Raw genomic sequence first — 56041 nt, forward strand, 5'->3', positions numbered from 1 at the left:
TTCCAAGGGAAAGGTCCGCGCCACCACCGGCCGGATCTCGCCGCGTTCGATCAGCGGCCAGATCCGTTCGCGCAGCGCCGCCATGACGACCCCCTTCTCTTCGATGCTGCGGTGGCGCAGCGTGGCGCCGGTGATGGTCAGGCGGCGCATCATGATTTCGCGGATGTTGAAGGTGGCCTCGCCGCCGCCGTCGCCGGCCACGTAGGCCAGCCGGCCGCCGGGCGCCAGCGTGGCCAGGTTGCGCGCCGCGTAGGGGCCGCCGACCATGTCGAGCACCACGTCCACGCCGCGGCCGCCGGTATGGGCCTGGACCGCCGCGACGAAGTCCTCCTGCCGGTAATCGATGGCCCGTTCGGCGCCGAGCGCGCGGCAGGCCTCGCATTTCTCCGCGCTGCCCGCGGTGGCCAGCACGCGGGCGCCGGTTGCCCGCGCGAGCTGGATCGCCGCCACGCCGATGCCGCTCGAACCGCCGTGCACCAGCACCGTTTCGCCGGGCTGCAGGCGGGCCTGCCCGAACAGCGTGAGCCAGACGATGGCGAAGGTCTCGGGCAGCGCCGCGGCCGCGGCGAAGTCCAGCCCTTGCGGCATGGGCAGGCACTGCACCGCCGGCGCCACGCAATGGTCGGCATAGCCGCCGCCCACCAGCAGCGCGCACACGCGGTCGCCGGGCCGCCAGCCCTGCACGCCGTCGCCGCAGGCCTGCACCTGGCCGGCCACTTCCAGGCCCAGCACGTTGCCGGCGGCCGAGGGCAGGCGCGGGAAATCGCCCTCGCGCTGCTTGAGGTCGCCGCGATTGACGCCGGCGGCGTGCACGCGGATCAGCAGTTCGCCGGCGCCGGGCCGCGGGACCGGGCGCCACGCCAGCGTCAGCGCTTCCGGTCCGCCCGGGGCGGGTACCTCGATCACACGGCCGGTGGCCGATGCCTGCGGCGCGCCTGCCGCCCCGGCCGTCTTTGCGCTCGCCCCGTTCATTGCCGGAACCCGTATTCCTTGACGGCCTTGGTGTACTCGACCACGCGCTTGTGCATGTCGCGCGTCATTTCGTCGGCCGTCATCACATAGGCCGGCACGTCGCGCTGGGCCATGAACTGCGCGAACTCGGGGCTGCGCGCGGCCTTGACGAAGGCGGCTTCGAGCTTCCTGCGGATGTCGGCCGGCACGCCGGCCGGCGCCACCAGCCCCATGATCCACGGGAAGTCGAAGTCCACGCCGGATTCCTTGAAGGTGGGCGTATCGGGCAGCCCGGCGTAGCGCTGGCCGTCGAGCACCGCCAGCGCGCGCAGGCGCTTGTTGTTGATGTCGGACATGTAGTTCGACGTGACCGTGAACTGCACCTCGCCCGACAGCAGCGCCATCAGCTGCTGCGCCGAGCCCTGGTACGGGATCTGGTTGAAGGTCACGCCCTTGGCCTTGCTGAGCGCCTTGATGCCGAAGCCGCCGGCGTCGGCCACGCCGAAGGTGGCGTAGGCGATCGCGCCGGGATGGGCGCGGGCGTCGGCCACCAGCTGCTCCAGCGTGCGGTACTTCGAATCGGCGCGCACCAGCAGGGCCTGCGACGGGCCGGCGTAGTTCATGATGTAGGCCACGTCCTTGAGCGGGTCGAAGGGCACGTCGGTGGTCAGCGGCGCGATCAGCACGGAACTGGTCGACACGGTGGCCAGCGTGTAGCCGTCGGCCGGACTCTTGATCATCTGGCTGATGGCGATGGTGCCCTGCGCGCCCGGCTTGTTCTCGACCACGACGGGCTGGCCCAGGTCCTGCCTGACCATCTCGGCCAGCTTGCGGATGCCCAGGTCGGTGATGCCGCCCGGCACCGTGCCCACGATCACGCGCAGCGCATGGGCGGGGAAATCGGCGGCGCCGGCCGGCGGGCCGGCCAGGGCGACGAATGCCGCCAGCGCGGCGGCGATGAAGGAACGGCGAACGGCATGCATGGCGGGTCTCCTGTGTGGCTCTGTGGTGTCTTGCCTGGCGGCCGGCGCTACGACGCGGTCAGCACCTTGCCGCCGCATACGGAAATGACCTGCCCGGTTACGTACGACGACAGGTCGCTGGCCAGGAATTCGAGCGGGCCGGCCATGTCTTCGACGGTGCCCAGGCGGCGCAGCGGGATCTTCGGCAGGTCGCCGTCGTTGACGATGTTGCGTTCCTTGGCCTGGCTGACCACGCGCGCGGTAGCGGTCGATCCCGGCGCGATGCAGTTGACGCGGATGCCGTCCGGGCCGACTTCGGCCGCCAGGAAGCGCGTGAACTGGATCACGCCCGTCTTGGCCATGCCGTAGTGGGCCAGCAGGCCGCCGCGGTGCGCCGCGTCGATGCCCAGGGTCGAGGCCACGTTGACGATGCTGCCGCCGCCGCCCGCGCGCATGGCCGGCACCGCCGCCTGGCTGCAGTGGATGGTGGTCATCAGGTTGACGTCGAACATGCGGCGGAAGTCTTCCTCGTTCATTTCGGAAGCGCGGCTGGTGGCGATCGGCGCCACCGCGCCGCCGGCGTTGTTGACCAGGATGTCGACGCGGCCGAAGGCCTCGAGCGCGCGGTCGATCAGCGCCTGCGCGTCGGCTCGCCGGCTGAGGTCGCCCTCGACGCCGATGCTGCGGCGGCCGAGCGCGATGATCTCGTCGGGCACCGAGGCCGCGGTCAGGGCCTCGCCGAATTTCGCGGCGCCGTCCAGGTCCACGTCGGCCACCACCACGTCGCAGCCCAGCCGCGCCAGCCGCAGCGCGAACCCGCGGCCGATGCCGCGCCCGGCGCCGGTCACCACCGCGACCTTGCCCTGTAGTCTCATTTCGGTCTCCATGTCGTCTTGGGGGATGGGCTGCCCGGTCAGGCGCGCCCGGTGTCGATTGCCGCCGGCTGTCCGGGCGGCTTCGCGGCCGGCGCGACCCGGGCATGCCGCGCCGGCGCGGCGCTGGTCTTCAGGCCGAAGTCCTGCGCGATCTTGCGGTACTGGGGAATCTTGGCGGCAAGGTCGGCCCGCATCTGCGCGCCGTCCAGCACGTAGCGCGGCACGACCAGGCCGTCCAGGTAGGCGCCGAAGGCGGGACTGCGCGCAGCCTGCAGGAAGGTCGATTCCAGCGTGCGGCGGATCGGCTCCGGCGTGCCGGCCGCCATCGCGAAACCGGTGATCCACGGAAATTCCCAGCCCACGCCCAGTTCGGAAAAGGTCGGCACGTCGGGCATCGCCGGCAGCCGGTCCTTGTCGAGCAGGGCCAGCACGCGCAGCTTGCCGGCCTTGACCATCTCCGCGTAGTTGGAGGTGGGCGTGAACGCCACTTCGCCGGAAACGGCGGCCATCATGCTCTGGCTCGCGCCCTGGTAGGGAATGTGGTTGAACTTCACGTTCTTGGCCTGGCTCAGCGCCATCACCCCGAAGTGCGCGGCGTCGGCCACGCCCACCGTGCCGTAGGTGACTTCGCCCGGCCGGCGGCGGGCGTCGGCGATCAGGTCGTCGAAGGTCCGGTACGGCGAATCGGCCATCACCACCAGCGCGTGCGAGGGGCCGGCGTAGTTCAGCAGATAGGCCAGGTCGCGCAGCGGATCGAACGGCGCGTCGTTCAACAGCGGACCGATCAGCACGACGCTGGTGGTCACCGCCACGACCGTGTAGCCGTCGGCCGGCGGGCGGATCGCCTGGGCGGTGCCGACCAGTCCGTTGGCACCGGGCCGGTTCTCCACGACGAAGGGCTGGCCCAGCGTTTCGCTGGCCATCTGCGCCAGCCGGCGGGCGCTGACGTCGGTCAGGCCGCCGGGCGGGAACGGCACCACGATCCGCACCGGGCGGGACGGGAAGCGGTCCGCGGCGCGCACGGCGGCGGGCAGCGCGGCGGCGGCCAATGGCAGGCCGAGAAAGCGGCGGCGATCGATCACGGGTGTCTCCTTTATTTTGCTCGTGGCTCGGTGGGGCGGCGCGAAGGCGCTGTGCGGGCCGGGCCCGCGCCTCACCCCTCCAGGCTCAGCGCGGCCGTCAATTCGCGCACGTCGTCCAGTTCGTCCACCGCCAGCACCGTTTCCACCATGCGGTCGATGCGCTGCTCCCAGCGGTCGGACAGCGGCGCCAGCGTCTTGGCCAGGCGGCGGAACTTGGCGATCACGTCGGCCTGGCCGTAGCGCGGCGCGCCTTCCCACGAATCGCCCAGCGCGTAGTCGCCGGTGGCCTCGAACACCTTGCCGCGGGCGTGCACGATGGCGTGCGACGGCACTTTCAGCTCGCCCTGTTCCAGGCCCCAGGCGCGCGGGTCGTAGCCGCGCTCGTCGTCGCCCAGGCCGACCTTGGCGCGCATCGCGCGCGCCGCCTCGCCATGCAGGCTGTCGTCGGCGAACCACTGCGGGCCGGCCGGCACGCCCAGCGCCACCATCGCCGCCGCATGCGCGAAGCTGAACGAGGCCGCCACCAGATTGGGCGGATCGTCGCTGGCGCCGAAGCGGGGATAGGGAATCATCGGGAAGGAACGCAGTTCGACCTTCCCGATCTCGTCGGCGGCCAGGCCGTGTTCGCGCACGATGTGGTCGAACGCGGTCAGCGCGTAGTGGATCCAGCGGCAGCAGGGCCAGAACTTGATGGAGGTTTCGGGCAGGTACCAGCGGCTGCCGGCGTCGCGCAGCAAGGCGGCCGGATCGAGCAGCACGCCCTGGAACACCTGCGCATAGCTGTCGGTATCGAAAATGTCGCGGATGCCGCGCAGGCCCTCGCGCGCATGCCACGCGGCCATCAGGCCGCCCTGCGCGTTCCAGCCGGTGTCGGCGTACTTCAGCGTGCCCAGGTCGGGATCGCGGCCCCATTGCCGCGACCAGTCGCGCCCCACCATGTACTGGGCGCACATGCCGAAGGCGTCGGCCAGTTCGCCGGCGCTGGCGCCGAGCAGGCGCGAGGCGGCGGCGCAGGCCGCGTGCACGCCCTGGCCGGGCCCTACCAGCCCGGTCCAGCCGCGCGTGCGGCCGCGGTCGTCGACGGTCACGCGCGGGCTCAGGAAATTGCCCAGCCGCACGCCCGCCTCGAAGCCCATCGTGAAGGCCATCAGCACGTCGCAGCCGCTGCGGCGTCCTTCCTCGCCCAGCGCCAGCGCGGCGCCCAGCGCGGCCTGCGCGTGGTGGCCCTGCACCTTGTAGCACTCGTCCATGTCGAGCACGTTGCCCAGCCGGCCGTTGGCCCAGGCTGCGGTCGCCACCGGCGCCTTGTGGCCGGTGCCCAGCACCGTGGCCGGGCCGCTGCCCGACTGGTGCGCGATGCGGCGCACCGCCAGCCCCGGCGTGGTGCCGAGCGCGCCCAGCGCGCAGCCCAGCGTGTCCAGCATCAGCAGCTTGGCCGAATGCCGCACGGCGGCGGGCAGGTCGGCGTAAGAAGCCGACAGCGCGAAGTCGGCGAATTGCCTGGTGACGCTCATGAGTCCTCCTTCGATGGTGGAACGGCGTGGTGCCGGGGCCGTGCGAACGACGGCGAGGCGGCCGACATGGAACGCCGCATCGCCGTCAGGCCGCCGCCACGCCGGCGCGCCGCAGCGCATGGCGGGCCGCCAGGCGGCCGAAGATGCAGCCCTTGGCCAGCGACGATCCGCTCATATAGGTTTCGCCGTGGAAGCCGCCCATCACCTCGCCGGTGGCGTACAGCCCCTCGATCGGCCTGTCGAACACGTCGAGCACGCGGGCGTCGGTATCGGTGTGCAGCCCGCAATAGGTGGAGGTCAGCCCGGTGGTGCAGGCCAGCCCGTAGAACGGCCCGCGCTCGATCCGGGTCGGCTTGCCGTAGCCGGTGCTGAGCGAAGTGCGCCCCATCTCGTCGGGCTCGCGGCCGTCGCAGGCGGCGTTGTAGCGTTCGACGGTGGCCAGCAGCCCGTCGGGATCGATGCCGAGCGCGGCGGCCAGGTCGCGCAGCGAACCGGCCTGCCGCAGCAGGCCGGTGTCCAGCGCGGCGCGGTAATCGGCCACGGTCGGCAGCGGCGAGGACTGGTCCATCACCTGCTGATCGAAAATCTGGAAGGCCAGCGCGTCAGGCTGCTGCAGGCAGCGGTCGCCGATGGCCTTGTACGAAACCGATTCGTCGATGAAGCGCCGCCCGGCCGCGTTGACCACGATGGCGCCGCGGTACATGGCCGAGATCAGGCGCGGCGCCTGCTCTTCCATGCCGGGCGTGGGCGCGGCCACGGGCGCGCCGAACGAACCCTTCACATAGCCCAGGTCGATCAGGTCGGCGCCCAGCGCCCAGGCCATGCGCAGCCCGTCGCCGGTATTGCCGTAGCCGCCCATCGGGCGCGCGGCGCGCAGATGCGGCACGAAGCGCTCGACCAGGTCGGCCGCGCGCGAGAAGCCGCCGGTGGCGATCGCCACGCCGCCGGCGGCGCGGACCGTTTCGCCGGAAGCCAGCGCCACGCCCACCACGCGGCGCTCCTCGCCCTCGCCTTCGGTCAGCAGCCGTTGCACCGCGGCGCCGCTGCGGTAGGCCACGCCGGCGCGCAGCACGTTGTCGTGCAGCGTTTCCAGCACCAGCACGGGGTCGATGCTGTGGTTGCGAGGCACCGACTGGCTGCCGCTCAGCGAGACCTTCTCGAAGCGCAGGCCCAGCGCCTCCAGCCATTTGTACGCCTCGTACTGGTGCTGCGCGTAGGCATGGACCAGCGCGGCGTCGTTGCGGTGCTTGCCGGCCGCCATCAGGTCTTGCTCCAGCAGTTCGGCCGAGTCCTCGATGCCGAGCTTCTTCTGGATGTCGGTGCCGGCGAAGGCGAAGGCGCCGCCGCACATGCGGGTGCTGCCGCCGTAGCGCTCGGTCTTCTCCAGCAGCAGCACGCGGCCTCCCTGGCGCGCGCCTTCCAGCGCCGTGCAATGGCCGGCCATGCCGGCGCCCACCACGATGAGGTCGAAATCCGTCGATCGATCTTGCATGTCATGCTCCATGAGTCATCGGCCGCAGATGGTGTTCAGCAGCCATTGCGCGTCACCCGGCAGCGCATCGCCGCGCCACGCGACGTGGCCGTCGGGGCGCACCAGCACATAGGGCTTCTCGTAGGCGGCCAGCACTTCGGGTTGGCCGATGGGCGCCACGCGCAGCGGCACCCCCAGCCGCTCGGCCGCCTGCGCCAGCGGCCCGGCGGCGGCCGCGCGGTCGGCCCGCGCCACCAGCACGAAGCCGCGCCCGAACAGGTCCAGCGTCGAGCGGCCGTCGGCCAGCCATGCGTGCGGCGCGCGCGCGCCGGGGCGGGTGCTCGGCACGTAGCGCACGGCTTCTTCGTATTCGGCCCGGACCTGCGCCTCGTCTTCCGGTTCGGCATAGACGCATACCGGGGACTCCACGTAGCGGTTGCCCAGGTGCATGTTCTTGGAGAACCACTCGCGCCGCAGGCCGGCCTTCAACGCCTGCCCGACGCGCTCGCGCGCCTGGCGGCCGGCTTCGCTGTCCTCGAAGATCTGGGCGGTGTGCGGCACGCGCTGCATGATGCGCAGGTTGCCGGTGGAAAAGCGCGTGATGCGCAGCGCGACCGGCCGCCGCTCCAGTTCGTACGATTCGAGCAGCCGCGGGCCGCCCCAGCCCTCCAGGCAGGCCGCCAGCTTCCACGACAGGTCGACCGCGTCGCCGATGCCGGTGTTCATCCCCAGCCCGCCGGTGGGCGAGGTCAGGTGGCAGGCGTCGCCCGCGATGAATACCCGGCCTTCGCCGTAGCGTTCTGCCACCTGCTCGACCCGGGTCCAGCGCAGGATGCTGAGGATCTCCAGGCCGAACGGCCGGCCCATCGCGCGGTAGGCGAAGGCCTTCAGCTCGTCTTCGCTATAGACGGGGTTGTCCTGGTCGTTGCCGATGATCGACATGCGCCACTGGTCGTTGCCGTTGATGGCGACGATGGTGGCCCACACGCCGTGCGCGCCGACGAACATGTAGCGGTAGCCGGGCTTCTTGTCGTGCAGGCTGTTGAAATTCGGGCAGCGGAAGATCACGTTGGTGGTGTGGGTCAGCAGCCCCTCGCCGTGCATCGCGATGCCGAGCTGCTGGCGCACCGCGCTGCGGCCGCCGTCGCAGCCCACCAGGAAACGCGAACGCACCTCGAACTCGCGGCCCGATTCCAGATCGGCGAGCGTGGAAGCGACGCCGTCGGCGTCCTGCCGGAACGACAGCAGCCGGTGGCGGTAGCGCAGTTCCACGCCCGGCTGCGAACGGGCGAATTTCTGCAGCACCGGGTCGAACATGTTCTGCGGGCAGCGCTCGCGCTTCTGCGGGCTGTCGGGCGGCGGCACGTCGTCGCGCATCGACGGCAGCGGCTCGCGCTCCAGCTCGTAGCCGTCGAGCGCGGTCAGGTAGACGTTGTCCTGCGGGTAGTCGCGCTTGTAGGCGCTCGATTCCACGTCGCCCACGATGCCCCAGCGGCGGCAGAACTCCATCGTGCGGATGCCGACCCCGTCCATCTTGGCCTGCAGGATCGAGCCGTCGCCCTGCTCGGCCAGCACGCAGCGCCGCCCCCGCCAGCCCAGGTCGCCGGCCAGCGCCAGCCCCACCGGGCCGCCGCCGACCACCAGTACATCGGTATCCAGTTCTGCCATTTGCCGCCTTTTCCTCGCGTGTTCGCGCCCTTCGGTTCGCGCGCCATTCATTGGGTGTTCGTATCGCGCCCGGTCATGCCGGCGCGCGCTGGGCGGCCTGCGCGATGTGTTCGCCGGCGCGCAGGCCGGTGGTCGCCGCCTTGGCCAGCCCGCCCACGTAGCCGATGCTGTCGCCGCCCTCCAGCCCGCCGCTGGCGCCGCCCGCCGCGTACAGGCCGGGAAAGGGCCGGCCGTCGGCCGTCATCGCGCGCGACCATTCGTCGATCGCGATGCCGCCCATCGTGTAGGTGATGCCGGCGCACACCGGCACGCCGTAGAACGGCGCGGTGCGGATCGGCAGCGGCTTGTAGGCGTGCGTGCTGCGCGGCGGCACCAGCGCGTCGAAGGCGCCCTGTTCGACCGCGCGGTTGTAGGCGTCGACCGTGGCGGCCAGCGCCGGCGCCGGCAGGCCCAGGCGCCCGGCCAGCTGCTCCACGCTGTCGGCCCGCACGATCAGGCCGCCGCACTGCTCCATGTTCGGATTGGGCGGCAGGAAGCGCGACTTGCCGGGGCCGTCCCACAAAGGCTGGTCGAAGATCACGGCGGCCGTCAGCGGATCGGCCAGCGCGGCCACCCGGTTGGCCAGGTAGACGCCGCCGCGGCCTTCGTCGGCAAAGCGGCGCGCCTGCGCGTCGACCACGATGGCCGAGGTGGCCACGTTGTCCATCCACGGCAGCGGCCACAGGCGGGAATCCGTCAACGCATTGCGGTTCTGCAGGTGGCCGTAGAAGCCGATCAAATTCGACAGCCGCGCGCCGGCCGCCCGCGCCATCCGCAGGCCATCGCCCAGGCCCGAGCCGGCGTTGCGCTGGAGCACTTTTTCCGGCGCCGGCGAGATATTGGCCCGCACCAGCTCGGCATCGCACTGGAAGCCGCCATCGGCGATCACCACCGCCGCCGCGCGCACCCCGAAGGCGCCGCCCTCGGCCCGTTGCCCGGCCAGCCCCACGCAGCGGCCAGCCTCCATCTTCAGTTCGAGCGCGCGATGCCCGCGCAGCAGCCTGCCGCCCTGCCGCGCCAGCGCATCGCCCAGCGTGCGCAGTAGCACGTCGCCGCCGCGGCCGCGCCAGTCCGAGCCCACGCGCTGCAGCGACGGCGGCGACAGCACGAAGTTGTGGTGCGGCTCGGCGCCGCCCTTGATGAAGCGGATGCCCTGGCCTTGCAGCCACTTGACCGCGCGCCGCGCGTCGGTGGCCACCGCCCGCGCCAAACCCGGATGGGCGGCGCCGTCGGTCACGCGCAGGATGGCCTGCTCCAGCTCGGCGGCGTCGGACTGGATGTCGCGCAGGCATACGTGGAAGGCGCCGCCGGTCAGCCGCGAATTGCACAGGTAGTCAGGCTCGGGCGCGCGCTCCAGCACCGTCACGCGCAGTCCGGACTGGGCGGCGCGCAGCGCGGCGGTCAGGCCGGCCAGCCCGCCGCCGACCACGCACACATCGGTCTCGATCATTCGTATTACCTCGGCATCAGGGTGTCTGCCACCAGCTCGACCACTTCGACCGCCACCTTCAACGCGAAGTACGCGGCGGCGCCCAGCAGGACGGCGATGGGATAGAGTTCGGCGAAGCCCGTGCGCCAGCCCAGCCAGCAGCCGAGCAGCACGGCGGCAATGCCGCCGGCGGGCGGTATCCGCCGCTTGCGCGCGAGCAGGGCGCGGATCACCGGATAAGGAGCTGGGCCGTCGCCCGGCTGCGAAGCGTCTTCGTACATGGAGGCGTCCGTCCGTGGTCAGTCCATCGTGATGTGGGCTTCGGCCACGAACTTCTTCCATGACGCCAGGTCGGCGCGCATGGTCCTGGCCAGATAGTCCACCGACGTATCTTCGGCCGGGTCCATGCCCACCGTCTTCATCTTCTCGCGCATCTCGGGCGAGTGGACGACGGCGGCGATTTCCTTGTTGAGGCGGTCGACGATCGGCTTGGGCGTGCCGGCCGGCGCGGCGATGCTGTACCAGGAGCGGATCACGAAATTCGGCACGCCGGCCTCGGCCATGGTCGGAATGTCCGGCGCCGCGCCCAGCCGCGTGGGGCCGGTCACCGCCAGCGGGCGCAGCTTGCCGGCCTGGATGAAGGGCAGCGCCGAGGTGTCGCTGAACACGAAATCCACCTGGCCGCCCATCAGGTCCGTCAATGCCGGCCCGATGCCCTTGTACGGCACGTGGACCACCGGCGCGCCGGTCTCCAGCCGCAGCATCTCGCCCGACAGGTGCGGCGTGGCGCCGTTGCCTGACGAACCGTAGTTGACCTTGCCCGGGTTCGCCTTGGCGGCGGCGATAAGGTCCTTCACCGATTTCACCGGGCTCGACGCGTTGACCACCAGGATGTTCGACGAGGTGCACACCATCGCCACCGGGGCGAAGTCCTTCAGCGGGTCGTACTGCAGCTTGGGGTACAGGTTGGGATTGATCGCCATCGTGCTGTTGACCGCCATGAACAGCGTGTAGCCGTCGGGCGGCGCCTTGGCCACCAGGCCGGCGCCGATGCCGCCGTTGGCGCCGGGGCGGTAGTCCACCACCACGCGCTGGCCCAGGCGCGCCGTCAGGCTTTCGCTCATCAGATTGCCGAAGGTGGTGCCCAGGCCGCCTGGCGCGTACGGCACGATCAGGACGATGGGCTTGTCGGGATAGGCGCTTCGTGATGTGCCCTCCTGTCGCTGGGCGACATCCTCCCCGGGGGAGGACGCGCGCCCTTCGGGCGGCCGTGCGGGCGCGCTCGTCGCAGGCGCCGAAACCAGCAGCGCCAGGGTGGCCAGCGCGGCGATCGATTTGTTCATGCTGTCTCCTCGAACTTGGCGTCGTTCGTGGATCGGTATGATGATAAAAAGGTCAGACCAATACTACTAGGGTTAACCCATGATCGTCGGGTCGCTGCCGGCGGTGGCTTTCCGCCCCAGCAAAAATGCGTGATTTCGCCGACAAGGCCATCTGCCCGTAATATTGCGCAAAGGTCAGGCCATGAAGCTCCGGAGCATGGCCGGCCGTTCATCGCCTACGACGCAGAGGATCCACCAATGCCCCAACCCGCACCCGCGGCCCCTCGCAAACGCCGCACCCGCCGCGCCGCCGCGCCCGCCCAGGCGCCGGTGCCCGCCGATGCGGCCGCCGCCGCGGCCCCGGCCCCGGCCCGCACGCCCAACTTCGGCCCCATCCAGCAGAAGCGGATGTTCGAACAGGTATGCGACCAGATCCGCCGCGAAGTCGCCGCCGGCACCCTGCAGCCAGGCGACCGCCTGCCGGCCGAACGCGACCTGGCCGAACAGTTCGGCGTGAGCCGTGCCGCGGTGCGCGAGGCCTTGCGCAGCCTGGAGATGGCCGGCTTCGTGCATTGCCAGCAGGGCGTGTCCGGCGGCTCCTTCATCCGGCAAAGCGATTCGGGTGTGGTGACCCAGGCCGTGCGCGACATGGTGCTGCTGGGACAGATCCCCACGCGCAGCATCACCGAAGCGCGGATCCTGGTAACGGAGGTGGCCATCCGCGTGGCTTGCGAACGGGCCACCGAGGCCGACTTCGAGGCCATCGAACGCGACATCGACCGTTCCGAGCAATTGACGCGCGAGGGCAACTTCTCGCGGCGCACCACCTACATCACCGAGTTCTACCGCGTGCTGGCGCGCGCCACGCACAACGAGATCATCGTGATGCTGGTGGAATCATTGTCTGAGATCGTGCGCAGCTACCTGGCCCAGGTGGACCCGGTGCCGCGCGTCAACGTGGTGGACGTGCGGCGGCGCATCCTGAAGCATATGCGGGCGCGCGACGCCGCGCAGGCGGTGGCCGAGATGACGCGGCACCTGCGCAGCCTGAGCGAGTACATCGAAGACCAGCAGCAGCACCGCGCGCCGGCGGGCCAGGCCTAATCCGCGCGCCGCGCGGCGGGCAGCGCGGCCAGCCAGTCGTGCGCCAGGTCCGCGATTTCCAGGCTGTTGCGGTCCATCATCAGCATGTGGGAGTTGCCCTTCATGCCGCGCGCGGGCAGCGGCACCACCTCCACCTGCGGCCACTGCGCGGCGAAGGCCTGGATCCGGTCGCGCATGCGCGGCCAGCGCGGATCCTCGTCGATATGGTCGCCCATCAGCACCAGCGTCGGCGCGCGGTACGGCACCGCCGGATCGAACGCCGGCACGCTGGCCGGCTCCAGCGCCACCACCGCGCGTACCAGGTCCGGCCGCGCATGCGCCGCGCGCAGCGCGAACACGCCCGACTGCGAATGGCACACCACGATGGCCGGCCCGGTGCGCTCCAACAGCTCGAGATAGGCGGCCATGATCGCGCCGTCGGTATGCGTCCAGCGCGGCACCATCTGCCGCGCCAGCCTGTCGAAATGCTCGCGCGGGAACTGCGTGTCGGGATAATCGATGCGGAACCGGCCGTGGATCGACTCGGCCGGCTGGATCACCGGCCCCTGCGGCCACACCTGCGGCACCGGCGCGAAACCCGAACGGCCGCGCTCCACCGCGTCGCACAGATAGGCGTCCCAGCCGCGCCGCAGGAAATAATGCAGCCAGCCGCTGCGGCCGTCCGGCGTGGTCTCCCACGTGGCGCCGCTCATGCCGCCGCCGTGCCAGAACAGCAGCGGCCAGTGTCCGCCCTCGTCCTGCACGAAGAAGTACTGCGCGTACATCTGCTCGACGAAATAGCTGCCGTTCGGATCGATGCGCACCGGCTGGCCGCCCTCGGCCATCAGGTACTCCGCCGCCGGTTGTCCTTCCAGCCGCACGACGCGCCCGCCCACGTGGAAGGAGCCCATTTCGCGCAAGGCGATGGGGCCGGCGCGGCCCGGGCCGGCCTCTCCTACGCTGGGCGTTTCTGCGTCGGCCGTCATTGCGCCTGGATGTGGTTGGTATCGATCACGGTCTTCCACTTCCGGCTTTCGCCGGCGATGAATCCGGCCAGGTCTTCCCGCGAACCGGCGGCGGTTTCCACGCCGAGCTGCTTCATCTTGTCGGCCACCGCCGGATCGGCCAGCGCCTTGACGAACTCGCGGTTGAGCCGGTCCAGCACCGGCTGCGGCGTGCGGGCCGGGGCCATGATGCCGAACCACGGCGTGATCAGGAAGCCCGGCACGCCGGCCTCGGTAAAGGTCGGCACGTCGGGAATCGACGGCGACCGCCTGGCGCTGGCCACCGCCAGCGCGCGCAGCTTGCCGGCGCGGATGCTGGCCAGCGACGCCGGCAGGTTGTCGAAATACATGTCCACCTGGCCGCCCAGCAGGTCCGCGGCCACCTGGCCCGCGCCCTTGTAGGGGATGTGGGTCAGCTTGATGCCGGCCTGGTTGTTGAGCAGCTCGGTCGCCATGTGGGCCGAGGTGCCGATGCCGGACGACGCGGAATTCAGCTTGCCGGGATTCGCCTTGGCATAGGCGATCAGCTCGGCCACGTTCTTGGCCGGCACCTTCGGATTGACCACCAGCACGCTGGGCACCGTGCCGATCATCGCCACCGGTTCGAAATCGCGCACGATGTCGTAGGGCGCGGGCTTGTACAGCGCGGGCGCCACCGCGCAGTGGAAGGCGCACACCAGCAGCGTATAGCCGTCGGGCTCGGCGCGCGCCACCGCCTGCGTGCCGATATTGCCGCCGGCGCCGCCGCGGTTCTCCACCACCACGGTCTGGCCCACGCTGCGGCCGATCGACTCGCCCAGCACGCGCGCCAGGATGTCCGGCGTGCCGCCGGTGGGGAACGGCACCACCACGGTGATCGGACGCGACGGGAAATCGGCGGCGGCCGACGCCGCGCAAGGCAGCGCCGCCGCCAGCGCCAACAGCGCGCGGCCGGCTGCCGCGCTCGGAAGATTCAGCATCTGCTTGTCTCCAGTTATGGGCCGCGCAGGACTGCGCGTGGCGGGCACTATTCCATGGCATGCCATGCATTGCCCAATGCCGGGTCCGCAAGAGGCGTATACCGAATTTGGTATATATTCCGTAGATCATGCCTCTACCGCATACCCCTTCCCAGGCCGACCGCCATGCGATGCCGTACCTGCGGCGGCTCGACATGAACGCGCTGCTGACCTTCGACGCCTTGATGCGCACACGCAGCGCCACCGCCGCGGCCGCCCTGCTGCACAAGACCCAGCCGGCGATCAGCCGCGAACTGGCGCGGCTGCGGCGCACCTTGGGCGATCCCTTGCTGGTGGTGACGCGCGGGCGCTTCGTGCCGACCGAGCGCGCGCTCGAACTGCATGCGGTCGTGCACGACGCGCTGGCGCGGGTGGAAGAGGCGCTGCAGTCGCATGACGACTTCGACCCGGCTACCGCGCAGGCCGTGGTCAACATCGGCACGGGGGCGCACCTGGAAGTGGTGATCGGCGCCAGATTGCTCGAACGCCTGCGGGTACAGGCGCCCGGCGTGACCGTGCGGTTCCAGTCTGTGCACGGCGACTTCGAGCCGGAAGACCTCGACACCGAACGGATCGACATCGCGCTCGGCCTGTTCGGCAAGGTTCCGCCGCGCTTCCACAGCGCCAGCCTGTTCCGCGACCGGCGCGTATGCGTGATCGCGGCGACGCATCCGATGGCGGGGCATGGGCCGCTTACGCTGGACGACCTGGCCGGCTTCCGGTGGTTTGCGTTTGCGCAGATGTACGATCGGGAAACCAACTTCGACCGGGTGCTCAAGCCGCATCATCGGGCGATAGTTTTTTCGGCCTACCTGTCCGGGTTCGGGATCACGCCTTACGTGCTGCTGGACACCGATTACGCGACCACGATGCCGGCGTGCGTGGCGCAGGCGCACAAGCGGCACTTTCCGCTCGCGACGCTGGAGCTGCCGCCGCCGTTGCGGGATATCGAATACTTCATGGTGTGGTCGAAGCGCCAGCATACGTCGCCGCTGCATCGGTGGGTAAGGGCGGAGATCGTGGACGCGGTGCGGCATGCGCGCGAGGCGTCCGCGCCGACGGTTACGCCTGGACGGCGCCGGCGCGTGGATAATTGAACCGGCAGGCGCCGCGCTCGCCGGTGCCTGGGTTTCGCTTCGAGGAGAGCTGCCGTGTCCGCCTTCAAGATCGCCACGTTCAACATCAATGGCATTCGCTCGCGGCTTCCCGCGCTGCTGGCATGGCTCGAGCGCGAGGCGCCGGACGTGGCCTGCCTGCAGGAATTGAAGGCCGCCGATGCGGCGTTTCCGATCGATGCCATCCGGCAGGCGGGATATGGCGCGGTCTGGCATGGACAGACGTCGTGGAACGGCGTGGCGGTATTGGCCAAAGGAGCCGATCCGGTAGAAGTACGGCGCGGATTGCCTGGCGATCCGGATGACAAGCACAGCCGGTACCTCGAGGCGGAAGTGAACGGGATCCTGGTGGCCTCGCTATATCTGCCCAACGGCAACCCGCAGCCCGGGCCGAAGTTCGACTACAAGCTGGCCTGGTTCGAAAGATTGATCGAACATGCGGCGACGCTGGTGCGCAAACGGCAGCCGGTAGTGCTGGCGGGCGACTACAACGTCGTGCCGACGGACGAGGACATCTACAACCCGCGCTCCTGGCTCAAGGATGCGCTGCTGCAGCCGGAAAGCCGGGAATGTTACCGGCGCCTGCTGGCGCAGGGGTGGACGGATGCGCTGCGGGCGCGGTATCCGGACGAGCGGATCTATACGTTCTGGGATTACTTCCGGCAGCATTGGCAGAAGAACTCCGGGCTGCGGATCGATCATCTGCTGTTGAATGCCGGGGCCGCATCGCAGTTGCGCGATGCCGGGGTGGACCGCTGGGTGCGGGGCGAGGCGCATGCCAGCGACCATGCCCCGACCTGGATCGTATTGGGGTAGCGGCCCGCGCATCGCATGGCACTCAGGCGTGCGCAAGGATGTTGACCAGCCTCCCGAACGGATCGCGAACGTAGAATCGACGGACGCCCCAAGGCTCGTCGACGGGCCCGTACTCGGCGGAAAAGCCCGCATCCCTCATACGTTGAAGCGCCTCGTCTACATCGTCCACTTCGATCGACAGGTCCGGCACGGGCGTCCCGGATCCGCCTTCCGCCGCGAAGCTCACTTGAACGGTCATTTGGGTCCGGGAGCCATAGGTCTGGATCCAGCCATGGTCCATCAAGAGTTCGAGGCCGAGAACGTCTTGATAAAAGACGCGAGCTCGACCGGGGTCTGGCGTTTCGAGATTGGCCACCACACGTTTGACTTGCAATTTTGCCTCCTTCATCGGCCGTCGAAGTGAAGCCGTCCAAGCTACAGCCTTTGCATGCACCACGGCAAGTCGTCTCGACCGGATGGCCGCTATACTTGTTACTCCCCTTCCCGCTTTTTCGCTGCCACACTATCCCAGGCCCGCCCCGAGACGCACAGCGAAAGGAAGTCGCGCCTGGGCCGCCAGGCGCGGGCATTCCAAACATCAGGAGGTTCAAGCCATGACGACATCATCCGCAGGCGAACGGAAAGATCCCCGCCCTGCCATGCACACACCGCCGGTCGTATCGCCGCAAGCATGGGAAACCGCCCGCCAGCAGCTCCTCGTAAAAGAGAAGGCCCTGACCCGCGCCCGCGACGCCCTCGCCGCCGAACGCCGGCGAATGCCCTGGATGGCGGTCGAGCAGACTTACACGTTCGAAGGCCCCGCGGGCAAGATCGGCCTGCCCGGCCTGTTCGACGGCCGGCGCCAGCTGATCGTCTACCGAGCCTTCTTCGAGCCAGGCGTATTCGGCTGGCCCGACCACGCCTGCCGGGGCTGCTCCATGGTGGCCGACCAGGTCGCCCACCTGGCCCACCTGAACGCCCGCGACACCACGCTCGTCTTCGTCTCCCGCGCGCCCCAGGCGGACATCGCGCGCCTGAAGGCCCGCATGGGCTGGGAGATCCCGTGGTTCACCCTTACCGACGGCTTCGACGCCGACTTCGGCGTGGACGAATGGCACGGCACGAACGTGTTCTACCGCGACGGCGACCGCGTGTTCCGCACCTACTTCCTCAACAACCGCGGCGACGAGCAGATGGGCAGTACCTGGAACTACCTCGACATCACGCCGCTGGGCCGGCAGGAAGTCTGGGAGGACTCGCCCGAGGGCTATCCCCAGACGCCCGCCTACAAATGGTGGAACTGGCACGACAGCTACGTCCCCGGCGCGCCGCCCGACAAGAAATGGATCGAAGTATCGGACGCCGGCGAGGCGGCGTTCCGCAATCAGCAGGAAGACAGCGAGCCATGAGCGCAACCGCGGCGCCCATGGCGGCATCCACACGAGATGCGAGAGCCAGCCCGCGCCAAGGCCGCAGGCTGCCGCCAGCTAGCCCGGGTCCTGCCCCGGCTTGCGCGGCGGCCTGACGCACGCCAGCGCCGCCCACGACAGCAGCACCGCCGGCACGCTGTAGATCCATATGGGCGTCACCAGCGGCAGCACCAGCCCCGCCAGCATCGGCCCGGTTCCCGCGCCGATATCGCGCCACACCGACCGCGCCGCCAAGGCCTGCACCCGCCCCGGCCCCGGCGTGCGCATCGCGACGATGGGCGGCAGCAGCGGCAGCTGCAAGGCCCGCAGCACCACGATCGCCGCCGCGCAGCTCCACACCCATCCCGCGCCGAAGCCCACCAGCACGACGGCGGTCGTCAGCGATAGCCATACCAGCAGCCGCTCGGGACCGACGCGGTCGGCCATGCGCCCGCCGATGGGACTGAGCACGATCTCGCCCAGGTAGCGCAGCGCCAGCACCGCGCCCGCGACGACGACCGACCCGGCCGGCAGCAGATCCTTGCCCAGGTACGACAAGCCGATGATGAACAAGCCGTCCAGCGTGAAGCCTTCCAGGAACGACCAGGTATCCAGACTGCCCGGCAGCCTCAGCCTGCGCCTGGCGGCCGGCGCGGGATGAGGATGGCCGGGCAGGCCGCGCGCCACGGCCACGCCGGCCAGCGCCACCACCGCCAGCGCGAAGAAGATCACCCGCGGCCCCCAGTGCTCCGCCAGCCATGCCCCCAGCGGCAACGCCACCACCGGCCCCATCGCGATGACGGCGCGCGAGCGGCCGTTGCGCCGCGCGGCCCCGCGCGGATCGGCGGTCGACATGGCCTGGGTGGACAGGTTCAGTGCAGCGAACGACAGCCCCCACAACAGCCGCAGCGGCACCAGCGCCCAGAACCCCGACAGCGTCGCATAGCCCAGGGCGCAGACCGTGGCCGCCGCCGCGGCCAGCATGCAGGTGGGCCGGTCGCCGCGCCGCGCGTAGAAGCGCGCCACCCACCCGTAGCCGGCGATGCGCACCAGCCGGTTCGCGGCCAGCAGCACGCCGGCCTCGGCCAGCGACACCCCGAAGTGCGAGGCATACATCGGCAGCAGCAGGTACAGCACCGTATCGCCGGGCAGGGCCATGGCCAGCGTGGCGCTGGCGCGGCGCGAATGCGCGTCGGTGGACGGGGAATCGGCCGGCGCGCCGGCGGAGTCGGGAGTCGTCATGATGGCGCCATGCTGCGGCACGTTACCGTTCCGTGACAAACGAAATTCCCGGCGTGTATGGGTGATAAAATCTCACACATGTCCTCCCACCTGCCGCCGTTGAATGCCGTCCGCGCGTTTCTGGCGGCAGCGCGCCGCCAGAGCTTTACCCTGGCGGCGCAGGATCTGCACGTCACCCACGGCGCCATCAGCCGCCAGGTCAAGAGCCTGGAGGATTACCTGGGCGTGGCCCTGTTCGAGCGGCGCGTGCGCCAGGTGCTGCTCACGGCCGCGGGCCATCAGTTCCTGGCCGAGGCCGGGCCGGCGCTGGACCAGCTCGCCGCCGCCGCCCGCCTGGTCATGGCGCGCGCATCGGGCCGGGCGGTGCGGATCAATGTCCGGCCGTCGTTCGCGGTGCGCTGGCTCATTCCCCGCCTGTCGGACTTCGTTGCCCAATACCCCGGCATCGATCCGCAGATCGTCACCAGCACCGCGCCGCCCGACGCGGACGACACGCCGTTCGACATCGCCATCCGGCGCGGGCTGGACGGCTGGCCGGCCTCGCTGGCCGTGCATCCCTTCCTGGAAGACCAGGGGCTGCTGGTCGGCGCGCCGCACCTGATGCGCGACGTCGGCGCGCCGGAGGCGCTGGCATCGCTGGCGCTGCTGTTGTCCAAGACCCGCAAGACGGACTGGGACGACTGGAAGAAGCACGCCGGCATCGTGCGCCTGCGCCCCAGGCGGCAGATCTTCTTCGACCATCTGCACTTCGTGCTGCAGGCCGCGGTGGACGGGCTGGGCTTCACGATCGCGCCGGTGTCGCTGCTGTCGAACGACCTCGCCACCGGCCGCCTGGCCTGCGCCCTGCCCGGCCTGCGCCTGCCGCTCAGGCGCTACTACTATGGCCTGGCGCCCTCGGCCAGCCGCGAGACGCAGTTGTTCGTCCGCTGGCTGGATGGGCATGCACGCCCCGGTATCCGCAGTTCGCCCGACATTCCGTCCGCGCCGCACGCGCCGCCGCTTCCGGCTTCCGATACGGCGTCCGCGCGCTGAACCAATCCCGGTCACGGCTTACAGTCAGCTTGAAGCCGGACGATGTTATCGCTATCATCGGAGGGACGGCATACCGACACCACGACATCCGATACCGGAGGAGACATGAGCCGATCCGCCCGCTTCCGCGAGCTTTTCCAGAAGCCGCCTTTCGTCTGCATGGGCGCGCACGACGCCGTCACGGCCATGCTGGCCGAACAGGCCGGCGCCCCCGCCATCTACGTGAGCGGCTTCGCCGCCTCCGCCATCGTGGCCGGCCAGCCCGACGTGGGCCTGCTGACGCAGACGGAAATGTTCGAACACATCCGCCGCATCTGCCGCGTCACCACCGTGCCGGTGTTCGCCGATGCCGACACCGGCTACGGCGGCGTGCTGGACTGCCAGCGCACCGTGCGGCTGTGGGAAGAAGCCGGCGCCTCGGTGCTACACCTGGAAGACCAGGCGGTGCCGAAGAAATGCGGCCATTTCGCCGGCAAGCAGCTGGTGTCCAAGGAAGAGATGCAGCAGAAGCTGCGCGCCATGCTGGACGCCCGCAGCGATCCCGATTTCTTCATCGTCGCCCGCACCGACGCCATCGCGGTGACCGGGCTCGACGACGCGATCGAGCGGCTGGAGGCCTACGCGGCGGTGGGCGCCGACGGCCTGTACGCCGACGCGCCGGAAAGCGTGGACCAGATGCGCGAGCTGGTGCGGCGGCTCAAGCCGCTGGGCAAGCCCATCCTGTTCAACATGGCGCGCTCGGGCAAGAGCCCTTTCCTGTCGCTGAAGGAAATCCACGAGATCGGCTTCGACTACGCGCTGTGCCCGATCGAGCCGATGTTCGCGATGCACAAGGCGGTCAAGGAAATGATGGAGATCTTCATGCGCGAAGGCTCCACCAATGCCGTGGCCGACCGCCTGACGCCGTTCGAGGAATTCAACCGTTTCGTCGGCCTGGATCGCGCCGTGGCCCGGGAACGGAAATACGCAGAATAACGGAGACCATTCCCATGAAATTTTCCATATCCGCCGCCGCCCTGTGCCTGTCGTTCGCCGCGGGGCCGGCCCACGCGCAGGCGCCCGCCTTCCCCAGCAAGCCCGTCACCATCGTCGTTCCGTACTCGCCCGGCGGCGGCAGCGACAACGCCTCGCGCGCGTTCGCCAAGCACCTGTCGGAGCAATGGCATCAGCCGGTCATCGTGGAAAACCTGGCGGGCGCCGACGGGCTGATCGGCACGCGCCGCGTGATCAAGTCGGCGCCCGACGGCTACACGCTGCTGGTGTCCATTCCCGCCATCGCGATCATGAAGTACACCAACAACACGGTCCACGGCGACCTGGTGGACGAGGTGGACCCGATCGCCACGATGGCCAGCGGCCCCACGGCGATGGTGGTCAAAGGCAACACCGAGATCAAAACCATGGCCGATCTGAAGCGCGTGTGCGGCAAGCCGTCGGCCAATTGCAGCTGGGCCAGCGGCGAGCCGTTCACGCTGCTGGCCGGCTCGGGGCTGATCTCGGGCCTGGGCCTGTTCGATTCGATGACCAACGTGCGCTACAACGGCACGTCGGCGGCGGTCAACGACATCATCGGCGGCCACGTGACGCTGCTGGTGACCGGCATCTCGTCGGTGATACAGCACCACAAGACCGGTTCGCTGCGGATCCTGGGGGTCAGCACGGCGCAGCGGATTCCCGACATTCCCGACGTGCCCACCTACGCCGAGGCCGGCCTGGGCGACGTGGAGTTCACCAACAACTGGTACGGCCTGTTCGCGCCGCGCGGCACGCCGGAAGCCGTCAAGAAGACCATCAACGATGCCGTGCGCGCCGCGGCGCGCGATCCGGCAGTGGCGAAGATCCTGGCTCCGCTGCTGATCACGCCCGTGGGCGACACCACCGCCGAATTCACGGCCTCGCTCAAGCGCGACCAGGCCACGGTGGCCAAGCTGGCGGCCAAACTGCCGCCGCAATAGCAGGGCCTTCCGGCCGGCGATGCCGGCCCTGGCCTCAGGCCGGCTCCATCCCGTTGTCGCGCTTGACCTCGGCCGTTTCCGCCGAAGCCATGAAGGCCAGCATGTCGCGCACCGCGGCCTGCTGCGCCGAGGTGGCGGCGATGCCGGCCGAGAACACCGTCATCGACTGGATCTCCGGCGGCAGCGGGCCCAGCACCTCGATGCCGGCCACGTTCATCAGTTCGCTCAATTGCTGGAAGCCCAGCTCGACCTCGCCCTTGGCGATCAGCGAACCGACCGGCACGCCGGGCGGCGGCCGCACGATGCGGCTCTTGATCTGGTCGGCCACGCCCCAGCGTTCGAACAGCTGGGTGATGTAGGTGCCGCTGGGGCCGGTGGAATAGCCCACCGTGCGTGCCGCCAGCACGGCCTCGCGCACGGCCTGCTCGGAGCCGATGTCGATGCGCGGCGCACCGGCCGGCACGGCCACCGCGATGCCGGAGCGGACCAGGTCGACCCGGCTGCCGGCCACGACCTTGCCTTCGGCGATGAGTGTATCGATCACGTTGCTGGCCAGCACCACGGCGTCGAAGGCCTCGCGGGCCTGCACGCGCTTGGCGGCGTCGACGCCGCCGACGGCTTCCAGAGTGGCCTGCAGGCCCGATTTCTGCGCGTATTGGCCGATGAGATCGTTCAGCAGCGGCCGGGTCGCCATGGAAGAAATGATGCGGATCGGGGATGCCATGCGGCCACCTCCAGTGAAACGTTGGTACGTGCCCGCCGTGCGAGCTCCGGCATTAGAACACGGGGCTCTCCGCCGCGGCATCGTGCAACAGGAGGAAACCCAGCGCCTGCGCACAGGGCAGGTCGATCTTGAGCGACAGCAGGTCGTCGGCACGGGTGCGGCCGAGGTTGACGGCGGCCACCGGCAGGCCCGCGGCGGCCGCGGCGCGCGCATAGCGGAATCCGGAATGCACCATCAGCGAGGAGCCCACCACCAGCATCGCGTCGGCCTTGCCCAGCGCGTCCAGCGCCCGGCGGATCCGCCCGGCCGGCACGGTTTCGCCGAAGAACACCACGTCGGGCTTGAGGATGCCGCCGCAGTCGGGACAGGGCGGCACGGCAAAGGCGGCAAAATCCGGGCCTTCCAGGTCGGCGTCGCCGTCGGGCGCGTCGGCCGCGTCGCAGGCCGTCCAGCCGGGGTTGAGCGCTTCCAGCCGCTGCTGCAGGAGCGACCGCGGCGCGCGGTAGGCGCAATCCATGCAGCGGACGCGGTCGAGCCGGCCGTGCAGGTCGACCACGCCGCGGCTGCCGGCGGCCTGGTGCAAGCCGTCCACGTTCTGCGTGACGAGCAGCGCGACCCGGCCGGCGTCTTCCAGCCGCGCCAGCGCGCGATGCGCGGCATTGGGCGCGGCCGCGCCGAAGCGCCGCCAGCCCACCATGCTGCGCGCCCAGTAGCGGCCGCGCGCCTCGGCGGCGCCCATGAAGGTGCCGAAATCGATGGGCGGCTGGCGTTTCCATCGGCCTTGGCCATCGCGGTAGTCGGGAATGCCGGAATCGGTGCTGCAGCCGGCGCCGGTCAGGACGAACAGGCGCCGGTGGCGGTCGATGAAGTCGCGCAGGGCGGCGGGGGAAGAGGGGAGGTTCACGGGGACCGGTCGGCGGAATCTGTGCTTCGCCTAGCATAACGGTTGCCCGGCAGGAATGCCCGGCGGCGCAGATGGCGAGGGTTTCCGGATGCGTTGCGGCCGTCAACGCGCCGCTTGCTTCCACCCGTAAAGCGCATGCGCGTTGCGCACCAGCACCCGCTCCCGCGTCGCCGGGTCCGGCGCCCAGTCCGCGAGCAGGTCCAGCAGGTCGCCGACGTTCATCATGGATGCCCAGTGCGAGACATGGGGCCAGTCCGATCCCCATACACAGCGCTCCGGCGCGATCTCGAGGCAGGCCCGGGCCAGCGGGATGGTATGGCGCCAAGGCGCCTCGTCCAGCCGGTAGGCGCCGGACAGCTTCACCCATGCGCCATCCCTGACCAGGTCCAGCATGGTGCGGACGCCGGGATGGGCCAGGCCCTGGCGTGCCGGGAAATGCCCCATGTGATCGATCACGACGGGTACCGGCAGCGCGGCGATCCGGCTGGCGAGCGAAGCGATGCGGCGCGCGTCGACCAGGAGCTGCAGATGCCAGCCGAGATCGCGCGCGAGCGCGCCGTATTCTTCCAGGTCGCCCAGGCCCACGCCGCCCCCGTACAGCACGTTCAGGCGCAGCCCGGCCACGCCCGACCGGCGCGCCTCATCGTACTGGCGTGCAGGCAGGCCCAGCGGCATGACGGCGACGCCGCGCAACCGCCGCGGGTGGCGCCGCAGCACGCGCAGCATGAGCGAGTTGTCCGTGCCATGGACGCTCACCTGCACCAGTACGCCGTAGGCCATGCCCGTGGCGTCGAGCATGCCCAGATAGTCCGCCTCGCTGGCGGGCGGCGGCGTGTAAGAGCGCCCGTCGACGAAAGGATGTTCCGGCGGACTGCCGATGACGTGCGCATGGCAGTCGACCGCGCCGGGCGGAACGGCGTAGCGGACGGGGCCGCGCGGGTGGGGATCGGGCGGCGGACAGGGCGGCGCGGCCGCCGCCCTGGATGCCGGGCCGGTCGTCATGTGCAGACCCGGGCGGGAAGCGCGCCGGATACGGACGGGGATGCCAGGCGCGCCTGTATCTCGCGTTCCAGCATCCAGATGCGGTCCTGCCCCCAGGTCACCCAGTCCCCCATCCGGTAGGTGGGCGCCGCGTACTGGCCGATCCGCTCCAGTTCCGCCCGATTGGCCGCGGCCCAGCCGCGCCAGTCCTCCGCGCCGAGCTCCTTGCGCGCCTCGTGCCAGTCGAGGCCGGCGCGTTCGGCCAGGCGGCCGAGGCCGTCATCGGTGGCCGTGTCGATGCCGTCGGCCCATACGCCCTGCATGACCGACAGCAGGTAAGGCTCCAGCTTGCCGGATCGTTGCGCAAAATCCACCAGCGCCATGGCGCGCTCGAGCCCGGGCCCGAAGGGATCGCGGAAATTCCCGAAACGCAGGCCATGCCTGAGCGCCTCGCGCGCCGGATCGGCACGGAAATAACGGGCCTTGAGTTCCGGAATGGCGAAACCGGCCATCTTCATCGGCACGATCAGCCGCGGCCGGATGCGAACGGGGTAGCGGCGCTGCAGGCCGAACGTGCGCTCGGCCGCGAGATAGGCGTAGGGACTGCGGAAAGAGCAGAAGAAATCGATTTCGATCGGCTGGCCGCGCAAGCCCGCCGTGCCTTGCGGTGGCGGGAGGCTCATGGATCTGCGGCGCAGGACGCCCACGCTGGCGTCCGGGCGGCGGCGGCCGGCCGTCAGCAGGTCGTGCTCCAGGTGCGGCAGCCGGTCCACGCCCCAATACCAGGTACCGCCGAAGGCCAGCATGCCGCTGTTGTAGTGGCCGGCCTCCAGCTGTCGCCGCTGGTTGGCCTCGAGCCGGCGCAGCGCGGCTTCGCGGGGCAGGGCCTGCGGCCCGCACAGGGCCTGCAGGCGCGCTTTGTCCCCGCGGAACAAGGCCTCGCCCACCTGGCGTGCCAGCGCCAGGTAGTGCGAGGGCGAGTCTTGCGCTGCCAGCAGCCGGCGGCTCGCGAGCTCTGCATCCTCGCCCGAAGGAGGAACGCCGCCGGTCTCGAAATGCAGTTCGCAGTGGCGGCACAGGTCGACCGCGTCGCGCAGCGCATGCCGCGCCACCAGGTCGGGACGGGGAAAGTAGTCGCGCGGCGGCAAGGGCACCGTCACGCAGCGCAGCGGCACGTCGTAGCGCTCGAGCAGCGTGGGCAGGACCTGCAGCAGCAGATGGCTCCACGGATCGTCGGCGCGATGATAGAAGTGCAGCATCGGCCCGGCCTATTGGCTATTGGACGAGGGGATGAGCAGATTGGCCTCGCGCAATACCAGCCGATTGCGCGCCGCGTCGGCCAGGACCATGCTCTTGAAGTCGGCGCCCGGGGAATAGGCCCACGACACGCCGATCGTCTTGAGCGCGCTCTTGTACCGCGGCGCCTGCGTCGCCTGCGCGCAAGCGTTCTCCAACACCTGGCGCGCCGCCGGCGCCACGCCCCGGGGAGCGATGATCCCGCCCAGGATGGAACGCCTGACCGGGTAGCCGAGTTCCCCGAGCGTCGGCGTTTCCGGCGACGTGGCGATGCGCTCCTGCGCCGCCACGCCCAGGCGCCGCAGGTTGTGGCTGGACGCCACCGCGCTGGTTCCGAAATACACCTCTACCTGTTTGCCGAGCAGCGCGGTAACGGCGGGCGCCTCGCCCTGGTAGGGAATGTGGGCCATTTCGATGCCGGCCTTGCCGACGAAATCGAGCGCGGCCAGGTGCGGCAGCGAGCCGGGTCCGACCGTCGCGTAGTTGAGCTTGCCCGGATGGGCCTTGGCATAGTCCACCAGGGCCTTGGCCGTATGGAAGGGCGAGTCGGGCGCGACCAGCAGGTACACGGGTTCGTCGAAGGTGCGGCAGACGTAGTCGAACGAATCCAGGCTGTAGGGCACTTCGCGCATCTGCGGCAGCGTCGTCAGCGCCGCCACCGCGACGAAGCCGGCGCTGTAGCCGTTCTTCGGCGCCGCGGCCACGGCCGCCACGCCGATGGCGCCGCCGGCGCCGCCCCTGTTCTGGACCACCACCGTCTGCCGCAGCTGCTCGGACATGGCCTGGGCCAGCGCGCGGCCGGCCAGGTCGGTCAGGCCGGCGGGCGGGAAATTCACGATCAGGTTCACCGGCTGGTCGGGAAAACCCGGCGCCGCGGCGGATATGGCCGCATGGCCCAGCAAGGCCAGGGCCAGAAGGGGAATCATCGGCTTCATGTCTCGTCTCCGTCGATATTGTTGTTCGCGCCGCCGCGTCAGGCCAGATGCGCGATGAATTTGGTGGCCAGATAGGCGTCCAGCCCTTCCGTGCCGCCTTCGGAACCGTAGCCGCTTTCCCGCACGCCCCCAAACGGCGCCTCGGCCAGCGATACGGCGAACGTGTTGATGCCCAGCAGGCCCACCTGCAGCCCGTCGGACACCTCGCGAGCCGTGCGCGCCGACTCGGTGAACGCATAGGCCGCGAGGCCGTAGGGCAGGCGGTTGGCGCGCGACACGGCCTCCTCGACGCTGTCGAACGCCACCACCGGCGCCACCGGGCCGAACGTTTCCTCGGTCATCATCCGCGCCGTGTCGGCCAGCCCCGTGACCAGCGTAGGCGCGAAGAAGTAGCCGCGCTCGCCGATGCGGCCGCCGCCCGTCACCAGCGTTCCGCCCTGCCGCACCGCGTCGTCCACGAAGCCTGCCATCGCATGCAGCCGGCGCTCGTTGGCCAGCGGGCCCATGGTGGACTCCGGTTGGAGGCCGCTACCCACGACGGCGCGCCGCGCGGCCTGCGCGAAGCGCTCGACGAAGCGGTCGTGCGCCCCCCGCTGCACGAAGAAGCGCGAGGCCGCGATGCAGACCTGGCCGGCGTTGCGCAGGCGCGAGGCCGCGCAGGCCTGGGCGGCAAGGTCGATGTCGCTGTCGTCGAACACCAGCACGGGCGCGTGGCCGCCGAGTTCCATGGTGCAGCGCTTGGCGCCGTGGCGGGCCGCCAGCGAGGCCAGGTGCATGCCTACCTGCGTGGACCCGGTGAAGGTGATCTTGCGGATCGCCGGGGCGCGGATCAGGAACTCCGACACCTCGGCGGGCACGCCGAAGACCACGTTCAGCACGCCGGCCGGCAGCCCGGCATCGACGCAGGCCCGCGCCAGCTCGATCGCCGTGCCCGGCGTTTCTTCGGCGGGCTTGATCACGCAAGTGCACCCGGCCGCCAGCGCGCCCGCGATCTTGCGCGCCGGCGTGAGGGCCGGGAAATTCCATGGCGTGAACGCGGCGACCGGGCCGACGGGATCGCGCTGGACGAGGTGGCGCACATTGGCCTGGCGCGGCGGAATCAGCCGGCCGTACAGGCGCCGGGCCTCTTCCGCATACCACTCGAAGATCTCGGCCGCCGCGATGACCTCGCCGCGGGCCTCCGGCAAGGGCTTGCCTTGCTCCAGGGTCATCACATGCGCAATGCGTTCGCTGCGGTCCCGGATCAACCGGGACGCCTCCATCAGGATGCGCCGGCGGTCGATGGCCGCGGTGCGGGCCCAGCCGGGAAAGGCGGCCGCGGCGGCATCGGCGGCGGCTGCCAGGTCCGCTTCGGCGGCAAGCGGCAGTTCGCCCAGCACCTGTTCCGTCGCGGGGTCGAGCACGGCAGCGGCCGAATGGCCGGTGCCGCGGGTCCATTCACCGGCGATCAACATCGCCAGTTCGCGGAATCGGGTACGTGCCTGGTTCAAGGCGGTCATGGGTTGTCTCCGGTGTTGGCAGGGCAGGGGCATGCCGACGGTTCGCGCGTGGATGGGTCAGGCACGTGCCGTCGGCAGCGGGCTGTCGTCGGCCAGCTCCTGCATTTCCTGGACGAGCTGGAACAGCAACCGTTGCTTGGCCGCGGCGCACCCGGGGTCGTCCCACAGGTTCACCATTTCCAGCGGATCCTCTTGCAAGTCGTACAGTTCGCCCCATTGCACGCCGCGGTAGACGGTGATGCGCCAGCGGCCGGTAACGAGCGTGCGCATCCGGACGGGGCGATCGAAGCCGAGGAAGACCCGCTGGTTGTCCTCCTCGACGACGATCCCCTGGCGGATCGCGTCGGCCCGGCCTTCGACCAGGGGCAGCAGGCTGCGGCCCTGCATGCCATGGTTGGGCCGCAGGCCGGCGCGCGCCAGAATCGTGGCGCCGATATCCACCGTGCCCGCCAGCGCATCGGAGGCGACGTTGCGCTGCGCGCCCCGCGGGTCGGCCCAGATGAAGGGCACCCGGATGAGGCCGTCGTAGTGGATGGGGCCCTTGAACATGAGCTGGTGGTCGCCCATGTAGTCGCCGTGGTCGCTGGTGAAGATGACCACGGTGTCGTCTTCCAGGCCCAGGCGCCGCAGCGTGGCCAGGATTTCCCCCACGGCGTCGTCGATCATGGCGATGGACCCGTAGGTCAGCGCGATGGCTTCGCGCACGTCCTTTTCGCTCACGGCCTGGAGCATCCAGGACTCGCGGTCGGAACGCCCCGCGTCGCGCTCGGCCAGCAGATGGGCCAGCGCGGGCGTGGGCTTGCCGCGGCAGGCCTCGAACGCGGCCGGCAGCGGGATGCCCGCGGGGTCGTACATGTCCCAATAGCGCCCGGGCGGCGTGAATGGATGGTGCGGATCGTTGAACGAACAATGCAGCAGGAACGGCCGGTCCGCGCCGCCGGCGCGGTGGCGCTCGAGGAAGCCGATCGCCTGTTCCTTGATGTAGGTAGTGGAGTACAGCTCCTCCGGCACAGCCGTGCGCCAGGCCTGCAGGGCGGTAATGCCCTGCCGCGGCAGCGCATTGTCCGGGCCGACCAGCCGGTCCGCCCCCGGGTGGCGCTGCTCGCGCCAGCGCCCGTAGTGCCCGTGCGCCCCGTCGGCGTGGGACATCGTGAGGTATACCTCGCGGAAACCGTAGTACGGCAGCTGCAGGTCGTGGCCGGGATCTTCCTGCCAGCGATTGATGCGCTCCTGGTCGTAGTCGCCGTCATCGGCCTTGTGCCAGGCGTCGCCCAGCTCTTCTGGCGGCGGCGTGCCGGCTTCCCCCGGCGGGCGCAGTATGGGGCCCTCGCCCAACATGGGCTGCAGGTGGATCTTCCCGCTCGATACGGTGTGGTAGCCGGCCGCCGCCAGCAGTTCGACGAAGGTCGTGGCCTGCAGCGAGAGCGGGATGCCATTGGAGCGCACCCGATGCACCGACGGCATCCGGCCGGTCATCAGCGTGGCCCGGTTCGGCATGCACGCCGGGTTCGATACATAGAAGCGGTTGGCGCGCCATCCCCGTTGCGCCAGGGAGTCGATGTGGGGCGTGCGGACGATCGGATTGCCGTAGCAGCCGAGGTGATCCGCGCGGTGCTGGTCGGTGATGATGAGGAGGAAATTGGTGGCCATGGATTCGTGATCGGTGGTGTCGGTAGTGGTCGGCTTCCAGGGTGCGACGGCGCACGGGTGCATTGGCCTCTCAGGCAGGTGCCGGCCTGGAAGGCGTGCCGTCGAACGCGGCATGCAGGGCCAGCCCTAGGGGAATCATCTTGGGGATCGTCACGGTGGCAAGGCTGCGCAGAACGGATTGCATGGGCGCATCCACCTCCGGGGGAATCGCCGTGCCGACGGGCAGCGGCTCGGCGGCGGCGGTCCGCGCTGCCGTCCGCACGGTGTACGAAAGCGCCGCGGCCAATTCGCCGCGCGCCGCCAGGCCGGTCAACGCCGGCTCGATGGCGCCGGCCAGCGCCGGCCAGACGGCAAGGTGCCGATACAGCCCGGCGACGATGGAAGGCTCGCCGTCTTCGGCCAGGCGGTTCAGGCGCAGGATTCTTTCCCTGTCCTTGCCGCCCAGCCGGTCCCAATCCGGCATGGCGGGCAAGGGGATTTCCGGCCCGGCCGGCTCGCAGGCCGGATCCTCGCAAGCCGGGGCCGGCGCAGGGTTCGCCGCCTCGCCCGCCGCTGACAAGCCAAGCAGATGCGTCAAGGCCAGCAGATTGCGGCTGTTGTTGAGGTTGTACGCCCGGGCCAGCCGCGCGGCGGCCGCCGCGTGGGGCCGCGCCGCCAGATCGGCCGGAAAACAGGCGGCCCAGGGCATGACCGCCTGCCGGACCTGCGCGCGGAGCACTGCCGCCTGCCTGTCCAGCGCGCCGGACGCGAAGTGAGGCTTGAGATGGGCCCAGGCCCATTGCAGCGCCCCGGGCACCGTGGCCAGATGGCGGTAGACCAGATTGACCAGGCCGACGCCCAGCGTCCGCCTGATGTCGCCATACAGCTCGGCGACCGGGCCGGTGGCCTGGCTTTCCGGGATTTCGCCGATTCCCGCAGGCGGGGAAAGGAATGGATGCGGCATGGAGGCGGTCTCGTATCGATGCGAGGGCATCTTAGGAGGCCGCTTTCCAGCTGAAAACCATAGAATAGCGTTCGAATCGATCTAGAAAACAGATGGCCGGGCCACCGGTCGCGCTCATGGACAGTCGACAGCTTCGCTACTTCGTCAAGGTCGTAGAAACCGGCAACCTGACCCGCGCCGCCGCCGCGCTGCACGTGGCGCAGTCGGCGGTCAGCATGCACATGCGGCATCTCGAAAACGATCTGGGGGTACAGCTGCTGGTGCGCAGCCGGGCAGGCGTGGTGCCCACGGAGCAGGGCCGGCTGCTGTTCGAGCACGCGCGAACCATCCTGCGCCAGTTCGCGCAGGCCCGGCAGGAGGTGGTTTCACTGGGCAGAGAGCCGCACGGCGAAGTGGCGCTGGGCATTCCGGCCCCGGTGGGCCCGGTTCTCGTGCGCCCTCTGCTCGATCACCTGCGCGCGCAGGCGCCCAAGGTGGTTCCCCACATCGTCGAGGCCATGAGCGGCTATCTGCTGGAATGGCTGCACAGCGGCCGGCTCGACGCGGCCATCCTGTTCGACGTGCAGCCGCTGTCGGGGCTGCGGCGCACCGTGCTCGGGGTCGAGAACATGTACCTGGTCGGCCAGGCGGCCGCCTTCGGCGAAGGGCAGGTGGTTCCGATGGCCGAGCTGCCCTCGTACCCCTTGATCATTCCAGGCCGGATGCATGGCATGAACATGCTGATCCGCAAGGCAGTCAACCAGCAGGGCATTTCCCCGGACATCCGCGTGGAGGTCGACTCCGTGGCCGAGATACTGAGCCTGGTGAAAGCCGGATATGGCTATACCATCCTGGCGCCCATGGGCTTCTACCGCGAGCTGCAGGAAGGGGGCATCAGCGTGGCCCGCGTGCAGGATCCGCCCATCCAGCGCACCTTGATAAGCGCCACCGCGGAGGCACGGCCGCTGTCTCAGGCGACCGAAGTCCTCCTGGATGGCGCGCACGCCATCCTGAAGGCATTCACGCGGCGGCAGTCGGCGTAGCGTGGATCAGTAATCCAGCTTGATGCCGGCGGCGCGCACGGTGGCGCCCCACTTGTCGACTTCTTCCTTGGTGTACCTGGCGAAGTCTTCCGGGCTCTTGCCGACGGCTTCGATGCCGTCCTTGGCAAACCGTTCCTGGATTTCCGGATCCTTCAGGACGGCCGCCAGTTCGGTGTTGAGCTTGTCGATGATCGGCTTGGGCGTGCCGGCCGGCGCGTACACGGCGTGCCAGGCCTGGGCGTCGAAGCCGGGATAGCCCGATTCGGCCACGGTGGGCACGTCGGCCAGCAGCGGCGTACGCTTCGGGCCGGTCACGGCCAGCGCGCGCAGCTGGCCGGCGCGTACCAGCGGGGTGGAGGCCGCGATGTCGCCGAAGGTCAGCGAGATGTTGCCGGCCAGCGTGTCGGACAGCGCCGGGCCCGCGCCCTTGTAGGGCACGTGGGTCATCTTGATGCCGACCGTGCGCATGAACAGCTCGCCCGCGAGCTGGCCCGAGCTGCCGGTGCCGGCCGAGCCGAACGTGAAGCTGTCGGGCTTGGCCTTGGATTGGTCGATCAGGTCCTTCAAGGACTTCACCGGCACCTTGGGATTGGCCACGATCACGTAGGGATAGGCCGTCAGCTGGATGACCGGCGCGAAATCGCGGATCGGGTCGTACGGCATCTTGTTGAACAGCGACGGGTTGATGGCGTTCGGGCCGGTCTGGCCCAGCAGCAGCGTGTAGCCGTCGGGGGCGGCCTTGGCCACCGCGTCGGTGCCGACGATGCCGCCCGCGCTGCCGCGGTTGTCGATCACGAAAGGCTGGCCAAGGCGGGCTTGCAGCTTGGCGAACACCAGGCGCGCGATCACGTCGGCGCCGCCGCCGGGGGCGAACGGGACGATCACGCGGACCGGACGGCTGGGGTAGTTGGCGGCCGACTTGCTATCGGCTGCCGCGGCGGACGTGGCCGCGGCGGCCAGCCACAGCGCGCACAGGCCGGCGCCGGCCGAACGCAGGGCGCGGGATTGCAGAACAGACATGGATATCTCCTGGGACTTCTTACAAATGTTCCGTGCGCCGGACGGAGTCCGGCGTTTCGCGCCCAGCAGTATAATACGGTATTACGGTATGACTGTTTGACATACTCGATCGTCCAGGCCCCGCCCCCCGAGGCATGGATCGCCAGGCTTCAAAGATATCCGGATACCCCGGAAGGAATGGGAGCGCCGGGCTGGTTCTTGGGCATGCGCGTCTGTTCCTCCCGCGCCTGCAGCCGCGGGACGAATTCGGCCGGGAAGAGCCGGAGATAGTCTTCGACGCCCAGTTCGCGCGCCGCATGGACCGGCCAATCGGAATGGAACATCAGTTCGCGGGCCATCCCGATGAGGTCCACGTCGCCCTGTCGCAGCAGGTCTTCCGCCTGGCGGGCGCCGGTGATGAATCCGGGGGCCATCGTGGGAAGCCCGGTCGCCTGCTTGATCCGCCGGGCGTAAGGCACATGATAGGACGGCACGCGCGGCACTTCCGGCATGGTCGAGTCCCCTGACAGTCCGCCCGAAGAACAATCGATCAGATCGACGCCCCGCGTCTTCAAGGCCTTCGCGAGCTCGATGGAATCATCCAGCGACCACAGACCGCCCTTGCCGTCGAGCACCGAGATACGGAAGAACAGCGGCTTGTCCGCCGGCCAAACGGCCCGCACCGCCTCGCTGATCTCCAGCGCGAAGCGCATGCGGCCGTTCAGGCTGCCGCCATAGGCGTCCTTGCGGCGATTCACCAAGGGCGACAGGAATTGCTGGATCAGATAACCGTGCGCGCCATGGATCTCGACGATTTCGAACCCCGCGCGCAAAGAGCGGACGGCGGCGTCGGCGAAGGCCTGGACCACCGCCTGTATTTCCTTGAGTTCCATGGCCCGCGGGACCGGACTGCCCTTGCGCAGCTGTACGGCGCTGGAAGAAATCGGCTCCCAGGGCTGCCAGCCCAGTTCGGCGTCCTTCTCGGTCAGCGGCTTGCGGCCGTCCAGCGGGCCGCGTTCCGACGCGCGCCCGCCGGAGTGGCCGAGCTGCATGGCCGGGACCGCGCCGAGGCTGCGCACCAGGTCCGCGATGCGCTTGTAGGCGGGGATCTGCCCGTCGTCGAACAGCGCCGCGCATAGCGGCGTCTTGCGCCCGCGGGCCTCTACGGCGGTTTCCTCGTAGAACACGATGCCGGCACCGCCCACGGCATACCGCCCCATATGAACGAAATGCCAGTCCGTGGGAGAGCCGCCCACGGACTGATACTGGCACATGGGCGACACGACGATCGGATTGCGAGCCGTGACGCCCTTCAACCGGACGGGATCGAATAGCTTCGCATTGCTCATGATGGCGGCGCCTCGCGATGTTCAGTTCATGGGGTCTCGAGCTGCCATGATACTCAGGCATCGAGGTTCAGCTGCCGGTCGCGCACCAGATTCTTCATTTTCTCGAAACCGGCCTCGACCTCGGCCTGGGCCTGTTCGCCCGCCCGGAAGTCGGGCTCGTTGCCGGCGGCGCGGAATTTCTCGCGCACCGTCTTCTCTTTCATCGCGGCTTCTAGCGCGCGGCGCAGCTTGTCGACGACCGCCCGGGGCGTCGCGATCGGAGCGAAGATGCCGCCCCAGTTGTCGAATTCGAAGCCCGGCAGCCCGGCTTGCGCCGACGTGGGGAACTCCGGGGCGAAATCCGACCGCTTGTCGGAGGCGACGGCCAGGACGGTGAGGCTGTTGCTGGAGCTCTTCCAGCTCGGCAGCGTCGCGAAGTAGAGGTCGAGCCGATTGCCGATGATATCGGTGACGACCGGCCCCGTGCCCTTGTAAGGCACGTGCAGCAGGCTGATCCCGGCAAGCGACGAAAACAGCTCGCCGGCGATGTGATTGATCGAGCCCACGCCGGTGGACCCATACGTGACGCGTCCCGGATTCCGCTTGGCGTAATCGATGAGTTCGCGCAGCGTCTTGAACCGGCCGTCCTTCTTGGCGATCACTACCAGCGGAACCGAGTAGAGCAGGGCGACCGGCTTGAACGCCTTGAGCGGATCGACCTGCGCCAGCATCGAAGGACGCTGCGGCAGAATCGTGATGGGCCCGGCCGTGCCGAACAGCAGGGTATAGCCATCGGCCCGGGATTGCGCGGCCTCTGCCATGCCGATGATGCCGCCGGCGCCGGGGCGGTTGTCGACGACGAAGGACTGGCCGAGCTTGGCGCTCAGCGCGTCGGCCGCCACGCGGGCGGCGATATCGACCGCGCCGCCCGCCTGGATCGCGACGATCACACTGACCGGCCTGGACGGATAGTTCGCATCCTGCGCAAGCGCGGACCTGGCCGGCAAGGTACCGAGAGCGAGTGGCGCGAGGACACTGGCCCGTAGAAGTGCTCTCCTCTGCATGCTGTCTCCTTCCTCCCGCTCGGGCGGGCTTGTGTGCGATGAGACGCCATGCTACGAGCAGGCCGATCAGGCAACAACGAGTTTGGGAAGGTCGGTTCCACGATGTAGACAGCGGCGACACGCAGCCGCATGGGAGGCATATTCAGCGCGAAGCGGCTTCGTGGCTGATGAGATCCGCCATCTTGACTGCGCATCCGCGCAGGACGTCGACGATGGAATTGACGCGCTGCTGGGGGATGCGCCGGGTAATGGCGGTCACCGTCAGCGTCGCGCAGGCCGGCCCCTTGCGCGACCGGATGGGAATCGACAGCGCCCTCGTGCCGTGCACCAGTCCACGCTCCAGGAATGCGTACTCGCAGGCCCGGGCCCGTTCGACCTTCTCCATGATCTCGTCGATGGTCACCTTGGTATCGTCGAACCGGCCGCCGTTCTGCCGGACGATCTGCAACGCTTCCCGCTTGGTCAGCGTCGAAAGAATCGCGATGCTCGACGACGAGACGCCGATCGGCCTTCGCACGCCGATGCCCATGGACCGCACCTGGATCGGATAGCTGCCCAGGCGCCGCGCGACGCAGACGGTTTCGAGCCCGCTGCGCACGGTCAGCGATACGGTATCGCCGATCTCGTCGGCGGCCTCGTCGAGCAACAGGCTACCCAAGCTTCGGCGGGCGTAGACGGCGCGGTCGTCGAACGACTGCGGCAATGCAGCACCGCGACGGTCTGCGGAATTCTGTACAAGGCCGGCCTGCGCAACGTGCTGATGAAGAACGTGCGGCCGCTCGGCCGCTACGGCCGGCCGATGGTGGGGCCGGCCTACACGCTGCGCTTCATCCCCGCGCGGGAAGACCTGGAAGCGCCCGCCTGGCGCTCCGGCGAGATCCATCGCGAGGCGTTCGAAGCCACGCCCGCGCGGCACGTGCTCGTGATGGACTGCCGGTCGGACGCGAGCGCGGCGTGCTGCGGCGATATCATGGTGTCGCGCCTGATGGTCCGGGGCGGCGCCGGGCTGGTGTCCGACGGCGGTATCCGCGACAGCGCGGCGATCGGCGCGATGGCCATGCCGGTCTTCGTCCAGGCCCCGAGCCCGCCGGTGAGCCGCGTCGCGCATTGCGCGCTCGAACACGGGCGCCCCATCGCCTGCGGCGGCGTCGCGGTCATTCCCGGCGACATCGTCATGGGCGACGCCGACGGCGTGATCGTGATCCCCGCATCGGCCGCCGCGCAGGTGGCCGACGAAGCCTTGAAGAAAGACGCGCAGGACGCCTTCGTCGCCCGGCGCATCCTGGACGGCGCCCCCCTCAAGGGCAACTTCCCGCCCGACGCCGAGACGCTGCGGGCGTTCGAGGCCTACCTGGCCGCCCAGGCCAAACCCCACTGAAGGACGACCGACCTTGGCGCTCCCGCAAGAACAAATCCGGCAACTGGCACGGCGCATCGCGCAGGCGGACGAAGCGCGCGAAATCCTGCGGCCCCTCACGATCACCAATCCCGGCATCACGCTCGAAGACGGCTATGCCGTGCAATCCGCTTGGGCGGACATCAAGATCGCGCAGGGCGCGGCGATCGTCGGCCACAAGATCGGACTCACCTCGAAGGCGATGCAATCGCAGTCGGTGGTCAACGAACCCGACTACGGCGTGATCCTCGACGACACGGTGTACGAGAACGGCAGCTCGATCCCGCTCGGCGCCTTCCATGCCCCGCGCGTCGAGATCGAACTGGCGTTCGTGCTCAAGAGCGATCTCAAAGGCCCCCGGTGCACCCTGTTCGACGTGCTGCGCGCGACCGAATACATCTGTCCGGCGATCGAGATCCTCAACTCGCGGCTGGAGAAGATCGACTCGGTCACCGGGCAGAAGCGGACCATCGTCGACAGCATCTGCGCCAACGCCGGCTATGGCGGCCTGGTCATGGGCGGCCGTCCGTTCCTGCCGACCGACGACATCGATCCGGCCTGGATCGGCGGCGCCTGCCTGCGCAATGGCGAGATCGAAGAAACCGGGCTGTCCGCCGGCGTGCTCGGGCACCCCGCCAACGCGATCGCGTGGCTGAGCAACAAGATGGCCGCGCATGGCGCGACGCTCAAGGCGGGCGAGATCCTGCTGAGCGGCTCGTTCATCCGTCCGGTGCCGGCCCGGCCCGGCGACACCTTTCAGGCCGACTTCGGCCGCCATGGATCGGTCAATTGCCACTTCTCGACGAATCCAGCCAAGGAAGCGCAAGCATGAGCACCGCGAAAGCCCGATACCTGCCGTTCGATCCGAATCCGCGCGCGCCCAGCGAGGCGCCGCCGCGCAACAGTTGCGACTGCCAGTTCCACATCAGCGGCCACGGCTACAAGAAGCGCGAAGGCGCGACCTACAGCTCGGAGGGCGCGACCTTCGAGGCGGCGCGGCGCATGCACGAGAAGCTCGGCATCGACCGGGGCGTCATCGTGCAGTCCACCGTCTACGCGACCGACCATACGATCGTGCTGGACGCGCTCAGGCAGCTCGGGCCGAACTACCGCGCGATCGGCGTCATCGACGATACGCTCAGCGACGGCGATCTCGACAGGCTCAAGGCCGCGGGCGTGTGCGGCATCCGGTTCACCTTCCGCGAGCAGCTCAACCTGGTGCCGAGCTGGGACCTGTTCGAGCGTTCGGCCGCCCGCTGCAAGGAGATCGGCTGGATCCTCAAGATCAATGCGCCGTGGGACGGCTTCAACCCCGAACTCGTCGCCCGGATCAGGAAGCTGAAGGACCAGACCGTCGAGATCGACCACATGGGCCGCGTGCGCGGACTGCAGGACCCGAACCTGCCGATCGTTTGCGATCTGCTGAAAGAGGGAAACGTCTGGCTGATGATATCGAACGGCCACCGCTATTCGACCTATCCGCATTTCAACGAAGCGGTCGATGTTGCCAAGGCCTTCATCGAGGCCAATCCCGACCGCCTCGTCTGGGGCACGGACTGGCCGCATCCGCTCCATGCGGATTTCATGCCCAACGACGCCGACCTGCTCGAACTGCTCTACCGCTACAGCGACGACCCGGCCATCCGCAAGAAGATCCTGGTCGACAATCCGGCCAGGCTGTTCGGTTTTCCTGCATGACGCATTCGAGAGGAGACAGCCCCGTCATGAGACGCAGCATCGAGGTCGACGAATTCAAGCACGGCAATCCGGTTCCGGCCGCGTCGCGCATCGGCAACATGGTCATGTCCGGCGTCATCAGCGCCAAGGACGCCCGCACCGGGCACATTCCCGACTCGGTCGAGGATCAGTGCAAGGCGATGTTCGTGAACCTGAAGGCGATCATGGCGGCCGCCGGCGTCAGGCCCGAGCATGTCCTGAAGATGAACGTCTGGCTCAAGGATCTTTCCGACCGCAAGGCGCTCAACGAAGAGTGGCGGGCATTGTTCCCCGACCCTGCATCCCGTCCGGCGCGGCATGCGCACATGCTGGTCGGCAAGGAAGGCAAGTCGGTCGTGGTGTGCGACTTCACCGCCGTGATCCAGGACTGAGCGAGGGGCGCCCATGGAAAATCCGCTCAGGGCGCGCGCCCGGGCCGACAGGCTGATCGGCTACTGGCTGACCACCGCCAGCCCGATGGTGACCGAGATCGCCGCGGGCGCCGGCTTCGACTGGCTGCTGGTCGACATGGAACATGCGCCCAACGACCTGGGCGACATCGTTCACCACCTGCGCGCCGCGGCGGCCGGCGGGAATGCGGAGCCGGTCGTGCGCATGCCCGTGAACGACGCCGTCATGGTCAAGCGGCTGCTCGATGCCGGCGCCCGCTCCTTGATGTTCCCAAACGTGCAGAACGCCGACGAGGCGCGCGCGGCGGTGGCCGCCACGCGCTATCCCCCCGATGGCATCCGCGGCTTTTCGACCGTCTCCCGGGCGACCCGCTTCGGCCGCCTGAAGGACTACGCGCCGCGCGCGTGCGAGACGATCTACGTCATCGTCCAGGTCGAAACGTCGCAGGCCATCGACAACGCGGCTGAAATCGCGGCGGTCGAAGGCGTGGATTGCGTCTTCGTGGGGCCCAACGACCTGGCGGCCAACATGGGCCATCTCGGCAAGGCGAGCGCGCCCGAAGTGCAGCGGAAGATCCTCGACGCGCTGGCGGCCATCCGTTCGAAAGGCAAGCGGGCGGGATTGCTGGACTACAACGTCGACAGCGCGCGCAAGATGTTCGACGCGGGCTTCGGGCTGATCGCCGTGGGCGGGGACAGCGGATCGATCGCGCGCGCCATGGATGATCTGGTCGCGCGCTTCCGTCAGGGCAGCCAGGGCAATGTGAATCTGGGATAGGATAAGCCCCTTTCCCACAGGCCCTCCCCATGAAAGCCCTCATCCTGTCCTGCGCGCTGGCCGCGGCGCTCAGCGGCTGCGCGACGCCGATTCCCCTCGATACGATATCGACCGGCGCCGCGCCGGCAGCCACTTCGGACCGGACCGCCTCGATCCGGACGAAAACCGTGGCGAGCCGGGCGCAGCAGACGTCCAAGACGAATTATTTCCTGATCGGCGGCACGGTCGCGCCGATATCCGCCCAGATCGACCCCGAACTCAGCTTCACCGAAGCCGACCAGGAAAATTGCGCCGCCGCGCTGCGCGCCGAACTGGAACGCCTCAGGGTATTCAAGTCCATCGGACCCGATACCGGGCAAGGCTCCGATATCTCGATCCGCCTGGAATTCCTCGGCACTTATTACCGGAACGTCAACCAGGAATACTGGCTCGACGTGCTGCTCAGCCTGAGCGGCGGCCAACAGGACTTCAGCCGTCGCTACCGCGTCAATTCGAACGAAGGCGAATCGCTGTGGAAGAAGCTGAACACCAATGCCTATGAAGGCAAGGCGAGCGCCGTGCGCAAGCTCATGGAACAGGTCATCCCCGACGTCCAGGCCTACGTGGCCCGCCAGGACTGAACGCCGGCAGGCGCGCCGCCGCGCGCCATGTTCAAACGTCGATATTGCCCGCCATCAAGGCATGCGTCTCGATGAACGCCCTGCGCGGCTCCACGTGGTCGCCCATCAGCGTGGTGAAGATCTCGTCGGCCGAGATGGCATCCTCGATCTGCACCTTCATCAGGCGCCGCACCGTCGGGTCCATCGTGGTTTCCCACAGCTGCTCGGGGTTCATTTCGCCCAGCCCCTTGTAGCGCTGCTTGGACACCGAGCGCTCGGCTTCCGCCCGCAGCCACTGCATGGCGTCGCGGAATTCGCCCACCGGTGCCTCGCGCTGGCGGTCGCCTTCGCCGCGCACGATCTTGCCGCCTTCGCCGATCAGCCCCTGGAAGGTCTTGGCCGAGTTGCGCAGCACGGCGTAGTCGGAACCGGTAACGAAGGCGGCGTCGATCACGCTGACGCGGATGTTGCCGTGGTGGTTGCGGTGCACTTCGATGTAGCGCTTTTCGGTGGCTTCGTCGTACTTGGCGAACACCTTCACCGCGCCCGGCAGTTGCGGGTCTTCCAGCACGGCCATCAGGCGCTGCGCCGACGCCTCGGCGGCGGCCTCGTCGCCCAGGTCGATCTCCAGCCCCTGCACGATGGCCGATAGCGAGCGCTCGTCGATCTGCTTCGACAGCCGCGCGATCACGGCGTCGGCCAGGTTGTACAGGCGCGCCAGTTCGGCCAACGCGTCGCCGACGATGGGCTCCTCGGTGGCATTGCGGTAGAGCTTGGCGTCTTTCAGCGCCAGCTGCAGCATGAAGGCCGTTTCTTCCGCGTCGTCTTTCAGGTAGCGTTCGTCGCGGCCCACCTTCACCTTGTACAGCGGCGGTTGCGCGATGTAGATGTGGCCTCGCTCAACCAGTTGCGGCATCTGGCGATAGAAGAAAGTGAGCAACAGCGTACGGATATGTGCGCCGTCTACGTCCGCATCGGTCATGATGATGATGCGGTGGTAGCGCAGCTTGTCGATGTTGAAGTCCGTGGGGCCGATGCTGGTGCCCAGCGCGGTGATCAGCGTGGCGATCTGTTCGCTGCTGATCAGCTTGTCGAAGCGGGCCTTTTCCACGTTCAGCACCTTGCCGCGCAGCGGCAGGATGGCCTGGAACTTGCGGTCGCGGCCCTGCTTGGCGGAACCGCCGGCGGAGTCGCCCTCGACGATGTAGATTTCCGACAGCGCCGGGTCTTTCTCCTGGCAGTCGGCCAGCTTGCCGGGCAGGCCGGCGCCTTCCAGCACGCCCTTGCGGCGCGTCATCTCGCGCGCCTTGCGGGCGGCCTCGCGGGCGCGGGCGGCTTCGACGATCTTGGCGCACAGGGCCTTGGCGTCGTTCGGGCGTTCCTGCAGCCAGGTGTCGAGGCTGCGCGCCACGGCGTCTTCCACCGCCGGCCGCACTTCGCTCGACACGAGTTTGTCTTTGGTCTGGCTGCTGAACTTGGGCTCGGGCACCTTGACCGACAGCACGCAGGTCAGCCCTTCGCGCATGTCGTCGCCGGTGGTTTCGACCTTGGCCTTCTTGGCCAGCTCGTTCTCGTCGATGTACTTGTTCAGCACCCGCGTCATCGCCGCGCGCAGCCCGGTCAGGTGGGTGCCGCCGTCGCGCTGCGGGATGTTGTTGGTGAAGCACAGCACGTTTTCGGTGTAGCTGTCGTTCCACTGCATCGCCACTTCCACGCCCACCGGCACGCCGCCGGCGCTGGATTCGGTGGCGACCGCGAACACGTTGGGATGCAGCACCGTCTTGGAGCGGTTGATGTAGTCGACGAAGCCCTTGACGCCGCCGCTGAAGGCGAAGTCTTCTTCCTTGCCCTGGCGCTGGTCGACCAGCTTGATCTTCACGCCATTGTTCAGGAACGACAGCTCGCGCAGCCGCTTGGACAGGATCTCGTAGTGGAACTCGACCTGGTGGAAGATCGCGGCATCGGCCAGGAAGTGGACCTCGGTGCCGCGCTTGTCGGTATCGCCGACCACCTTCAGCGGCTCCACGCGCTCGCCGCGGCGGAACTCCATGAAGTGGACCTTGCCGTTGCGGCGGATCGTCAGCCGCAGCCATTCCGACAGCGCGTTGACGCAAGACACGCCCACGCCGTGCAGGCCGCCCGAAACCTTGTACGAGTTCTGGTCGAACTTGCCGCCGGCGTGCAGCTCGGTCATGACGATTTCGGCGGCGCTGCGCTGGAACTCGTCATCCTTGTGGACGTCGGTGGGAATGCCGCGGCCGTTATCGGTGACCGAGATGGAGTTGTCGGTATGGATGGTGACGACGATTTCGTCGCAGTGGCCGGCCAGCGCTTCGTCGATCGCGTTGTCGACCACCTCGAACACCATGTGGTGCAGCCCGGTGCCGTCGGAGGTGTCGCCGATGTACATCCCGGGACGCTTGCGGACGGCTTCGAGGCCCTTGAGCATCTTGATGGAATCGGCGCCGTAGGCGTCGGAGGCGCCGGGCGCGTGGGCGTCGATCGCCGCCGGGACGTTGCCCTGGGCCACGTAGCCGGGGTCGTTCGAGGTGTTCTGTTCGGTCATAAGTTATGCAAGCCATCCACCCCGCCGGCATGCAGCGCGCCGACGGGCAAAAACGGAAACGATGGAGAACCGGCCGCGCGGATCAGATCCGCATGGGCATCACGACATACTTGAAATCCGCGTTGTCGGGCAGCGTGATCAGGGCCGACGAATTGGCGTCGCCCACGCTCCACTGCACGGTCTCGGTCTTCAGGTTGCCCAGCACGTCGAGCAGGTAGCTGACGTTGAAGCCGATGTCGAGCGGCTCGAAGGCGAAATCGATCTCGAGTTCTTCCTGGGCTTCCTCCTGCTCCGCATTGCTGGAGGAAATCTTCAACACGTGATCGGCCATCTGCATCCTCACCCCCTTGAACTTGTCGGTGGTCAGGATGGCGGCGCGCTGCAGGCTGCGCTGCAGCGCCTCGCGGGCGATCGTGAAATGCTTGGTGTAGCCGCTGGGGATCACGCGCTGGTAGTCGGGGAACTTGCCCTCCACCAGCTTGGAGATCAGCTCGACCTCGCCGAAGCGGAAACGGATCTGGTTGGCGGCCACGTCGATCTGCAGCGGGTCTTCCACGTCGTCCAGCAGGCGCAGCAGTTCCAGCACGGTCTTGCGCGGGATGATGACTTCCTGGCGCGGCGTCTCGGCTTCCAGCGTGGTGGCGCAGTAGGCCAGGCGGTGGCCGTCGGTGGCCACGCAGCGCACGTCGTGGCCGTCCAGCACCAGCAGCATCCCGTTCAGGTAGTAGCGGATGTCCTGCTGGGCCATCGCGAAGTGGACCATGTTCAACAGGTGCCGGAACGACTTCTGGCTCAGCGTGAGCGAGGCGTTCCAGGCGGCCGGCTGCGCCACCGTGGGGAACTCCTCGGCCGCCAGCGTCTGCAGCGCGAAGCGGCTCTTGCCGGACTGGACCGACAGCTTCTTGTTGGCCAGCGCCAGCGCAACGTCGCCGGTATCGGGCAGGGCGCGGAGGATATCGAGCAGCTTGCGGGCCGCCACCGTGGTGGATTCAGACGCATCACCCACGCCGAAATCCGCATGGGTGGTGATCTGAACCTCGATGTCAGTGGATACGAACGCCACCTTGCTGCCTTCCTTGCGCAACAGGATGTTGGCGAGGATGGGAAGCGTGTGCCGCCGCTCCACGATGCCCGAGACGGTCGCGAGCGGTTTGAGCAGCGCGTCGCGCGAGGCTTTAACCAGTTGCATATCCAATCCTTCTTTGGGTTGGTAGTTGATAGGAGCCTGTGGATAACTGGGGCTTCAACAAAAAGTCATTATAAATCAACAAGTTGTCACATTCTAGAAAATGGGAGAACTTGCCTTGAGCATAGGGGGCAAAGATGAACAACTTTCGGGCCGGGACGCCGGCACGACGTTTTCCGGCAGATGCTCAAGCGATGTTCACAGGTATCGCACAGCCAGGGGCGGTATCTCTCGGCGCGGGGTCATCCTTTCAGGGTTTGTTCGAGGACGTGCAGCGAATGGTTCAGCTCGGCCTGCTTGGAGCGGGATTCCGAGATCTTGCGCACGGCGTGCAGCACGGTGGTGTGGTCGCGGCCGCCGAACAGCTCGCCGATCTCGGGCAGGCTCTTCTGGGTCAGCTCCTTGGCCAGGTACATCGCGATCTGGCGCGGCAGCGCGATATTGGCCGGGCGCCGCTTGGAATACATGTCGGCGACCTTGATCTTGTAGAAGTCGGCCACGGTTTTCTGGATGTTCTCGACCGTGATCTGGCCGTTGGAAACCGACAGCAGGTCTTTCAGCGCGTCCTTGCAGACGTCGACGGCGATCGGCCGGCCGTGGAACTTGGCGTAGGCCAGCACCTTGCGCAGCGCGCCTTCCAGCTCGCGCACGTTGCTGCGCAGGTGCTTGGCGATGAAGAAGGCGACTTCCTCGGGCAGGTGGACGTCTTCGGTTTCGGCTTTCTTCAGCAGGATCGCTACCCGCATTTCCAGCTCGGGCGGCTCGATCGCGCAGGTGAGCCCGGAGTCGAAACGCGAGATCAGGCGGTCTTCGATGCCGGACAGTTCCTTCGGGTAGGTGTCGCTGGTGATGATGATCTGCTTGCGCAGCGCCACCAGGGCCTCGAACGCGTAGAAGAACTCTTCCTGCGTGCGATTCTTGCCGGAGAAGAACTGGATGTCGTCGATCAGCAGCAGGTCGAGCGAATGGTAGTAGCGCTTGAATTCGTCGAAGGCCTTGCGCTGGTAGGCCTTGACCACGTCGGACACGAATTGCTCGGCGTGGATGTAGCGCACCCGGGCGTTGTCCTTGGCGGCCACCATCGCGTTGCCGATGGCGTGGATCAGGTGGGTCTTGCCCAGGCCGACGCCGCCGTACAGGAACAGCGGGTTGTACGAGGTGCCGGGGTTCTCGGCCACCTGCAGCGCGGCGGCGCGCGCCAGCTGGTTGGCCTTGCCGGTGACGAAATTGTCGAATATCAGGTCGACGTTCAGGCGCGAACGCTCGTAGATGCCGGTGGCTTCGTTCAGGTCGGACTTGGGCGCCGGGCGGGCGGCCGGGGCGGGGCGCTGGGGCGCGGGCGCGCCGTGGCCGTTGGACGCGTGGACGCCGTTGCCGCCATGGCCGGGGCCATAGCCGTAGGCATGGCCATCGGGGCCCCGGCCGGCCGGGAAATCGGCAAGCGGCGCCTGGGGCGCCGGCGCGGCGCCGTGGCCCAGCCCATTGCTTGACTGCGCGGGGGCCGGACGCGGCGGCGCCATGCGCGGCGCGTCCAGCTCGAACTTGACCTGCACCGGGCGGTGGAACCACTGGGTGGCCAGCGACTCGATCCGTCCCGAAAAATTGCTGCGGACCCAGTCCAGCTTGAACCTGTTGGGCGCCGCCACCCGCAGCACCGCGAGCGACTCATCGAACGCCAGCGGCACCAGTGGACGAATCCAGGCGCTGTACTGCTGCGGTGTGAGTTCCTGCTCGAGAGTGCGGGCGCAGGTCTGCCAGAAATCTTCCATGAATCTCGCTATGGGATCGGTGCGCCCGGCACGGGAAGCCGGGAGCGATGGGATCTTGTTGGCCGATCCGAAACCTCCGATTCTACCCCGGCGGCGGGGAGTTATCCACAGGGGACGATCCGGCCATTTGCCAAGCTCGCGGCTAAATGATTGACAACATTGGGTAAATTTGATGGAATGGCGGGCTTTCCGAAATTATCCCCCCCTACGCGCTGCGCGCGCCCCCCAGGGGGCGATGCGGGCAGACCGGCGAGCCGGATCCGCCGCATCCTGGATCGAGCGGCGCAGATTCCAAAGGCGGCGCAAGTTTATACGGGGGGATGATGCGCACCACTATGGATACCTGACATGAAACGGACCTACCAGCCTTCCGTCACCCGACGCAAGCGCACCCACGGCTTTCGCGTGCGCATGAAAACCCGCGGCGGTCGCGCCGTGATCAATGCCCGCCGCGCCAAGGGCCGCAAGCGCCTGGCCATCTGAGCCATTGCGCCGGGCAGCCAAGGTCCCCCCCCTACGCGCTTGCGCGCGCCCCCCAGGGGGCGGCACTGGCGGACCGGCGGAGCCGGATCCGCTGTGCCCTGGGTGGGCTGGCGCGCGAGGGCGTGGGAACTTGGCATTTCCGCGGACGGCGCGGTTGCTGGATGCGGCGGAATTCGCGCCCGCGCTCAAGGGGCGGCGGCTGGCCAGGGGGGCGCTGTTCGTTCTCAGCATGGCCCCCGGCGGCACCGAAGCGCGGCTCGGCATGGTGGTCGGCAAGCGCCAGGCGCCGCTGGCGGTCAGCCGCAACGCGATCCGCCGGGTACTGCGCGAAGCGTTCCGGCTGCAGCGTGCGGGGCTACCGGCCGGCGCCTACGTCGTCCGCCTGCATACCCGGATCGACAGCATGTCGCTGACGGCACTGAAACGGGCCGTCCGGCAGGAAATCGACGCCCACCTGGTGCGCGCCGCCCGGCCGCGCGGCCACTGAGCGCCGCATCCGCAAGGGAACCGCGATGCAAGCACCGGTACGTCCTTCCCTGTTCCCCCGGCCGCCGTCATGGCCGCAGCGGCTGCTGATCCTGCCGATCCGGTTCTACCGATACTTCCTCAGCCCCTGGGTGGGCCAGGCCTGCCGCTTCACGCCCACCTGCTCGGCCTACGCGATCGAGGCCATCGAACGGCACGGCGCGTTGCGCGGCGGCTACCTCGGCCTGCGGCGCATCTGCCGCTGCCACCCCTTCGCCCCGGGCGGCATCGACCCGGTGCCGCCGGCGCCCGGCGACCGCGCCGCGAACGGGGCGCCACCGGCCCCCGAGGGCCGGTGAAATTGTCAGCCCAAGACGGCTAAACTAGCGGACTTTGCCGCGACGACGACTGGAACTTTCCGTCCATGGACATGCAACGAACCATCCTCTGGATGATTTTCTCGCTTTCCCTCCTGTTCCTATGGGATGGCTGGCAAAAATACAATGGCCATCCGTCGCTGTTCGGCACCACGCCGGTCAAGACGGCCACCACCGACGCCAAGCCGGCGCCGGCGGCCGACGGCAGCGTGCCGGCCGGCACCGCCGCGCCCGCGGCAACGGCGGCCAGCCCCGCGGCCGTGCCCGGCGGCGCGGCGCAGGCGGCGGCCGCGCAGGCCGAACAGATCGTCATCACCACCGATGTGCTGCGCCTGACCTTCGATACCGAAGGCGCGCAGATCGTCAAGGCCGAACTGCTCAAGCACGCCGACAGCCAGGACCACACCCGTCCCACCGTGCTGCTCGACCATTCGCCCCAGCGCACCTACCTGGCCCAGAGCGGCGTGGTCGGCGCCCCGGCCGGCGCGGCCTTCCCCACCCACCGCACGCCGTTCCGCATCACCACCAACGCGCGCGAACTCACCGGCGACGCGATCGACGTCTCGTTCGAGGCCGAAAGCGGCGGCATCCGCCTGATCAAGACCTTCACGCTGCGCCGCGGCCGCTACGACATCGACGTGCGCCACGACCTGTCGAACGTCAGCGACCAGCCCCTGTCGCCCTCGCTGTACCTGCAACTCACGCGCGACGGCAGCAGCCCCCCGGGCGAGAGCCGCTTCTACCATACGTTTACCGGCCCGGCGATCTACACCACGCAGAACAAGTTCCAGAAGGTGTCGTTCTCCGACATCGAAAAGAACAAGGCCAGCTTCAACAAGCAATCCACCGACGGCTGGCTGGCGATGATCCAGCACTACTTCGCCGTGGCGTGGGTGCCCCCCGAAGGCGTGTCGCGCAACTACGACATGACCAAGGTGGGCGACAATCTGTTCGCGGTCCGCGCGGTCGAGCCGGTCGGCACGCTGGCGCCGGGCACCGGCAATAGCGTCGAGGCGCGGCTGTGGATCGGCCCGCAGGACCAGGCCGCGATGGCTGCCGTGGCGCAGGGGCTGGACCTGGTGGTCGACTACGGCTGGCTCACCATCATCGCCAAGCCGGTGTTCCTGCTGATGACCTGGCTGCACGGGCTGCTGGGCAACTGGGGCTGGACCATCGTCGCGCTGACGGTGCTGATCAAGGCCGCCTTCTTCCCGCTGTCGGCCGCGGGCTACCGGTCGATGGCACGCATGAAGCGCGTCACGCCGCGCATGAACGCGCTGCGCGAGAAATTCGCCGACGATCGCCAGAAGCTGAACGTGGCGATGATGGAGCTGTACCGCACCGAGAAGATCAACCCGATCGGTGGCTGCCTGCCGATGATCGTGCAGATCCCGGTGTTCATCTCGCTGTACTGGGTGCTGCTGGCCAGCGTGGAAATGCGCAGCGCGCCGTGGATTCTGTGGATCCACGACCTGGCTTCGCCCGATCCGTGGTTCATCCTGCCGGCGATCATGATGGGGACGATGTTCCTGCAGATGAAGCTGAACCCGACGCCGCCGGACCCTACGCAGGCCAAGGTGATGATGATCATGCCGCTGGTGTTCGGCGGGATGATGTTCTTCTTCCCGGCGGGGCTGGTGCTGTACTGGATCGTGAACAATACCTTGTCGATCGCGCAGCAGTGGTATGTGGCGCGCAGTGCGGCGCAGCCGGTGGCGGCGAAGTAGCGGCGGTCGGCGTTATCGTTCAGCCGGAGGTTCGGCGCGCGGGGCCGTCCGCTCGCTGCCATCCTTCCCAGGCCGCCGGGTTTCCGGCGGCCTTTGTTTTTGTGCCTGGCCGATACCTTGGGTTAGAGTGGGCCAGGACTATTCGCGGGGACTGACGTTCCCTTCCATCCTTTTGTCGCCATGCCATCCGATCGAGATCCCATTGCCGCCATCGCCACCGCTCCCGGCCGGGGCGGCATCGGCGTCGTCCGCGTGTCGTCGCCGGACGACTTGGCGCCGCTGATCCAGGCGTTGCTCGGCCGCGCGCTGACGCCACGGCATGCGCATTACCTGCCATTCCGGGATGCCGGAGGCGCGCTCATCGACCAGGGCATCGCGCTGTACTTCCCGGCGCCGCATTCGTATACCGGCGAGCATGTGCTTGAACTGCAGGGGCATGGCGGGCCGGTGGTGCTGCGCAGCCTGTTGGCGCGCTGCCTGGAGGCCGGGGCGCAGGCCGGATTGCGGCTGGCCGAGCCTGGGGAATTCACGCGGCGGGCCTTTCTGAACGATAGGCTGGACCTGGCGCAGGCCGAAGCGGTGGCGGACCTGATCGATGCCTCGTCGGAGGCGGCGGCGCGCAGCGCGGCGGCATCAATGACCGGGGCGTTCTCGCGCGAGGTCAATGCGCTGGCCGACCGCATCGTGCATCTGCGGATGCTGGTGGAAGCGACGCTGGATTTTCCCGAGGAGGAGATCGATTTCCTGGAGAAGTACCAGGCGGGCGAGACGCTGGCGGGGATCCGGGAGGATCTTGCACGGCTGGTGGCGCAGGCGCGGCAGGGTGCGATTCTGCGGGAAGGGTTGCACGTGGTGCTGGCTGGGCAGCCCAATGTGGGGAAATCGAGCCTGCTCAACGCGCTGGCCGGGTTCGATGCGGCCATCGTGACGCCGATCGCGGGGACCACGCGGGACAAGGTCGTGCAGGAAATCTCCATCGATGGGGTACCGCTGCATGTGATCGATACGGCCGGGCTGCGGGAGACGGCGGACGAGGTGGAGCGGATCGGGATTGCGCGCACGTGGGAAGAGATCGCGCGGGCGGACGTGATCCTGCACATCGTGGATGCGACGCGGCCGGAAGAGGAACTGGATGCCGGGATCGCGGCGCGGCTGCCGGCGGGGACGCCGGTGGTGGAGGTGGTGAACAAGATCGATCTGCTAGGGGAGGGGGATGCGGCTGCGCTTGCGGGCTCGGCAGGGAAAGCGGAAGAGCCGGCTTCGGCGGCGGCCCGGCGGATCGGCGTGTCGGCGCTGACGGGGCGGGGGCTGGATGTGCTGCGGGCCGAACTGCTTGGGATCGCGGGGTGGAATCCATCCGGGGAATCGCCCTATCTGGCACGGGAGCGGCATTTGCAGGCGCTGCGGCGGGCGGGGGAACGGCTTGAGGCGGCGGCCGAGCATGCGGCGCTGGATGACCGGGTGCTGGATTTGTTTGCCGAGGAATTGAGGCTGGCGCACCTGGAACTGGGCGGAATCACAGGCGAGTTCAGCAGCGATGACCTCCTGGGAGTGATTTTTTCGAGGTTCTGTATCGGGAAGTGAGGTCGGTTCCAGGGACATCCACTGAAGTTGTCAACGCCGGTTGAAAACTGACCCCTTTGTCGGCGCTCGCGCCGAAGTAAATTTGACCCCCTGGGGTTGAAGGGTTATTGGGCAGCAGTCCGAGCCCGAGCCGGGCTGTTGCCGGCTTTGCGCTTGTCCTTGAGCCGATAGCTTTCGCCACTGATCTGCACGATGTGAGCGTGATGCAGAAGGCGGTCGAGCATGGCTGCCGTGAGCGTCTGGTCGTCGGCGAAGGCGCTGGCCCATTGAGGGAAGGGCAGGTTGCTGGTCAAGATGATGCTGCCTCGCTCGTAGCGCTTGGCGACCACCTGGAAGAACAGATTTGCTTCATCGCGCCCGAAGGGCAGGTACTGCGTGTACGGGTCCAGCTTGCGTGGCCGCGCAGCCCTCGGGCCGTAGCTGGGAGGCGTCGCCTCACCGCGCAGGTATCGCCTGACTGTGTTGCGCGACACGCCCAACTCTCGCGCGATCGCCTTGATGCCGTGGCCCTGACGGGCCAGTACTCGAATCTCCAATGATTGCTCCTGGGTCAACATCTTGGCGGCCAAAAGCCGCCATCATCGCCCAGGGGGTCAGTTTTACCTCGGCGCCAGGGGTCAGTATTACTTCGGCGCTGACATGAAGTCTGCTTATGTGCCTGAAAACCGCATAAATAAAGGGATTTTTGTCTACTGAGTGATTCGGTGATACAGTCAAAGCCATCGCTATTCGGGTCCATATATGGGTCCAAGTTCACCGAATAGCCTGACTATTGACATTCATGGACCCAAAGGAGGGTCCATGTCTCTCACAGATACCGCTCTCAAGGCGCTCAAACCAAAGGATGCTCCTTACATCGTCAGTGACGATCGCGGGCTGTACGTCGAAGTGCTGCCGAGTGGCAGCATCGTCTGGCGTTATCGCTATCGGCTGGACGGCAAGCGAGAGAAGCTAACGCTGGGAAAGTACCCGGCCCTCACCCTGAAGAACGCGCGCCTGAAACGGGACGAGGCGGCGCATCTGGTGGCACTGGGCCAGTCTCCGGCGCAGAAAAAGCAGCAGGAGAAAGTGGCTGGAGCAGAAGACGCCACCGTGGCCGAGTTCTCCGAACGCTTCTTCAAGGACAGGCGTTGCGCTCCAGCGGCGTCAGCCGCTCATCAAGCAACAGGGCTTTCGGGGTGATGATGTCTGAGGCTTGGTGTGACATGGTGAGGCTCCCATCGGTATCGGCCAACTGGCCAAAGGAGTCGTCATCTCACCCCGGCATCACCGCAGCCGCAGCCAACAATCCGAACTGCGCTCCTCCCGTTTTTCGAGTTGAAGCAGAACACAACATCCTTGGTCTTCCGAATCAGGAGGTGGGAAAATGAGCCTGTTACAGCGCATTGGATGTTGGCGGACGTCGATGGCCGGGTTCACTGCCTCTGATCAGGTTGTCCGCTGACACATCGCACTGGAAACTGGAGAACGGGAAGCGTCCAAGGAAGGCCATCTGCAGCTACCAAGGGACACGCTTGGTATTTGGGTCCAGGAATAGGTCCAAGCGCGTTGCGGGACCACCATGAATACCTTGAAAATCAACGACATGCGGCATAATTTCCGCTTCTGCATCGGGAAGTGATGCAGCGTCCAGGCACGCGGCCGCAGGATGTAACCATGCCGCACCGCTACCTGGAGAAGGATATCCTGCCGCACATCGGCAGCAAGCCGGTCAGGAACATCACCGCCGAGGACGTGAGCAGCGTCATCTGGCGCAAGAAAGAGCAAGGCTTCGACGCCGGCCAGGTGCGCGGCGTACTCAAGTGCATGTCTGGCGAGTTGAGGTGCTGGAAGATTCTGCAGACAGTGTCTGCAAAATCTGTTCGGGTAGCCATGCGAGGAAGAACGTACGCATCTGGGCCAAGTTGCCCCAGCCAAAGCCACGACCGAATTGCTCGCTGAGGTCCGCACCTAGACGCTTGATGACGTCTTCGCCGTACTCGGCTCGCCGGCGCCATCCATCTCGTCAAATTGTTGTACCATACAACAGTATGGAAGACATCAGATGGACCAAGTGGACATCCCCTTCATCGACCAGATCCGAGCCGCATCACGCCAAATAGTGCGCGAACTAGGCTTCATGCAATCCACGCTGGCCGCCACCCGCTACCCGCCCTCGGCCGTCCACGCCATCCTCGAAGTCGGCGCGCGGCGCCGCATGACGGCAGGCCAGTTGGCCGACTGCCTGCGCCTGGAAAAATCCAGCGTCAGCCGCATGGTGCGCAAGCTGATCGATGCAGGCGAATTGAAGGAATCGGTGGACGACGCCGACGGCCGTATCAAATGGCTGGCCCTGACCGCGCACGGCCGCCGCACGCGCGCCGCGATCGAGTCATTCGCCCGCAAGCAGGTGGCGGCCGCGCTGTCGCGCCTGGCACCGGCACAGCAGGACGAGGTGGCCGGCGGCCTGGCCGCCTATGCCGCGGCGCTGGCCTCCAACCGGCAGGGCGCGCAGGCACCCGCCACACGGCCGGTGCGCATCGAATCCGGCTACCGCCCCGGCGCGATAGGCGCCATCGTCGACATGCACGCGCGCTTCTACGCCCGCCATTCCGGCTTCGGCGCCTTCTTCGAAAGCAAGGTCGCCGCCGGCCTGGCCGATTTCGCCGGCCGGCTGGAACGGCCCGACAACGGCCTGTGGCTGGCCATGGACGGCGAACGGATCGCCGGCTCGGTGGCGATCGATGGCGAGGACCTGGGCGGCAACCAGGCCCATCTGCGCTGGTTCATCGTCGACGACAGCCTGCGCGGCACCGGCGTCGGGCGGCGGCTGCTGGAGCAGGCCGTAGGCTTCTGCGACGAGCGGCAATTCGCCGCCACCCAGCTCTGGACCTTCCGCGGCCTGGACGCGGCCCGGCGGCTGTACGAGGCGTACGGCTTCGTGCTGGCGGAGGAATTCGCCGGTCAGCAGTGGGGCGCCCAGGTCCTCGAACAGCGCTTCGTGCGGACGGCAGGCGGTTAGTCCTTCTCTTTCTCCAACCCCTGAATATGGCGGGCCAGCACCGCCATGAAAGCAGCGGCCGCCGCCCCCAGCGGCCGCCGCGGATCCGTCACGCACACGATGTGCCGCACCAGCCTCGGGGAAGAAATCACGCACGCGCGCAGATCCCCCTGCGCCAGCTGCTCGCGCACGGCGATGGTCGGCAGCAGCGTGCAGAAGTCGCTTTCGCGCACCAGCCTCAGGATCGCGCTGATGGAGTCGATCTCCACCGTGGGCCGCAGGTCCACATTCTCCGACAACGCGAAGCTTTCGATGATGCCGCGCAACCCGTGCTGGCGCGTGGGCAGCACCAGCTTTAGCGCGGCCAACTCGGCGAACGGCAGCGTCTGCGGCAAGGGCGCATGGCCGGCGCCGGCCACCAGCACGACGTCTTCTTCGGCGATCGCTTCCGTATGCAGCGCGAGCGGCCGCCGCGGCCGGTTGATGACGGCGGCGTCCAGGTGCCCCAGCGCCACCGCGTCGCTCAGCCCGCCGCTGAAGCCGTCGACGAACGATAGCTCCACCTTCGGATGGCCGCCGGAGAATTCCATCAGCGCGTTCACCAGCACGCCTTGCGAGATGGTGGCGATCATGCCGACCCGCACCTGGCCGACCAGTTCGCCGTCGGCCTGCCGCGCCTGCTCGCGCGCCTGCGAGAACCCGGTGATCACGGGCAGGAACAGGTGGTAGAGGCGGCGCGCCTCCCCGGTCGGATGCATGCCCTGGGGACTGCGGACGAACAGCTGCTGGCCGAGCTCATCTTCCAGCTTGGCGATCTGCATGCTCAAGGCCGGCTGGACGATATTCAGGCGCCGCGCCGCGCGCGTGACGGAGCCCTCTTCATAGAGACAGGCGAAGTACTGGATCTGCCGGAATTCCATGGCACGTTCACTTTATCTGATGGAGTACATAATTTAATATTAATTGACCTGATATAGAGCGATTCCTAGACTTCTCTCCCTCAAAAGCCCCCCAGCGGCTGCCCCAACGGAGACGAGTCCATGGCCCACGCCAACCAGGTTCCGGTCGAAGCCGGCGCGAAAGATTTCGCCATCGCCGACATCCAGGCCTGGGCCATTTCCTTCCCGGTTCCAGAGCACAACAGCGTCCGGCTGGGCGTAGGCCGGGCACGCAAGCGCGACGCCGTCGTGGTGAAGGTGACGACCGCCGGCGGGCTGGTCGGCTGGGGCGAATCGCACCACGGCCGCGCCCACACCAGCATCGCGCATCTGGTCGGGCACGCGCTGCGGCCCCTGGCGCTGGGCATGGACGCGACCGACGTGCACGGCGTCTGGCGCCGCATCTACGACGCCCAGCTCGCTGCCATGGGCACCGGCGCGGCCTGCGCGATGGCCATGAGCGGCATCGACATGGCGCTGTGGGACATCCGCGCGAAAGCCGTGGGCTGGCCGTTGTACCGCCTGCTGGGCGGCGCGTCCCGGCCGCTGCGCGCCTATGCCGGCGGGGTGGCGCTGGGCTGGCAGGAGCCGGCCGCGCTGGCCGAGGAAGCCGCCGCGCACGTGCGGGCAGGCTACCGCGCCGTCAAGCTGCGGCTGGGCGATTCGGTCGAGCGCGACACGGCGCGCGTGGCCGCGGTGCGCGAGGCGCTGGGGCCGGGCGTCGTCATCCTGGCGGACGCCAACACGGCCTATACGCTCGACGACGCGCGGCGCATGGTGCCGGTGCTCGGCGAACTCGGCGTCGGCTGGCTGGAAGAGCCGTTCCCGGCCCACGACTACCGCAACTACGAATTGGCGCGCGGCTACGGCAGCCTGCCGTTCGCGGCGGGCGAGAACCACTACACGCGTTTCGAATTCAACCGGCTCATCGACGACCGCGCCGTCGACGTGCTGCAGCCCGACCTGTCCAAGACCGGCGGCGTGAGCGAGACCCTGCGCATCGCCGCGCACGCCTCGGCCTACAAGCTCGCCGTCCACCCCCACACGTCGATGACGGGCATCAACATGGCCGCCACCCTGCACGTGCTGGCCGCCATCGACGGCGACGGCTATTTCGAGGCCGACGTGTCGCGCGGCAACCTGTTCCGCGACGAACTGGTGGCCACGCCGTTCGCGATCGGCGCCGACGGCTGCGTGCGGCCGCCCGAAAAGCCGGGCATCGGCGTCGAGGTGGACGAGGCCTTCATCCGCGACCACCCCGCCATCGAAGGCCCGGCCTACGCCTGAAAGGCGGCCGGCATGCCGGGCAAGACACGCAATCGAATGGCGCATCGGGAAAAAAGCATGGAAATCAAGGAAGCTCTCAATCTGATCGATGGCCGCTGGCAGGCGGCCGAAAGCGGCGCCTGGGGCATGCGCCGCAACCCCGCCGACGGCAGCGAACTGGGCCGCCACGCCGCCTCCGCCCGCATCGACGCGCTGGCCGCCATCGCGGCCGCCCGGCGCGCCTTCGAGCGGCCGCAGTGGTCGCAGAACCCGCGCCTGCGCCAGCTGGCGATGCTGCGCTGGGCCGACCGCGTCGAGGCACGTGCCGAGTCCCTGGCGCGCCTGCTCACGCTGGAGAACGGCAAGGTGCTGGCGCAGTCGCGCGGCGAGATCGAGGCGGCGGTGTCCGAGATCCGCTATTACGCCGGCGTGGCGCGCCATCTGCCCGGCCGCGTGCTCGAGGTCGAGCCGAACACGTTCTCCACGCTGCTGAAGGAACCAGCCGGCGTG

General features: G+C 68.5%; 54 protein-coding genes and 2 pseudogenes (2 of these 56 running past the window's edge). 23 read left to right on the forward strand and 33 right to left on the reverse strand.

Annotation, left to right across the window (positions count from 1 at the left end; translation table 11 throughout):
* From ABD927_RS11915 to ABD927_RS11960, 10 genes are all read right to left on the reverse strand, one after another.
* Window positions 1-972 carry the 5' portion of an NAD(P)H-quinone oxidoreductase gene (locus ABD927_RS11915; protein ID WP_345249616.1) on the reverse strand. It extends 72 nt beyond the left edge of the window, so 972 of the gene's 1044 nt are visible here — the first part of the coding sequence; it begins with the start codon at window positions 970-972; its stop codon lies beyond the left edge, outside the window.
* The gene (locus ABD927_RS11920) at window positions 969-1934 is read right to left on the reverse strand and encodes a tripartite tricarboxylate transporter substrate binding protein (RefSeq protein ID WP_345249618.1); all 966 of its coding nucleotides are present in this window, start codon (window positions 1932-1934) and stop codon (window positions 969-971) included. The genes ABD927_RS11915 and ABD927_RS11920 overlap by 4 nt, the downstream gene beginning before the upstream one ends.
* A 47-nt stretch (window positions 1935-1981) precedes the next feature.
* Window positions 1982-2788, reverse strand: a complete 807-nt coding sequence (locus ABD927_RS11925) for an SDR family NAD(P)-dependent oxidoreductase (protein WP_345249620.1) — start codon at window positions 2786-2788, stop codon at window positions 1982-1984.
* Between the two features lie 38 nt (window positions 2789-2826).
* Window positions 2827-3870, reverse strand: coding sequence for a tripartite tricarboxylate transporter substrate binding protein (locus ABD927_RS11930; protein WP_345249622.1), 1044 nt, complete (start codon window positions 3868-3870; stop codon window positions 2827-2829).
* 71 nt (window positions 3871-3941) lie between these two features.
* Entirely contained in the window at window positions 3942-5384 is a 1443-nt protein-coding gene (locus ABD927_RS11935; RefSeq protein ID WP_345249624.1) for an MmgE/PrpD family protein, read from the reverse strand.
* A gap of 85 nt (window positions 5385-5469) precedes the next feature.
* On the reverse strand, window positions 5470-6876 hold the full coding sequence (locus tag ABD927_RS11940) for an FAD-dependent oxidoreductase (protein ID WP_345249626.1): 1407 nt from the start codon (window positions 6874-6876) through the stop codon (window positions 5470-5472).
* Window positions 6877-6891: 15 nt separating this feature from the next.
* Window positions 6892-8523, reverse strand: coding sequence for an FAD-dependent monooxygenase (locus ABD927_RS11945; protein ID WP_345249628.1), 1632 nt, complete (start codon window positions 8521-8523; stop codon window positions 6892-6894).
* A 73-nt stretch (window positions 8524-8596) separates the two neighbouring features.
* Complete coding sequence (locus ABD927_RS11950; RefSeq protein ID WP_345249630.1) at window positions 8597-10012, reverse strand: FAD-dependent oxidoreductase; 1416 nt, start codon at window positions 10010-10012, stop codon at window positions 8597-8599.
* A 5-nt stretch (window positions 10013-10017) separates the two neighbouring features.
* Window positions 10018-10272, reverse strand: coding sequence for a hypothetical protein (locus ABD927_RS11955; protein ID WP_345249632.1), 255 nt, complete (start codon window positions 10270-10272; stop codon window positions 10018-10020).
* Between the two features lie 18 nt (window positions 10273-10290).
* Window positions 10291-11334 carry a Bug family tripartite tricarboxylate transporter substrate binding protein gene (locus ABD927_RS11960; RefSeq protein ID WP_345249634.1) on the reverse strand — a complete coding sequence of 348 codons (1044 nt, stop codon included), beginning with the start codon at window positions 11332-11334 and terminating at the stop codon, window positions 10291-10293.
* A 237-nt stretch (window positions 11335-11571) separates the two neighbouring features.
* On the opposite strand from ABD927_RS11960, the gene ABD927_RS11965 reads away from it, so the two are divergent.
* The gene (locus tag ABD927_RS11965) at window positions 11572-12417 is read left to right on the forward strand and encodes a FadR/GntR family transcriptional regulator (protein ID WP_345249636.1); all 846 of its coding nucleotides are present in this window, start codon (window positions 11572-11574) and stop codon (window positions 12415-12417) included.
* On the opposite strand, the gene ABD927_RS11970 is transcribed toward ABD927_RS11965, so the two are convergent.
* Together ABD927_RS11970 and ABD927_RS11975 are read right to left on the reverse strand one after the other, a co-directional pair.
* Window positions 12414-13382: an alpha/beta hydrolase gene (locus tag ABD927_RS11970; RefSeq protein WP_345249638.1), complete on the reverse strand. Its 969-nt coding sequence runs from the start codon at window positions 13380-13382 to the stop codon at window positions 12414-12416. The two genes, ABD927_RS11965 and ABD927_RS11970, sit on opposite strands and share 4 nt — an antisense overlap.
* Complete coding sequence (locus ABD927_RS11975) at window positions 13379-14359, reverse strand: tripartite tricarboxylate transporter substrate binding protein (protein WP_345249640.1); 981 nt, start codon at window positions 14357-14359, stop codon at window positions 13379-13381. Before ABD927_RS11975 ends, ABD927_RS11970 begins: the two co-directional genes overlap by 4 nt.
* A gap of 194 nt (window positions 14360-14553) precedes the next feature.
* Here ABD927_RS11975 and ABD927_RS11980 point away from each other — a divergent pair, with 194 nt between their 5' ends.
* Together ABD927_RS11980 and ABD927_RS11985 are read left to right on the forward strand one after the other, a co-directional pair.
* Window positions 14554-15495, forward strand: coding sequence for a LysR family transcriptional regulator (locus tag ABD927_RS11980; protein ID WP_345249642.1), 942 nt, complete (start codon window positions 14554-14556; stop codon window positions 15493-15495).
* 54 nt (window positions 15496-15549) lie between these two features.
* A complete protein-coding gene (locus ABD927_RS11985; protein WP_345249644.1) occupies window positions 15550-16329 on the forward strand; it encodes an exodeoxyribonuclease III in 780 nt (259 codons plus the stop codon).
* 22 nt (window positions 16330-16351) lie between these two features.
* Here the strand turns inward: ABD927_RS11985 and ABD927_RS11990 are convergent, their stop codons facing one another.
* The gene (locus ABD927_RS11990; protein ID WP_345249646.1) at window positions 16352-16702 is read right to left on the reverse strand and encodes a VOC family protein; all 351 of its coding nucleotides are present in this window, start codon (window positions 16700-16702) and stop codon (window positions 16352-16354) included.
* Between the two features lie 265 nt (window positions 16703-16967).
* On the opposite strand from ABD927_RS11990, the gene ABD927_RS11995 reads away from it, so the two are divergent.
* Window positions 16968-17717, forward strand: coding sequence for a DUF899 domain-containing protein (locus tag ABD927_RS11995; RefSeq protein WP_345249842.1), 750 nt, complete (start codon window positions 16968-16970; stop codon window positions 17715-17717).
* A gap of 78 nt (window positions 17718-17795) precedes the next feature.
* Here the strand turns inward: ABD927_RS11995 and ABD927_RS12000 are convergent, their stop codons facing one another.
* On the reverse strand, window positions 17796-18959 hold the full coding sequence (locus ABD927_RS12000; RefSeq protein ID WP_345249648.1) for an MFS transporter: 1164 nt from the start codon (window positions 18957-18959) through the stop codon (window positions 17796-17798).
* Between the two features lie 78 nt (window positions 18960-19037).
* On the opposite strand from ABD927_RS12000, the gene ABD927_RS12005 reads away from it, so the two are divergent.
* The 3 genes from ABD927_RS12005 (at window position 19038) to ABD927_RS12015 (ending at window position 21946) form a co-directional block, all read left to right on the forward strand.
* A complete protein-coding gene (locus ABD927_RS12005; protein ID WP_345249651.1) occupies window positions 19038-19991 on the forward strand; it encodes a LysR substrate-binding domain-containing protein in 954 nt (317 codons plus the stop codon).
* 105 nt (window positions 19992-20096) lie between these two features.
* A complete protein-coding gene (locus ABD927_RS12010) occupies window positions 20097-20966 on the forward strand; it encodes an isocitrate lyase/PEP mutase family protein (protein ID WP_345249654.1) in 870 nt (289 codons plus the stop codon).
* 14 nt (window positions 20967-20980) lie between these two features.
* Window positions 20981-21946: a Bug family tripartite tricarboxylate transporter substrate binding protein gene (locus tag ABD927_RS12015; RefSeq protein ID WP_345249656.1), complete on the forward strand. Its 966-nt coding sequence runs from the start codon at window positions 20981-20983 to the stop codon at window positions 21944-21946.
* Between the two features lie 34 nt (window positions 21947-21980).
* Here the strand turns inward: ABD927_RS12015 and ABD927_RS12020 are convergent, their stop codons facing one another.
* From ABD927_RS12020 to ABD927_RS12055, 8 genes are all read right to left on the reverse strand, one after another.
* Window positions 21981-22670: a substrate-binding domain-containing protein gene (locus ABD927_RS12020; protein WP_345249658.1), complete on the reverse strand. Its 690-nt coding sequence runs from the start codon at window positions 22668-22670 to the stop codon at window positions 21981-21983.
* 52 nt (window positions 22671-22722) lie between these two features.
* Window positions 22723-23574, reverse strand: coding sequence for an NAD-dependent protein deacetylase (locus ABD927_RS12025; protein ID WP_345249660.1), 852 nt, complete (start codon window positions 23572-23574; stop codon window positions 22723-22725).
* Window positions 23575-23676: 102 nt separating this feature from the next.
* On the reverse strand, window positions 23677-24576 hold the full coding sequence (locus tag ABD927_RS12030) for an amidohydrolase family protein (protein WP_345249662.1): 900 nt from the start codon (window positions 24574-24576) through the stop codon (window positions 23677-23679).
* Window positions 24573-25814, reverse strand: a complete 1242-nt coding sequence (locus ABD927_RS12035; protein WP_345249664.1) for a DsbA family protein — start codon at window positions 25812-25814, stop codon at window positions 24573-24575. Before ABD927_RS12035 ends, ABD927_RS12030 begins: the two co-directional genes overlap by 4 nt.
* A 9-nt stretch (window positions 25815-25823) precedes the next feature.
* The gene (locus ABD927_RS12040; RefSeq protein WP_345249666.1) at window positions 25824-26786 is read right to left on the reverse strand and encodes a tripartite tricarboxylate transporter substrate binding protein; all 963 of its coding nucleotides are present in this window, start codon (window positions 26784-26786) and stop codon (window positions 25824-25826) included.
* A gap of 38 nt (window positions 26787-26824) precedes the next feature.
* Entirely contained in the window at window positions 26825-28285 is a 1461-nt protein-coding gene (locus ABD927_RS12045; protein ID WP_345249668.1) for an NAD-dependent succinate-semialdehyde dehydrogenase, read from the reverse strand.
* Between the two features lie 57 nt (window positions 28286-28342).
* The gene (locus tag ABD927_RS12050) at window positions 28343-29935 is read right to left on the reverse strand and encodes a sulfatase family protein (RefSeq protein WP_345249845.1); all 1593 of its coding nucleotides are present in this window, start codon (window positions 29933-29935) and stop codon (window positions 28343-28345) included.
* Between the two features lie 70 nt (window positions 29936-30005).
* The gene (locus ABD927_RS12055) at window positions 30006-30878 is read right to left on the reverse strand and encodes a hypothetical protein (protein WP_345249670.1); all 873 of its coding nucleotides are present in this window, start codon (window positions 30876-30878) and stop codon (window positions 30006-30008) included.
* 116 nt (window positions 30879-30994) lie between these two features.
* On the opposite strand from ABD927_RS12055, the gene ABD927_RS12060 reads away from it, so the two are divergent.
* Window positions 30995-31900, forward strand: a complete 906-nt coding sequence (locus ABD927_RS12060; RefSeq protein WP_345249672.1) for a LysR family transcriptional regulator — start codon at window positions 30995-30997, stop codon at window positions 31898-31900.
* Window positions 31901-31906: 6 nt separating this feature from the next.
* Here ABD927_RS12060 and ABD927_RS12065 read toward each other — a convergent pair whose 3' ends face one another.
* From ABD927_RS12065 to ABD927_RS12080, 4 genes are all read right to left on the reverse strand, one after another.
* On the reverse strand, window positions 31907-32920 hold the full coding sequence (locus ABD927_RS12065) for a Bug family tripartite tricarboxylate transporter substrate binding protein (RefSeq protein WP_345249674.1): 1014 nt from the start codon (window positions 32918-32920) through the stop codon (window positions 31907-31909).
* Between the two features lie 149 nt (window positions 32921-33069).
* Complete coding sequence (locus tag ABD927_RS12070; RefSeq protein WP_345249676.1) at window positions 33070-34248, reverse strand: NADH:flavin oxidoreductase/NADH oxidase; 1179 nt, start codon at window positions 34246-34248, stop codon at window positions 33070-33072.
* Between the two features lie 53 nt (window positions 34249-34301).
* Window positions 34302-35177, reverse strand: a complete 876-nt coding sequence (locus ABD927_RS12075) for a tripartite tricarboxylate transporter substrate binding protein (RefSeq protein ID WP_345249678.1) — start codon at window positions 35175-35177, stop codon at window positions 34302-34304.
* Between the two features lie 256 nt (window positions 35178-35433).
* Window positions 35434-35994, reverse strand: coding sequence for an IclR family transcriptional regulator domain-containing protein (locus tag ABD927_RS12080; protein WP_345249847.1), 561 nt, complete (start codon window positions 35992-35994; stop codon window positions 35434-35436).
* Here ABD927_RS12080 and ABD927_RS12085 point away from each other — a divergent pair.
* The 6 genes from ABD927_RS12085 to ABD927_RS12110 are packed head-to-tail and all read left to right on the forward strand — an operon-like array spanning window position 35986 to window position 40211.
* Window positions 35986-36669 (forward strand): RraA family protein, encoded by a 684-nt coding sequence (locus ABD927_RS12085; RefSeq protein ID WP_345249849.1) that lies wholly within the window; start codon window positions 35986-35988, stop codon window positions 36667-36669. The two genes, ABD927_RS12080 and ABD927_RS12085, sit on opposite strands and share 9 nt — an antisense overlap.
* A gap of 13 nt (window positions 36670-36682) precedes the next feature.
* Window positions 36683-37519 carry a 2-oxo-hept-4-ene-1,7-dioate hydratase gene (hpaH, locus tag ABD927_RS12090; RefSeq protein ID WP_345249680.1) on the forward strand — a complete coding sequence of 279 codons (837 nt, stop codon included), beginning with the start codon at window positions 36683-36685 and terminating at the stop codon, window positions 37517-37519.
* Complete coding sequence (locus ABD927_RS12095; RefSeq protein ID WP_345249682.1) at window positions 37516-38385, forward strand: amidohydrolase family protein; 870 nt, start codon at window positions 37516-37518, stop codon at window positions 38383-38385. The genes hpaH and ABD927_RS12095 overlap by 4 nt, the downstream gene beginning before the upstream one ends.
* Window positions 38386-38411: 26 nt before the next feature.
* Entirely contained in the window at window positions 38412-38795 is a 384-nt protein-coding gene (locus tag ABD927_RS12100) for a RidA family protein (RefSeq protein ID WP_345249684.1), read from the forward strand.
* 13 nt (window positions 38796-38808) lie between these two features.
* Window positions 38809-39591: an HpcH/HpaI aldolase family protein gene (locus ABD927_RS12105; protein WP_345249686.1), complete on the forward strand. Its 783-nt coding sequence runs from the start codon at window positions 38809-38811 to the stop codon at window positions 39589-39591.
* Between the two features lie 29 nt (window positions 39592-39620).
* Entirely contained in the window at window positions 39621-40211 is a 591-nt protein-coding gene (locus ABD927_RS12110; RefSeq protein ID WP_345249688.1) for a hypothetical protein, read from the forward strand.
* 31 nt (window positions 40212-40242) lie between these two features.
* Here the strand turns inward: ABD927_RS12110 and gyrB are convergent, their stop codons facing one another.
* The 3 genes from gyrB to dnaA all read right to left on the reverse strand — a co-directional run bounded on the left by gyrB (window position 40243) and on the right by dnaA (window position 45711).
* Entirely contained in the window at window positions 40243-42639 is a 2397-nt protein-coding gene (gene gyrB, locus ABD927_RS12115; protein ID WP_425570247.1) for a DNA topoisomerase (ATP-hydrolyzing) subunit B, read from the reverse strand.
* Window positions 42640-42838: 199 nt separating this feature from the next.
* Complete coding sequence (gene dnaN, locus ABD927_RS12120) at window positions 42839-43945, reverse strand: DNA polymerase III subunit beta (RefSeq protein ID WP_345249692.1); 1107 nt, start codon at window positions 43943-43945, stop codon at window positions 42839-42841.
* 239 nt (window positions 43946-44184) lie between these two features.
* On the reverse strand, window positions 44185-45711 hold the full coding sequence (dnaA, locus tag ABD927_RS12125; RefSeq protein WP_345249694.1) for a chromosomal replication initiator protein DnaA: 1527 nt from the start codon (window positions 45709-45711) through the stop codon (window positions 44185-44187).
* Between the two features lie 348 nt (window positions 45712-46059).
* On the opposite strand from dnaA, the gene rpmH reads away from it, so the two are divergent.
* The 5 genes from rpmH (at window position 46060) to mnmE (ending at window position 50347) form a co-directional block, all read left to right on the forward strand.
* Window positions 46060-46194 (forward strand): 50S ribosomal protein L34, encoded by a 135-nt coding sequence (rpmH, locus tag ABD927_RS12130; RefSeq protein WP_008650850.1) that lies wholly within the window; start codon window positions 46060-46062, stop codon window positions 46192-46194.
* 130 nt (window positions 46195-46324) lie between these two features.
* On the forward strand, window positions 46325-46681 hold the full coding sequence (locus ABD927_RS12135; protein ID WP_345249697.1) for a ribonuclease P protein component: 357 nt from the start codon (window positions 46325-46327) through the stop codon (window positions 46679-46681).
* 25 nt (window positions 46682-46706) lie between these two features.
* The gene (gene yidD, locus ABD927_RS12140) at window positions 46707-47018 is read left to right on the forward strand and encodes a membrane protein insertion efficiency factor YidD (RefSeq protein WP_345249699.1); all 312 of its coding nucleotides are present in this window, start codon (window positions 46707-46709) and stop codon (window positions 47016-47018) included.
* Between the two features lie 65 nt (window positions 47019-47083).
* Entirely contained in the window at window positions 47084-48763 is a 1680-nt protein-coding gene (gene yidC, locus ABD927_RS12145) for a membrane protein insertase YidC (RefSeq protein ID WP_345249701.1), read from the forward strand.
* Window positions 48764-48943: 180 nt separating this feature from the next.
* Window positions 48944-50347, forward strand: coding sequence for a tRNA uridine-5-carboxymethylaminomethyl(34) synthesis GTPase MnmE (gene mnmE / locus ABD927_RS12150; RefSeq protein WP_345249703.1), 1404 nt, complete (start codon window positions 48944-48946; stop codon window positions 50345-50347).
* Between the two features lie 104 nt (window positions 50348-50451).
* Here the strand turns inward: mnmE and ABD927_RS12155 are convergent.
* Window positions 50452-50718: pseudogene (locus ABD927_RS12155) on the reverse strand (ATP-binding protein); the annotation flags it as partial.
* Window positions 50713-50904: pseudogene (locus tag ABD927_RS24550) on the reverse strand (helix-turn-helix domain-containing protein); the annotation flags it as partial. The pseudogenes ABD927_RS12155 and ABD927_RS24550, both read right to left, overlap by 6 nt.
* Window positions 50905-51148: 244 nt before the next feature.
* Between ABD927_RS24550 and ABD927_RS12165 the strand changes: the two are divergent.
* Entirely contained in the window at window positions 51149-51529 is a 381-nt protein-coding gene (locus tag ABD927_RS12165) for an Arm DNA-binding domain-containing protein (protein ID WP_345249705.1), read from the forward strand.
* Between the two features lie 616 nt (window positions 51530-52145).
* Here the strand turns inward: ABD927_RS12165 and ABD927_RS12170 are convergent.
* Window positions 52146-52310 (reverse strand): DUF1016 N-terminal domain-containing protein, encoded by a 165-nt coding sequence (locus ABD927_RS12170; protein ID WP_345249851.1) that lies wholly within the window; start codon window positions 52308-52310, stop codon window positions 52146-52148.
* Window positions 52311-52391: 81 nt separating this feature from the next.
* Between ABD927_RS12170 and ABD927_RS12175 the strand changes: the two genes are divergently transcribed.
* On the forward strand, window positions 52392-53348 hold the full coding sequence (locus tag ABD927_RS12175) for a bifunctional helix-turn-helix transcriptional regulator/GNAT family N-acetyltransferase (protein WP_345249707.1): 957 nt from the start codon (window positions 52392-52394) through the stop codon (window positions 53346-53348).
* Here ABD927_RS12175 and ABD927_RS12180 read toward each other — a convergent pair.
* Window positions 53345-54247, reverse strand: a complete 903-nt coding sequence (locus tag ABD927_RS12180) for a LysR family transcriptional regulator (protein WP_345249709.1) — start codon at window positions 54245-54247, stop codon at window positions 53345-53347. The genes ABD927_RS12175 and ABD927_RS12180 overlap by 4 nt on opposite strands.
* Window positions 54248-54367: 120 nt before the next feature.
* On the opposite strand from ABD927_RS12180, the gene ABD927_RS12185 reads away from it, so the two are divergent.
* Together ABD927_RS12185 and ABD927_RS12190 are read left to right on the forward strand one after the other, a co-directional pair.
* The gene (locus tag ABD927_RS12185; RefSeq protein ID WP_345249711.1) at window positions 54368-55552 is read left to right on the forward strand and encodes a mandelate racemase/muconate lactonizing enzyme family protein; all 1185 of its coding nucleotides are present in this window, start codon (window positions 54368-54370) and stop codon (window positions 55550-55552) included.
* Window positions 55553-55609: 57 nt separating this feature from the next.
* Window positions 55610-56041, forward strand: the 5' end (the start) of a protein-coding gene (locus tag ABD927_RS12190; RefSeq protein WP_345249713.1) for an aldehyde dehydrogenase family protein. It continues 1023 nt past the right edge of the window; the window shows 432 of its 1455 coding nt (coding positions 1-432); the start codon lies at window positions 55610-55612; its stop codon lies beyond the right edge, outside the window.

Source organism: Pigmentiphaga soli (assembly GCF_039541095.1).
GTDB classification, from domain to species: Bacteria; Pseudomonadota; Gammaproteobacteria; order Burkholderiales; family Burkholderiaceae_B; genus Pigmentiphaga; species Pigmentiphaga soli.

Coding starts and splice junctions, on each gene's coding strand:
- ABD927_RS11995 (WP_345249842.1), top strand. CDS start 16,968: ATGCACACACCGCCGGTCGTATCGCCGCAAGCATGGGAAACCGCCCGC.
- ABD927_RS12035 (WP_345249664.1), bottom strand. CDS start 25,814: ATGCTGCACTTCTATCATCGCGCCGACGATCCGTGGAGCCATCTGCTG.
- ABD927_RS12065 (WP_345249674.1), bottom strand. CDS start 32,920: ATGTCTGTTCTGCAATCCCGCGCCCTGCGTTCGGCCGGCGCCGGCCTG.
- ABD927_RS12105 (WP_345249686.1), top strand. CDS start 38,809: ATGGAAAATCCGCTCAGGGCGCGCGCCCGGGCCGACAGGCTGATCGGC.
- ABD927_RS12110 (WP_345249688.1), top strand. CDS start 39,621: ATGAAAGCCCTCATCCTGTCCTGCGCGCTGGCCGCGGCGCTCAGCGGC.
- ABD927_RS11945 (WP_345249628.1), bottom strand. CDS start 8,523: ATGGCAGAACTGGATACCGATGTACTGGTGGTCGGCGGCGGCCCGGTG.
- ABD927_RS12095 (WP_345249682.1), top strand. CDS start 37,516: ATGAGCACCGCGAAAGCCCGATACCTGCCGTTCGATCCGAATCCGCGC.
- ABD927_RS11940 (WP_345249626.1), bottom strand. CDS start 6,876: ATGCAAGATCGATCGACGGATTTCGACCTCATCGTGGTGGGCGCCGGC.
- ABD927_RS11955 (WP_345249632.1), bottom strand. CDS start 10,272: ATGTACGAAGACGCTTCGCAGCCGGGCGACGGCCCAGCTCCTTATCCG.
- ABD927_RS11965 (WP_345249636.1), top strand. CDS start 11,572: ATGCCCCAACCCGCACCCGCGGCCCCTCGCAAACGCCGCACCCGCCGC.
- ABD927_RS12010 (WP_345249654.1), top strand. CDS start 20,097: ATGAGCCGATCCGCCCGCTTCCGCGAGCTTTTCCAGAAGCCGCCTTTC.
- ABD927_RS12020 (WP_345249658.1), bottom strand. CDS start 22,670: ATGGCATCCCCGATCCGCATCATTTCTTCCATGGCGACCCGGCCGCTG.
- rpmH (WP_008650850.1), top strand. CDS start 46,060: ATGAAACGGACCTACCAGCCTTCCGTCACCCGACGCAAGCGCACCCAC.
- dnaN (WP_345249692.1), bottom strand. CDS start 43,945: ATGCAACTGGTTAAAGCCTCGCGCGACGCGCTGCTCAAACCGCTCGCG.
- ABD927_RS12005 (WP_345249651.1), top strand. CDS start 19,038: ATGTCCTCCCACCTGCCGCCGTTGAATGCCGTCCGCGCGTTTCTGGCG.
- ABD927_RS11920 (WP_345249618.1), bottom strand. CDS start 1,934: ATGCATGCCGTTCGCCGTTCCTTCATCGCCGCCGCGCTGGCGGCATTC.
- ABD927_RS12175 (WP_345249707.1), top strand. CDS start 52,392: ATGGACCAAGTGGACATCCCCTTCATCGACCAGATCCGAGCCGCATCA.
- mnmE (WP_345249703.1), top strand. CDS start 48,944: ATGCCATCCGATCGAGATCCCATTGCCGCCATCGCCACCGCTCCCGGC.
- ABD927_RS11925 (WP_345249620.1), bottom strand. CDS start 2,788: ATGAGACTACAGGGCAAGGTCGCGGTGGTGACCGGCGCCGGGCGCGGC.
- ABD927_RS12180 (WP_345249709.1), bottom strand. CDS start 54,247: ATGGAATTCCGGCAGATCCAGTACTTCGCCTGTCTCTATGAAGAGGGC.
- ABD927_RS11970 (WP_345249638.1), bottom strand. CDS start 13,382: ATGACGGCCGACGCAGAAACGCCCAGCGTAGGAGAGGCCGGCCCGGGC.
- ABD927_RS12050 (WP_345249845.1), bottom strand. CDS start 29,935: ATGGCCACCAATTTCCTCCTCATCATCACCGACCAGCACCGCGCGGAT.
- ABD927_RS12055 (WP_345249670.1), bottom strand. CDS start 30,878: ATGCCGCATCCATTCCTTTCCCCGCCTGCGGGAATCGGCGAAATCCCG.
- dnaA (WP_345249694.1), bottom strand. CDS start 45,711: ATGGAAGATTTCTGGCAGACCTGCGCCCGCACTCTCGAGCAGGAACTC.
- yidD (WP_345249699.1), top strand. CDS start 46,707: ATGCAAGCACCGGTACGTCCTTCCCTGTTCCCCCGGCCGCCGTCATGG.
- gyrB (WP_425570247.1), bottom strand. CDS start 42,639: ATGCTCAAGGGCCTCGAAGCCGTCCGCAAGCGTCCCGGGATGTACATC.
- ABD927_RS12030 (WP_345249662.1), bottom strand. CDS start 24,576: ATGACGACCGGCCCGGCATCCAGGGCGGCGGCCGCGCCGCCCTGTCCG.
- yidC (WP_345249701.1), top strand. CDS start 47,084: ATGGACATGCAACGAACCATCCTCTGGATGATTTTCTCGCTTTCCCTC.
- ABD927_RS12000 (WP_345249648.1), bottom strand. CDS start 18,959: ATGACGACTCCCGACTCCGCCGGCGCGCCGGCCGATTCCCCGTCCACC.
- ABD927_RS11975 (WP_345249640.1), bottom strand. CDS start 14,359: ATGCTGAATCTTCCGAGCGCGGCAGCCGGCCGCGCGCTGTTGGCGCTG.
- ABD927_RS11935 (WP_345249624.1), bottom strand. CDS start 5,384: ATGAGCGTCACCAGGCAATTCGCCGACTTCGCGCTGTCGGCTTCTTAC.
- ABD927_RS12100 (WP_345249684.1), top strand. CDS start 38,412: ATGAGACGCAGCATCGAGGTCGACGAATTCAAGCACGGCAATCCGGTT.
- ABD927_RS12045 (WP_345249668.1), bottom strand. CDS start 28,285: ATGACCGCCTTGAACCAGGCACGTACCCGATTCCGCGAACTGGCGATG.
- ABD927_RS11980 (WP_345249642.1), top strand. CDS start 14,554: ATGAACGCGCTGCTGACCTTCGACGCCTTGATGCGCACACGCAGCGCC.
- ABD927_RS12185 (WP_345249711.1), top strand. CDS start 54,368: ATGGCCCACGCCAACCAGGTTCCGGTCGAAGCCGGCGCGAAAGATTTC.
- ABD927_RS12060 (WP_345249672.1), top strand. CDS start 30,995: ATGGACAGTCGACAGCTTCGCTACTTCGTCAAGGTCGTAGAAACCGGC.
- ABD927_RS12040 (WP_345249666.1), bottom strand. CDS start 26,786: ATGAAGCCGATGATTCCCCTTCTGGCCCTGGCCTTGCTGGGCCATGCG.
- ABD927_RS11950 (WP_345249630.1), bottom strand. CDS start 10,012: ATGATCGAGACCGATGTGTGCGTGGTCGGCGGCGGGCTGGCCGGCCTG.
- ABD927_RS12070 (WP_345249676.1), bottom strand. CDS start 34,248: ATGAGCAATGCGAAGCTATTCGATCCCGTCCGGTTGAAGGGCGTCACG.
- ABD927_RS12165 (WP_345249705.1), top strand. CDS start 51,149: ATGTCTCTCACAGATACCGCTCTCAAGGCGCTCAAACCAAAGGATGCT.
- ABD927_RS11960 (WP_345249634.1), bottom strand. CDS start 11,334: ATGAACAAATCGATCGCCGCGCTGGCCACCCTGGCGCTGCTGGTTTCG.
- ABD927_RS12015 (WP_345249656.1), top strand. CDS start 20,981: ATGAAATTTTCCATATCCGCCGCCGCCCTGTGCCTGTCGTTCGCCGCG.